A 57,671-nucleotide genomic window follows, 5' to 3' on the forward strand; every position below is an offset into this window, starting at 1 on the left:
CGGCCTCGACATTATCGGCGGCAATGTCGTCGATGCGCACAAGGTGGTTTTCACCATCAATCGCAATCAGTTGCGCGGCGTTATGCAGGCGCTTGTCCCCGACGACAATTCGATGACGGTGACCGTTGCCGTGCGCGTCGACCAGCAGCTGGTCCCGGTCATCGGCATGAAGTTGAAGCGGGTCGATGCAGTCGAGGTCGGCTCCATAACTCCGAACTGAGCTTTCGGCGTGAAAAAGGCGGCAACCAAACGGCGCCGCCCTCTTTGATATGCAAATGGGTGCTCAACCCTTGATCGCGGCAATCACTTCGTCATAGGCCTTGCAGGCCTCGGCTGCTGTCGTGCCGCCCTGGTACTTGGTTGTGACCGCCTGGACCTTGGCCCCGAGGTCGGCTGCCTTGGCCGGACCCTTGGTAATCGCAACCTGAAGCAACGCCCGGGAGCCCATTATCCTGTGCAGTGCGCCTGCAATATCGCCTTCACAACGCGCCGGATTCGCACTGTTCGATCCGCTCCGAAGCCCCTATCTTGGCCGCTTGACTCCCAGGAGAGCGGAACGGCAGGCATGGCGGCAGAGGCATCGAACGGCGATCTGATCCAGGTGGTGGCGCTGCTCGCCGCCGGCGTCGTTGCGGTGCCGATCTTCAGGCGCATCGGACTTGGCTCCATCCTCGGCTATTTGACGGCCGGCGTCGTGATCGGTCCGTTCGGGCTGCGCATCTTTTCCGAATCGGAAGCCATTCTTCATGTCGCCGAACTCGGCGTCGTCATGTTCCTGTTCATCATCGGGCTGGAGATGCAGCCGTCACGGCTATGGGGCATGCGCCGCGAGATTTTCGGGCTTGGCGCGCTGCAGGTCGGCGTCTGCGCGGTCCTGCTGACCGCCGTCGGGCTGGCGGGAGGTTTTCCTATCGCGCAATCCTTCGTCGCCGGCGCCGGTTTCGTGCTCACCTCGACGGCAATCGTCATGCAATTGCTGGAAGAACGCGGCGAACTGGCCACGCCCAAGGGCCAGCGCATCGTCTCGGTCCTGCTCTTGGAAGACTTGGCCATCGTGCCATTGCTGGCGCTGATCGCCTTCCTCGCGCCGGGCGGCGCCGATATGAGCCTGTCGGATCGGTTGACGGAGGTCGGCATCGGCCTTGCCGCGATCGTCGGGCTGGTGCTTGCAGGACGCTATCTGCTCAATCCGTTCTTCCGTATTCTGGCGGATGCGCGCGCCCGTGAGGTGATGACCGCAGCCGCCCTTCTGGTCGTGCTCGGGTCGGCGCTCGCCATGCAGCTTTCCGGCCTGTCGATGGCGATGGGCGCCTTCCTGGCCGGCGTGCTTTTGTCGGAATCGACCTTCCGCCACCAGCTGGAGGCCGACATCGAACCATTCCGCGGCATTCTGCTCGGACTGTTCTTCCTCGCCGTCGGCATGTCGCTCGACCTGCATGTGGTCGTCGTCAACTGGCAGCTCATTGCCATCTATGTCGTCGCCTACATGATGATGAAGGCGATCGGCATCTATATCGTCGCCCGCATTCTCAAAACCGGCCACCGGGAAGCACTCGAGCGCGCGGTCTTCATGGCGCAAGGCGGCGAATTCGCCTTCGTCCTCTATTCCGCAGCGGCGGCTGTCGGTATCATCGATAGCCAGGCCAATGCGATGCTGACCGCCATCGTCATCATTTCCATGGTGCTGACGCCCTTAGCGATCATAGCATTGCGGTATCTGACGCCACGCGACGAGCAGTCGCTTGAAGGCGTCGATGTCGCCGAAGGCCTGACCGGCAGCGTGCTGATCATCGGCTTTGGCCGGTTCGGCCAGATCGCCAGCCAGCCGCTTTTGTTGCGCGGCATCGACGTCTCGATCATCGACAATGAGGTCGAGATGATCCAGGCGGCGGCCGATTTCGGCTTCAAGGTCTATTACGGCGACGGCACGCGGCTGGACATCCTGCGTGCCGCGGGAGCCGGGCGCGCACGCGCCGTGCTGATCTGCGTTGACAAGCCCGATGCCGCCGTGCGCATCGCCGAGCTCATCAAGGCGGAGTTTCCGTTGCTGACGGTGCTGGCGCGGGCTTTCGACCGCGGCACGGCGTTGCAGCTCATTCGTGCCGGCGTCGACTATCAGCTCCGCGAGACGTTCGAATCGGCGCTTGTCTTCGGCGGCTCGACACTGGAAGCTCTCGGCGTCGATCCGGAAGAGGTCGCCGAGGTAGTCGAGGACGTCCGCCGCCGCGATGCTGCCCGTTTCGAACTTCAACAGGCAGAAGGCATCCGCGCCGGGCGGCGCTTCCTCAAAGGCAATATCGGCACCCCCATCCCGACGCCGCTCAGCACGCCACGGCGCGTGGGCCAGGCGCTCAACGAGGAGACCGCCGGCGTGCTGCAGAAATCCGAACCGGCCGATTAAACGTTGGAAAGACGCGAATGATGAACGAACTGGACGAGCGCGCTGTCTCGATCACCAGATTCTGGCGCGACGCCGGGGAGGACGCGTGGTTCGAGAAGAACGACGCCTTTGATGCCGACTTCCGCACCCGGTTTCTCGATCTGCACTTTGCCGCCGCCCGCCGCGAATGCGACGGCTGGTCCGAACACGCCGAAGGGTCGCTGGCACTGATGATCCTGCTCGACCAGTTTCCGCGAAACTGCTTTCGCGCCACCGGCCACATGTACGCCACGGACCCGCTGGCGCGGCATTTCGCCGGGAAAGCGATCGCTGCCGGCCATGACCTGGCACTCGACGAAGAGCTCCGCGTTTTTCTCTATCTGCCCTATGAGCATTCGGAGGACCTCGCCGATCAGCTCAAATCGGTAGAGCTTACCGCCGCCAAAGCCCCGATCTATCTGAAATATGCGATCGAGCATCGCGACATCATCCAGCGCTTCGGCCGCTTTCCGCATCGAAACAGGATGCTTGGCCGCGAGACGACACCGGACGAACAAATGTTCCTCGACGGAGGTGGGTTCTCCGGCTGATTTCAGGCACCGATGGCGGCAGCGTCAGGTTTTCCACCAATCCCGGCCTGACGGCAGCCGTTCAATGCCCGATGTGTCGACGGCGGCCAGCCGCTCCGATACGCTCTTGCCGTCGACCACAAGCTCCGGCGCAATTTCTGCCAGCGGCGCCAGCACGAAGGCGCGCTCCAGCATGCGCGGATGCGGCACCTCCAGTCCGGTCTCGTGGATGATGCGGTCGCCGAACACCAGAATGTCGATATCGATCAGGCGTGGACCCCAGCGCTCCTCGCGCACCCGCTTCAGTTTTCGCTCGGCGTCGAGGCAAAGGTCGAGCAAAGCCCGTGGCGCGAGCGCGGTCGAGATTTCGGCCGCAGCATTGAGGAAATCCGGCTGATCGAGCTTGCCCCAGGGCGGCGTGCGGTAGAGCGACGAAACGGCAACGACGCGCGTTCTCTCGTTGGCATCCAGAATGCCCAGTGCCGCAGCCATCGACGTCGCCGGATCACCGAGATTGCCGCCAAGGCTGAGATAGACGGTGTTGTTGTTGTTACTATTCTGGCCAGACAACGGTCACCTCGACATGATCGAGCACACCCGGCACCGGGGCGTTCGGCTTGCGCACGGTGATCTCGGCCTTTTTGATCTGCGGAAACCGCGCCGTCAGCGCCCTCGCCACTTCGAGCGCCAGCGCTTCGATCAGAAAGCGCCGTTCGCCGGTAATGATCTTCTCGATGACCGCAAAGGCGATGCCGTAATTGACGGTGTCCTCGATGGAATCCTCGACCAGCGCCCGCCCGGGATCCACCGTGAGTGCCGCATCGACATAAAAGCGCTGGCCGAGCGTCTCTTCTTCGTCCAGCACACCGTGCCGGGCAAAGAAGGCGCAGTTCTTCATGCGGATGACATACATGGCTCAGCTTTCCCCGATCTCACGTGCCAGCATAGCATCGGCGATGGCCAGCGCATCCACGTTGATTGCGACATCGTGGACGCGAAAGAGATGCGCGCCTTTGAGCCTCAGGATGACGCTGGTGGCCGCGGTCCCGGCGCCTCTTGCGGCTGCGTCGCGGCCGGTGACTGTGCCGATAAAGCGCTTTCGCGATGTGCCGGCCATCAGTGGAAAACCCAGCGCATGAAGTTCGGAAAACCGTGCCATCAGGTCAAGATTTTCCGCGGCCGTCTCCTTGGCGAAGCCGAAGCCCGGATCGAGCACGATATGATCGTCGGCAACACCGCTCCGCCGCGCGATTTCCAGCGACTTCCTGAGGAAGAAGAGCTGATCGGCAATCACGTCGGGCAGTTTCTGCCGGTCCCGTCCCGTGTGCATGACGACAAGGCCAGCGCCGGTTTCGGCCGCGACGCGGGCAATGCCCGGTTCGCGCTGCAGGCCCCAGACGTCATTGACGATATGCGCGCCGGCTTGGACGGCAAGCCGGGCCGTATCCTCGCGATAGGTATCGACCGAGATCAGCGTTCCGCCAGACGTCGCGAGCGCCTCGATGACCGGCAATATGCGAGCCTGCTCTTCCTTTGCGGAGACCGCAGACGCCCCGGGACGTGTCGATTCTCCGCCGATGTCGATGACGGAGGCCCCCTCCTCGACCATGCGGCGCGCCTGGGCCACTGCTTTTTCCGGCGCATCGAACAGGCCGCCGTCGGAAAAACTGTCCGGCGTGATGTTGAGGATGCCGACGATCACGGCCTTGCCGTCAAGGTCGAGATGGCGTCCGTGCGCCAACTGCCATCGCCCTGTCATCATTGCCCATCAACCATGTTCGATCCCGCGGCGTGGCGGGGGATCAATTCCGTTGCGCCGAGGACGGCGGTAAAGCAAGGTGGGGAAAGAGGCAACACGATGAAACGATCCCTCCTTTGCGCCCTGATGCTCGCTCTGACCGCATTCCCGGCCGGCGCTGCAACTCTCGTCAAGACATATAGTTATTTCCCGATCGGCGGCAGGACGCTCGACGACATCGAGACCCAGCTGTCGAAACTCGGGCCTCAGGTGAAAAGCACCGGGTCGCGGCATCCGGGAGCTACCCAGATGGCGTTCACCACCCGCGTCAGCTATGCGCAAAAGCCGGGCTCGTGCTGGATTGCCGACGCTGTCGTCACCGTCAAGGTCAAGGTCATCCTTCCTGAGTGGCGCCGCCCGCGCAAAGCCGATGCCGGCGTCAGGCTGTTCTGGGATACGTTGTCCGCCGACATCAAGCGCCATGAGGAACGCCACGTCGAGATTGCCAAGAACCACGGCCGCGAACTAGAAGACGCCTTGAAGGCGAGCTACCCGGAAAAGACCTGCGAACTGGCAAAGGCCCAAGCCGCAAAAATCACTGCGGCCATGCTTGCCAAACACGACCAGGACCAGATGCGCTTCGATCGCGTCGAAAGCGCCAATTTCCAAAGCCGCATCCTGCGGCTTTTGCACTATCGCATCGAGCGCATTGAGAACGGCCGGCTCGCTCCCGGCTGAACTCCGCGTCGTCGGACAAAGCCAATTTTGCCGAAACATAGTGCCAGCTTCGGAAAACTTTCGAGCCGCTGTCGAAATCGGCCTATAGCGAACGACATATGCCAGGTTCGCAGGGATCAGCCTCCGGCAAACGCCAATCGGCGTACTAGATGCTTCCCAGCCCGTCGCGGACGTGCACGCAGGCATAATGGATGAACGGATATGGACCAGGCTGTCGACAAGCAAACGATGGTGGAAACCAGCGCGCCGCTGACCGAAACCGAGAAAAACGCCATCATCGGCGGCGTGCTTTTGTCGATGCTGCTGGCGGCGCTCGACCAGACCATCGTCGCGCCGGCGATGCCGACGATGGCACGTCTGCTCGGGCATGCCGAATATCTGCCATGGATCGTGACCGGCTATCTTCTGACCGCGACCGCCGTGGCGCCGCTCTACGGCAAGATCTCCGATATTTATGGTCGCCGGCCGACCGTCTATGCTGCAATCCTGATCTTTCTCGCCGGTTCGCTGGTCAGCGCCACGGCCCCCAACATGCTGGTCCTGGTTGTCGGCCGGGCGATCCAGGGCGCCGGCGGCGGTGGTCTGTTCGCCCTGACGCAGACCGTGATCGGCGACCTCGTGCCGCCGCGCGAGCGGGCCCGATACGCCGCCTGGATCTCGGGCACATGGGCCGTCGCCAGCATCGCCGGGCCGCTGCTCGGCGGCACCTTCGCCGAACATCTGCATTGGTCGCTGATCTTCTGGATCAACATTCCGCTGGGCCTGCTAGCCATGGCGATCATCAACAACCCGCTCAAGAAGCTGCCGATCGCCGCAAAACATCACCGCATCGACGGCCTCGGCGCGCTGCTTCTGGTCGCGGCCACCTCGCTGCTGCTGCTTGCCTTGAACTGGGGCGGCAGCGAGTATCCGTGGCTGTCGCCTGAAATCCTTGGACTGCTCGCCTGCTCGGCGGTGTTCTGGAGCGCGTTCGCGCTGCGACTCATGCGCGCGGCCGAACCGCTGATCTCGCTCGAAGTGCTCGGCAATCCGATCGTTCTCGCCGGCACATTGTCGATGTTCCTGCTGCAGGCCGCCAATGTCGGCTTGTCGGTCTATCTGCCGGTCTACCTGCAGTCGGTCGTCGGCCTGTCAGTCAGTCAATCGGGCACCGCGTTGCTTGGGCTGATGCTCGGCACGGTGGCCGGTGCGACCTTCAGCGCGCGAATGATCCCGCGCTTTTTTCACTATAAACGCATTGCCATGATCGGAACTGTTTTCTCGATCCTGTGCCTCGGCGTGCTCAGCCTGGTCGCCGGGCATGCCTCACTGTTGCTCGTCGAGGTGTTGACGACCTGCGTAGGCCTGGGCACAGGCACGACCTTTCCGGTTGCCACCGTCTCGGTCCAGAACGCCGTCGATCGTATGCACCTTGGCGTGGCGACCGGCGTTCTCACCTTCCTGCGCTCGCTGGGCAGCGCGCTTGGCGTCGCTATGCTCGGTGCCGTCGCCCTTGGTTACGGGCTGCCGCTGGCCAGCGAAGGCACGCAGCCGGCCGGCCATATCGCCTCGGCCATGCCGTTCGTGATGATCTTTCTTGCCGCGGCCGCGATCTTGCTGTTGTCGCTCATCACGCTCTGGCTGATGCCGGAGAAAACGCTTCGCGGCCATGCCGAGGCTGTGGCCCCAACCCTGGCCGAATAGACCTGTCCGGCGAAATCCGGCGAGCTTCAGTCGACCACGCCGAGCTTCTTGTGCAGGCTGGTCGACGAGGTCGTATACTGGAATACGATGCGCTCGCCGGGGCTGATGATGCGCTTGGCTGCCTGCGCCATCAAGGCGACCTCGTGGAAGCCCGACAGGATCAGCTTCAGCTTGCCGGGGTACCAGTTGATGTCGCCGACGGCGAAGATGCCGGGAACCGACGTCTGGAATTTTTCGGTGTCGACCGGGATCAGGTTCTCGTGGAGGTTGAGCCCCCATTCGGCGATTGGGCCGAGCTTCATCGTCAGGCCGAAGAACGGCAGCATCCGCGTGCACGGCACTTCGACATCGCCCTCCGGCCCCTTGATCGTGGCCGAGACTAGCTGGCCGTCGCTGCCGGTCAGGCCAGTCACCTGTCCAACCTGGAATTCCAGCTGCTTCATCTCCTGCATGGCATACATCTTGTTGACACTGTCGGGCGCTGCGCGGAATTCGGGCCGCCGGTGCACCAGCGTCACGCTCTTGGCGACCGGCTGCAGGTTCAGCGTCCAATCGAGCGCCGAATCGCCGCCGCCGACGATGACGAGGTCATGGCCGCGAAAGTCCTCCATCCGGCGCACCGAGTAGAACACGCTCTTGCCTTCATAGGGTTCGATGCCTGGAATCGGCGGCCGCTTCGGCTGGAACGAACCGCCGCCGGCGGCAATCACCACAATTTTGGTTTCGAACACCTCGTTTTCGTCGGTAATGACGCGGAAGCTGCCGTCGTCCAGCCTTTCCAGGCTCGAAACCATGCGGCTATAGGTGAATTCGGGCTTGAACGGCGCGATCTGCTCAAGCAGCTTGTCGACCAGGCCTTGCGCCGAGATCGAGGGCCAAGCCGGAATGTCGTAGATCGGCTTTTCCGGGTAGAGTTCGGCGCATTGCCCGCCGGGCCGGTCGAGTATGTCGATCAGATGGCACTTCATGTCGAAGAGGCCGAGCTCGAATACGGCAAACAGGCCGATAGGCCCTGCCCCGACAATGAGTACGTCCGTCTTGGTGATAGCGGTCATGAAGCATGCGCCTTTATGGGAAAACGGCGCGACACTGCATGACCATTGGTCCGCTGCCAAGCGGCAGCCGCAAAAATCGGCTTCAGCCCTGGCGGGCCGGCACACGCACGACCAGCCCGTCGAGGGCGTCGCGCACCTTGATCTGGCATGACAGCCGCGAGTTCGGCTGGACCTCGTAGGCGAAATCCAGCATGTCCTCTTCCATGGCTTCCGGCTCGCCGACCTCCGCCGTCCAGGCTTCGTCGACATAAACATGGCAGGTCGCGCAGGCGCAGGCGCCGCCGCATTCCGCTTCTATTCCCGGCACCGCATTGCGGATCGCATTTTCCATGACGGTCGAGCCGTTTTCGGCATCCACGTCAAAATGCGTGCCGTCATGGGCGATGAAGGTCAGCTTGGTCATTTGTCACCTGAAGGGAGTCTGAGCCGACATAATCACTCTGCCGGACAAGTCAACTGCGGCGCCAAAGCGCCGCTGTGTGGCGTTTTGGGAATAAGCGCTACCGGCTGATGGCGGCGACGAAGTCGCGCACTTCTTCGATCAGCGAGCCAAGCCGCTTCAGCGTGCTGGCGTCTTCGGGCCGGCATTCGATCGCGCTGGCGCAATCGGCAATGGCGAAGGCGCCGACCCCGCGCGCCGAGCCTTTGAGCCCGTGTGCCAATAGCAGCCGCTGCCTGACATCCGCATCGACGATCTTGTCGCGCACCGACAGCGCCTGCTGCACGAACAGAGCCAGCACCTCCTGCTCGAGGCTCCGATCGCCCATCGTCTGGCGCGCAAGATGCGCCAGGTCGATCGGCCGCGCCCCGGCTGTCCCCGACACGTCGCCGCCGGGCATCGAGAAGGCAATGCCGTTTTCGCCACGTATCACTTTGAGACTCCGTTCTTCGACCGCCGCAAAAACTAGGCGTATCCGGTGGACAACGGGTTAATGATTGGCCCGGAAAAATGTCGCGATAACGGCGCCGGAATCACGGCTGTGTTAACCTTATATTTAAAGTTTTACGTATCGGGCGGAATGCATGTTTTCTTTACCCGGCTGTGTCATTACGATACGACAGGTCCATTTTCAGCCTCCTGCGCGGGACACGCTAGGCAGAATCAATAAGCAGAACCATAAGTCCCGCGGCAGCTTGTACAGGGTAGCGAAGGCATGGCGAAGAAACCAACGACGACAAGAACGCTCGACAGCGACGTAGCCAGGGAACTTGAAAAGGCACTTGATATCGATCTGAGCGGCGATGCCGGCGGCGACTTCGACATGGCTGCATCCATGGAAGATCTCGAAGCGCAAATATCGCAAGCCGCCGACGAGCTGGCGCGCGAAGGTCGCAGCCAGAACGAAGCGCCTGCCCCGGACCAGACCCAGAACGCGGCACCTGCCGCCAATCAAAGCCAGATCGCAAATCCCGCGCCAAAGGCCAAGCCGGCTGAGTTGCGTCCTGTCGCAACGCGCAATGGCTCGCAGCCGGCAGCTTTCTCGCCGGCCAACGACGATCGTCAAAAAGACTATAAGACGCTCCTGCACACCCTCAATCGGCGCGCCTCGAACACGATCTACTGGGTCGTGGCTTTCGTTTCGCTGGCCTGGATCGCCGGCGCTGGCGGCCTTGCGAACCTGTTGTTCGGACCTGGCATCTGGAACATCCGCACCTTCGATCAGTTTTTCGCCCGTCCGGAGCTGATCGGCCTGGCGGTCGCGGCAATCGTGCCCGTCATCCTGTTCTGGGCATTCGCAGTGATGATTCGCCGCGCTCAGGAGATGCGCCTTGCCGCGCAGTCGATGACCGAGGTGGCCTTCCGTCTGGCCGAGCCGGAAAATCTTGCCCAGGATCGCGTCATGATGATCGGCCAAGCGGTTCGCCGCGAGGTGGCAGCCATGGGCGAAGGCATCGAACGCACGCTTGCGCGTGCCGTCGAGCTCGAAACGCTGGTCCACAGCGAGGTGAACCAGATCGAGCGCTCCTATTCAGAGAACGAGTCCCGCATCCGCTCGCTGGTCGACGGGCTGGGCAGCGAGCGCGAAGCGGTCGTCACTCATGCCGAGCGCGTGCGCGCCTCGATCACCGGCGCCCACGAGACACTGAAAGACGAGATCAACGCCGCCAGCGATATCATTCGCGACAGCATTCTCAACGCCTCGACCAAGCTGTCGATGACGATCAACGAATCCGGCGACACGCTGATCGACAGGATCAACGGAAGCTCGATGTCGATCTTCGATTCGGTGGAAGGCCGGCTCGAATCGATCACCGATCGGCTGTCGACGTCGGGCGAGGCCTTCGCCAGCCTGCTCGACACCCGGATCGCCAAGCTGACGGACACCACCGATGGCCTGACACGGTCACTGACCGACCTGCTCGACGACCGCACGAGCGGCATGGTGTCGCTGCTCGGCGGTGCCGCCCGCACACTCAATTCGGAATTCGAAGCCAGCCTCAACGGCATCGAGCGGACGCTTGCCGAACGTGGCCAGGCGCTGATCAGCGAGTTCCAGACCCGCGCCGAGGCGCTCGACACCGGCACGCAGAAGCTCAACGCCGCGCTGGAGGCTCGCGCACGCCAGATCAACGAGACGCTGGTCGAGCGCGCCCGCGAAATCGCCCACACCTTCCAGGATAGCAAGGAGACGCTGTCTGCGATGATCGATCAGGGCAAGACCCAGATCGGCGCCGACATGGCCGACATCATTTCATCGACCTCGACCATGCTTGAAGCCCGCGCCGGCGATTTCGCCGGGCGCATGGAAGCGGCGCGCCATGTCGTATCGCGTTCGTTCGATACGGACATCGAGCGGCTTGCCGATGCTCGCGCCGGCATCGAGGAAGCCGTCGAGAACCACAGCCGCAAGCTTTCCGAAAGCCGCGACCGGATGGCGGCGGCAATGCAGGCCGATCTGGCGAAGTTCGCCGAAGGTCGCGCCGAAATCGACGCAGCGGTGGCTAACCAGGTGCAGAAGCTAGCCGAAGGCCGCGGCCTGATCTCGCGCGCCCTTGAAGAGGATCTGCGCAAGGTCAACGAATCGCGCGCAGCGATCGACGCTTCGCTGGGCAGCCATCTCGAAAGCCTTGAAGAGGGTCGCAACAGGCTTGCCCAGGCCTTGAACGAAGACTCTGGAAAACTCGTGCAAACCCGCACGATAATTGATGAAATGGTTGCCGGGCATGTCGGCAAGCTCGCCGAAGGCCGCAGCATCCTTTCGCGCGCGCTCGAGGCCGACCTCGGCAAGCTGGCAGAGAGTCGCGCCAGCATCGACGGCCTCGTCGGCGGTCAGGTCGAAAAGATCGCCGAGGGTCGCGCCATACTCGCCAGCGCGCTGGAAGCCGACATCGCCGGCATCAATGGCCTCATCGAGGCCCATTCGGCGAAATTGGCGCAAGACCGCAGCGGCCTTTCCCAGTCACTCGATAACGACCTGTCCGACATCAGGAGCCTGATCGCCGATCATTCTGGCAGGCTCGCCGATGACCGCAGCATGCTTTCGAAGACGCTTGAAGACGATCTTGCCAAGCTGGCCGAAAGCCGGTCGAGCATCGATGGGCTGGTTGCCGGCCAGGTCGAGAAGCTGGCCGAAGGCCGCGACATCCTCAAGCGCGCGCTTGAATCGGACCTGAACGCGATCAAGGGCGTCATCGCCAGCCAGTCTGAAAAGCTGGCGGAAGACCGTGGCCAGTTGTCGCGGGCACTGGAGAGCGACCTGCAGGCCGTGCGGGGCGTTGTCTCCGATCACATGAACAAGCTCACCGAAGACCGTTCGACCCTTTCGAAGGCGCTCGAAGACGATCTCGCCAAGTTGGCCGAAAGCCGCTCGAGCATCGATGTGATGGTTGCCGGCCAGGTGGAAAAGCTGGCTGAGGGCCGCGATATCCTCAAGCGCGCGCTCGAAGCCGATCTGAGCACCGTCAAGGGCGTTATAGCCAGTCAATCCGAGAAGCTGGCGGAGGATCGCGGTCAGCTGTCACGGGCACTGGAGACCGATCTCGAGACCGTGCGGGGCGTCGTCTCCGAACATATGAACAAGCTCGCCGAGGACCGTTCGGCCCTGTCGAAGGCGCTCGAGGACGATCTCGCCAGGCTGGCAGAAAGCCGGTCGAGCATAGACGGCCTGGTCGCAGGCCAGGTCGAGAAGCTGGCCGAGGGTCGCGACATCCTCAAGCGCGCGCTGGAAGACGATCTTGCCAAGCTGGCCGAAAGCCGCTCGAGCATCGACGGACTGGTTTCCGGCCAGGTCGAGAAGCTGGCCGAAGGCCGCGACATCCTCAAGCGCGCCTTGGAGGCCGATCTCAGCACGATCAGGGGCGCCATCGCCGATCAGTCGCAGCTATTGACCGACAATCGCGCGCAGTTTTCGCGTGCGCTGGAAGCCGATCTCGGCAACGTGAACAGCCTTGTCGCAACCCACGCAGAGAAGCTCGTCCAGGACCGCTCGACCCTGTCGAAGGCGCTCGAGGACGATCTCGCCAAGCTGGCCGAAAGCCGCTCGAGCATCGACGGGCTGGTTGCCGGTCAGGTCGAGAAACTGGCCGAAGGCCGCGACATACTCAGGCGCGCGTTGGAAGCCGATCTGGAGAGGCTTGCAATGAGCCGCAGCGAAGTCGACGAGATCGTCGCCGGTCATGTCGGCAAGCTGAGCGAGGGCCGCGACATGCTGACCCGCGCATTGCAGGACGATCTCTCCAGGCTCGCCGAAACGCGCAAGGATGTCGACCGTTCGCTGTCCGGCCATATCGACCAGATCGCCGCCAGGAGCACCGACATCTCCGATGCGATCGCTGCGGACGTAGAAAAGATCGAGCAGGCGTTCAGCCGGCAGACAGGCATCATTGAAGAGCGCGCCAGCACAATGGAGCGGGCGCTGTCGACGGGTGTCGACAACGTGCGCAGTGTGCTCGAAAGAAGCGCGGTCTTCGTCGCCGGCGCGCTGCGCGAGAAGGTCATGGAAGTTACCAGCGCGCTGCATGAGCAGGCGGGCGCGGCATTCAGCGATGCCGACCGCAAGATCGCCGAGCGCGCCGAGCAGACCTCGGCCGCCCTGCTCGCCAGGGCGGAGGACATCGCCCGCACGTTCGAGGAGGCGGATCGTCGCCTCGCCGCCCGCGCCGAGGATACGTCGAGCGCACTGATTGCCCGCGCCGACGACACGTCGAACACCTTGTTCGCGCGTGCCCAGGAAACGGCCGATCAGCTGGCAGCCCGGGCAAGTGAGATTGCCGGTACCTTCGACGCGGCGGACCACAGGCTGGTCTCTCGCGCCATCGAAACGGCCCAGTCGCTGGCTGCGCGTGCCGGCGACATCCTGCGCAATTTCGAAACGGCCGACGAGCGGCTGGGCGTGCGCATCGGCGAATCCGCCGAAGCTCTCGCGGCACGTGCGTCGGATCTCGGTCGCATTTTCGATGCCGCCGACCAGCAACTTATTTCGCGCATTGCCGAAGGCTCTGAAGCACTTTCGGCCCGTGCGTCCGAGATCGGCCGCATCTTCGAGGAGGCCGATCATCGCCTGGTGGCCCGTATCGCTGACAGCAGCACCGCAATCGGCGAACATGCCGACACCATTGTCGGTGCCTTCACCAGCACCGAGCAGCGGGTTGCCGAACGCGCCAGGCAGACTGGCCAGGAACTCGCCGTCCATGCCCGTGAAATCGAGCAGCTGCTTGCCGGTGCCGACGAACGCCTGGCATCGAGTGCTGCCGCCACTGCGGCCCGCGTCGAGGAGCAGGTCGCCACCGTCGAGAACCGCCTCGCCTACTCCGCCGAGACAATGGGCCAAAAGCTCAACGAACAAGTCTCGGGTGCCGAGGCGCAACTGGTCTCGCGCGCCAACTCGATCGCCGAAACCTTCACCGCGGTCGGCCAGCATATCGGCCAGAGCACCAATGACGCTGCAAAGACCATCGGTGCCAATACTCGCGAGCTCAATACGATGCTTGCGGCACGTTCGGCCGAAATATCGAAAATCCTGGACGAGACGGCACGGCCTCTGGTCGAGCGCTTCGCCCAGGGCGGCTCCGAGCTGCAAAAGAGCATGGAAGAGGTCACCGAACGTGCGACCGAGAAGCTGCGCACTCAAAACGCCGCCCTCGTCGACGCCCTCGCCAGCCGTACGGCCGAAACCCTGTCGGCCGTCGAAGGCGCGCGCTCGACGCTTGCCGACAGCGTTGCCGACCTCATCGGCCGCATGACCACCTCCAGCTCGCAGCTCGGTCAGTTGATCGAGCAGGCGGCGACCAATCTCGGCCAGGTCGACGAACGCCTTACCGGGAGCACGCAAAGCTTCGCGGCGACCACGGAAAAGACCGCGCAGACCTTCGCCAGTTCGGCGCGTCTGGTCGATTCGAACACGACGCGGCTCACCGAGCTGTCGTCGTCGACCTTGCGCGAGGTTGCTTCAATCGCCACCAAGTTCGACGAGCACAGCCGGTTGCTTTCCAGTGCCTCGGACCTGTTGAGCTCGGCCCAGAGCAATCTCGAGCACACGCTCGAAAGGCAATCGTCGCTGGAGGACCTTGCCGTCGGCCTTGTCAAGAAATCGGAAGATCTCGAAAGGGTCATGCGCTCGTTCGAGAATCTGGTCGGCCAGACGCTGCAGAACGCCGAAGGCAAGACGCTGGAATCCGCCGACAAGATCCGCACCGCGATTTCCGAAGTGGTCGATTCGGCAACCAAGCGCTTTGCCGATGCGACCGAGGAGATGCGGCGTACCGCCGGCTCGATCAAGAGCGAGCTCGACCTCACCCGGGCCGAGCTTAAGAAAGGCGTCATCGAGATGCCGGAAGAGGCAAAGGAATCAACCACGGCTATCCGCCGTGCCGTTTCAGAGCAGATCAACGCGCTGAAGGAACTTTCTGAAATCGTTGCGAAATCTGGCCGCAGCGCCGACAGTTCGGAACAGCGCAACCTGCGTCCGGCGCCGCAAGCGCCTGCCGCACGCCCCGCCGAACCGCCACGTCGCCCGGCTCCGGCTCCCGAACAGCGCCGTGCACCGCAGGCGCCTTCGGGCGAGACGGCGCTGCGCGGCACGCTCGACCTCGAACGTCCCGCAGACCAAGCGCCGCGCCAGCGCGATCCCAACGGCCGTACGCCGCAGGGCGGTTGGGTGCGTGATCTCCTGACCGGTGCATCACGCGAAGACGACGCCAAGCCGGCAGCGCCTGCCGAAGCGCCGCGCCCGGCTCCCGCTGCGCGGTCGCCGCTTCATGTCGTGGAATCGCTGAACTCGCTCTCGGTCGATATCGCACGCGCCATCGATCACGATGCCTCGATCGAGCTGTGGAACCGCTACCGGCGCGGCGAGCGCGACGTCTTCACGCGCCGACTTTACACGCTGAAGGGCCAGCAGACGTTCGACGAGATCCGCCGCAAATATCAGTCAGAGGCGGAGTTCCGCGCTGCTGTCGATCGTTACTGCGACGATTTCGAAAAGCTGCTCAAGGACGTGTCGCGCAACGACCGCGACAACATCATGGCGCAGACCTACCTGACGTCGGACACCGGCAAGGTCTACACCATGCTTGCCCATGCCAGCGGCCGTCTGCACTAAGCGGCGGGACAGAGAACAAACGAAAAGGCGGGATTTCCCGCCTTTTTTATGCCGTACTGAATTCCATTGGCGCTGTAGAGTGCCGTGCCGGCAGTTCCGGCTGTGTCAGATCACGGTGTCCGTCCAGCGGACGATTTGCCCTGCCGCATCGCCGAACGCGGCATCGAGCGCGCCGACATAGGCCTGGTTGCCATTGCCCGAAACGGGCGCGATGGCGCTAAACGTCTTCGACGCCCGCACTTCACCGTTGCGATCGTTCAACAGGCGCACGAACAGCTCGACCTCGGCATGTTCGCCGCCGTCGACACGCACCTCGAACGAGCGGATCTCGACGATCACCTGATAGTCGATCGCCAGCCCCTCGCCTGGCTTGCCAACGCCGGTGAAGCTGCCCGAGCGCTGGAACGTCTCTGCCAGCCGCGCCTGTACGATCATCGGCAGCCGGTCGGCCCATTGCGCGCCCTTGAGATACTGGATCGATCGCGGCGATGGCTTAATGACGATGTTCTGGCTGTCCAGCGCCTTGAGCGCCGATGGCTGGGCGATGAGGATCTGGCGACGGCTGTGGGCACGCGCTTCCAGCGACGGCGCCGAAAGCTCGAACGTATCCAGCGGCGCCGGCTTGCCGCCCAGCGCCGCGCAGCCGGCGAGCGAAAGCGCCAGCAGTGCCACTCCGGCCTTGAACCCACTCGATCTGACGCTGCCTGAACTGATCGACTTCAAACGCGATCCCCCCCGGATCGTGGAAACAATGCGCATCTGCCAGCTATGTTCTTGCGGTGGGCGCAGGCCGAAGTCAACGGCGCACCCTGCCGTCGAACTGCCGGACCTCACCCTCGCCGCCGGACAGGATCCGCTGTGGATTGCGGCTGAGGTCGGTCACCGCCTCTTCGATGCGGTTGATCGAACGACGGCTGTCCTGGACCAGCGATTCGACGTTTTGCAGCCCCTGTCCCGAGAACCGCGCCAGATTGTCGGTGATGGTGCCGAGGCGGGCGTTCAGCGTGTCGGCGACCTGCTTGAACGATTTGAGCGTCGCCCTCGCATCGGCCATGACGCCGTCGGCCTGACCGGAGCCGAGCAGTTTGTCGACCTTGGCAAGGATACCGTCGACTCGCACCGAGGCATCGTTGAGGCGTCCTGCGAGCTGGTGCGCGTCTTTGATGGTTTCATCGATGTCGTCGGCTCGGTTTGCGAACTTGTTGGTCACCTTGGCGATGTCGGCGGCAGCCTCGTTGGCGTTTTCGCTGGCCTTCTGGATATTGGCCAGCGCGGTGCGAACCTCAGCCGGATCGATGCCGTCGAGAACGCCGTCGACCTTGGCCAGCGTGCCTTGCGTCTTCTGGGCGAAGTCGTTGATCGAGCCGACCGCGGTGTCCACGTTCTTGATGACCGTGTCGAACTGCTTGCTGGTTTCCTTCAGGTTGGAAGTGACTGTGTCGACATTGGCGACGATGCTCTTGATCTGGTCCTTGTCGACGGCGTTGAGTAGCCCTTCCGCCGCCTTCAGGGTGCCGTCGAGCTTGCCCGAAACACCCTTCAGTTCGTCCGCCAGCGAGCTGACGCTAGCCAGGAACTTGTCGACGCCGTCCGCATTCCTGGCCAGTGCATCGGAGAAGGTCTGGACATTGTTGACGGTCTGCGTCAGCGGCCCGCGAACATCCTTGGTGAAGCCTTCGAGCTCCGAAAGAACCTTGTCGGCGCGGGTGAAGATGTTCTGCGCCGTCTGCAGCAGGTTGGTGACCGCCGACGGATTGGCGACGATCTCGGCGACACGGCCTTCCTTTTCCGCCTCGTCGAGAAGTTTTGGCTCCTTGGGGTCGGCGCCCTTGAGCTCGATGTTGGCCTGGCCGGTGAGGCCGGCAAGCCCGATATCGGCCTGCGTCGACTTGGTGATAGGTGTATTCCGGTCTATTTCGGTGTCGGCGATAGCAGCGGTCGGATTGTCGACGTCGATATAGACACGGCGCACGTCGCCGACTTTGACGCCATTGAACAGCACGAAACTGCCACGGCCGAGCCCCGAAGCGGAGCCTGGAATGCGCACGCGCAGCACCGTCGTCTCACCCTTTTCGCCGATTGCCGCCGTCCAATAGACGAAAGCGAAAGCCGCGAGGATCGCGGCCAGCGTGAAAATGCCGACAATGACGTAGTTGGCCCTGGTTTCCATTGCTCACTTATGGCTATGCGCGCGCCGCAAGATCAAGTTGCCGGGCGCGTTTTCCGCGGAAATAGGATTTTACCCAGGGTTCCTCGCTCCTGAGCATGTCGTCGATCGTGCCCTCGACCAGCACTTTCTTTTTGCCAAGCACCGCCACGCGGTCGCACGCCGTAAACAGCGTGTCGAGATCGTGCGTGACCATATACACGGTCAAATCCATCGTATCGCGCAGCTTGACGACCAATTCGTCGAACTCAGCCGCGCTGATCGGATCGAGCCCGGACGTCGGTTCGTCGAGAAAAACGATGTCCGGGTCGAGTGCCAGGGCGCGCGCCAGCGCAGCACGCTTGATCATGCCGCCCGAGAGCTCGGAGGGGAATTTCTGCGCCGCATCCGGCGGCAATCCGACCAGCTCGACCTTGAGCATGGCAAGTTCGTCCATCAGCTTCTTCGGCAAATCGAGATATTCGCGCATCGGCACCTGAACGTTTTCGAGGACCGTCAGCGCCGAAAAAAGGGCGCCATGCTGGAACAGCACGCCAAGCCGCATGTCGATGCGAAGGCGCTCCCTTTCGGTTGCCTTCTCGACGTCGACGCCGAACAGTTTGATTGTTCCCGATTGCTTGCGCGTCAAGCCAAGGATGGTGCGCAAGAGAACAGATTTGCCGGCACCCGAGGCACCGACGAAGCCGAGAATCTCCCCGCGCCAGATATCGAGCGACAATTTGTCGAGAACAACCTGGTCGGCGAACGACACCGTGATGTCGTGCGCCGACAGCACGATCTCGTCTTCTTTGGCCTTCGCCGCCACCTTGGTCGTGTTTGTGCCCGGCAGCGCCATGTCAGAACTCGATCGCTGCATAGAACATGGCGAAAAGCCCGTCGAGGATAATAACCACGAAGATCGACTTCACCACTGAGGCGGTCACATGCTGGCCAAGCGATTCGGCGCTGCCGCCAACCTTCATGCCCTCGACCGAGGCAATTATGCCGATGATCATGGCCATGAACGGCGCCTTGATCAGGCCGGCAAAGATGGTGCTGAGGTCGATTGCGACACGCAGCCGGTCGATGAACGCTGCCGGTGCAATATCGGAGTAGAGCCATGCAGCCAAAATGCCGCCGCCCAGTGCGGCAAAGTTGGCGATGATCGTCAGGCAAGGCAACGCGACGACCAGCGCGACGAGCCGCGGAAACACCAGCACGCCGATTGGATTAAGGCCGATCACCTTCAGCGCATCGACCTCCTCGCGCATCTTCATCGAGCCGATCTCGGCGGTGATCGCACTGCCGGAGCGGCCGGCGATCATGATCGCCGTCATCAAAACGCCGAGCTCGCGCAGGATCAGCACGCCGACCAGGTCGACGACGAAGATGTCGGCGCCGAAATAACTGAGCTGATAGGCGCCTTGCTGGGCGACGATCGCACCGACGATGGCCGACATCAGCACGACCACCGGTATGGCGCCGACACCCATGCGATCGATCTGGTTGAAGATCGCCGCCATGTTGACGGCATGGCCGCGGCCAAGCTTCATCTGAGAGCCGCGTATCGTGGCGCCGAGGATATTCATTGCGGCCAGGAAATCGTCGCGCATCTCATAAACGCGCCGACCTACCGCCTCGAGCCCGCGAATGATGAAGTTGGGCGGCTTTGCCGGACCTGATTCGGGCTCGCGACGAACGGCGTCCCCGACGGCGCCAAGCAGGATCGAGGCGATCTCGCTCTGCCCCTGCATCGTGATCTCGACGCCCTTTTTTTCGAAGCTGCTGACCAGGCGGTCGATCAGCCACGCCCCGGCAGTGTCCATCTTCTCGATTTGTGAAAGGTCGAGCGCCAGCGTCTTGAAGCCGCCGCGCTTCTCGATCTTGCGCATCTCGGCATCGACCAGCGCCACGGTACGTGTCGTCCAGGTTCCCGAGAAAGCGCAGCCGAGAACGTCGCCCTCCTCGCCGATCGCGATGCGCGGCTGGTGGTCGGGCTCCTTGGCAGGGCCGCTTGCGTCGCGTTTGCGGATGGTCAACATGGCGTCCTGTTTAGCCTGACGGGGCCGACCTGTCGATTTGCCGACATCCTCCTTGTTGCACAGCCGGAGCAGAAAAATATGGCGCGTGTCATTTCGGTCGAGGCCGAGCGCTTTCCGATAGCCGGGACCTTTACCATTTCGCGCGGCTCGAAGACCGAAGCGGAGGTGATTTCCTGCGCTATCACCGAAAACGGCCGTACAGGACGCGGCGAATGCGTCCCTTACAAGCGCTATGGCGAAACCATGGAGGGTGTGCGCGACGCGATCGAGGCGATGCGCAGCGAGATCGCGCACGGCATCAGCCGCATCGCCCTGCTCGATGCCATGCCTGCCGGCGCGGCACGCAACGCCATCGATTGCGCGCTCTGGGACCTGGAAGCGAAGATCAGCGGAACACCGGTGGCGCATACGATACGAACCGTTCCGTTACGACCGCTCGAGACTGCGTATACATTGTCGCTCGCCGAGCCGGAGGCGATGGCGGCGCAGGCCCGCGCCAACGCCCAGCGCCCGCTACTCAAGGTCAAGATCGGCGGCGACAACGACATCGCGCGCATCCGTGCAGTGACGGCGGCAGCACCCGACAGCCGAATCATTCTCGACGCCAACGAGGGCTGGAATAACGACAACATCGTCGCAAACCTCGCCTTTGCCGCCGAGCACGGTATCGCCTTGATCGAACAGCCGCTGCCGGCGGGACATGACAGTATTCTTCGCCACATCGCGCATCCGGTACCGATCTGTGCCGACGAAAGCGTGCACGAGGCCAAGGACCTTGAAGCACTTGTCGGCCTTTACGACGCCGTCAACATCAAGCTCGACAAATCGGGTGGCCTGACCGCTGCACTCGTGCTTCGCGACCGCGCCCGCGAACTGGCTCTTGGTGTCATGGTCGGCTGTATGGTCGGCACATCGCTTGCGATGGCGCCGGCCGTGCTGTTGGCGCAGGATGCCGATTTCGTCGATCTCGACGGTCCGCTGCTGCTGGCCCGCGACCGCGTTCCCGGTCTCGTCTACCAAGGTTCGCTGGTGTCACCGCCCGAGCGGGCGCTGTGGGGCTGAACGCGCGGCAAGCCCGATCAGAGCCAGGCCCGTCAGGGCGATCGGGATCATCGCAAAGAAGCCATTCGCGCCGAAGCGGTCGTAAAGAGGACCGGAAATCAGCGTCGCCGCCGCCATGAAGAAGCCATTGGAGAAGTAGGCGATGCCTTGCGCCGCCCCGGTGCGTTCTTCCGCGACCGTCTCACCGATCATCTTTTGCAGGCCGATCAGCACCAGCGCCACCGAAACCGCGTGCAGCGTCTGGATCGCGAAAAACCCGCCAACGCCAAGCCCAAGCGGCCAGATCAGCGGAAAGGCGAACCAGCGCACGATCGCGCCGATCCCGGCAATCAGCATGATCGAGACGACCGAGAAGGAGGCGAAAGCGCGGGTGAAAACGACGAACATGCATATCTCGGCGACGACGCCCCACCCCCACAGAAGCCCGACAACCGAATCGCTGATGCCGATCGACTTCCAGTAGATCGACACGAAACCGTAGAGAAATGCGTGGCTGGCGGTGATGACGCCGACGCCTGTCGAAAAATAGAGGAAGTACCGGTTGAGGAGTTTCGGTGCCGATTGCTGGATATCGGCGGCCGAAAGCGGCGAGGCGCGGCGTGGACGGCCAAGGCGCGGCGCAATCAGTCCGGCGGCTAGCGCGGCACACAGCGCCGCGAAGATGATCACCGGGACAGCCTGGGCACCGCTCGCCGACAGGATGAAACCGCCGGCGAGATTGGCACAGAGATAGGAGATCGAGCCCCATTTGCGCATGCTTGCGTAATTCGAGCCGAAGCGGCGAACACCTGAAAGGGCGAGCGAATCGGCAATCGGCGAATGCGGCGTCCAGACGACCGTCAGGGCCAGCGACACGGCAAGTACCGTTGCGTAGGTCGGCGGCAGGAGGTAGCCGGCGGACAGGATCAGCGATGCGGCGACCAGCGCAACATAGACATTGGCGCGGTCGCTCGCTTTGTCTGCCAGCGCAGTAAGAAAAGGCGTCGTCGCCACGCGCAGGAACATCGGCGCGGCGAGGATCACGGCTATCTGTTCGGCATGGAACCCCTTCGCCTGCAGCCACAGCGGGAAATACGGCACATGCGTCCCGAGCGGAACGAAGAGCGTAAAGAAGATCAAGCTCATGCGCAGTTCGAAATGGCGTGGCTTGACGAGCTGTTCGGGCGAAAGCGGCGGCAGCGAGGACATTGACAGGCGATCCGTCGGCACGGCATTCAGCCGGGTCGGCCCGCCACACCTGCCGCTGCTTAACACGGCGAAAAAGTCGATGAAACCGCTGGACTAACCGATTGAAGCGAGATGCGGCCGGATTTGGTCAAGCCGCCTGGACTGCCCTGCCCTTGATGTCGATCGGCACGAGCACCTCGCTGCCGACCGGAGTCTCCGGCAGGACATGCGCCCAGTGCAGGATCTCCATCCTGCCGTCAAAATGCTCGACCACCGCCGTGCAGCTCTCCACCCAGTCGCCCGTGTTGATGTATTGCACGTCCTCATAGCTTTCGATCGCGGCATGGTGGATGTGCCCGCAGATCACGCCGTCGACATGCGAGCGGCGCGCCTCCTCGGTCAGCACGGTCTGGAACGAGCCGATGAAATTCACCGCCTTCTTGACCTTGACCTTGGCCCAGGACGAGAACGACCAGTAAGGCAGGCCGAGCACCTGGCGCAGACGTGTGATGACGCGGTTGAGCAGCATCGCCGCGTCGTAGGCATAGTCGCCGAGATAGGCCAGCCAGCGCGCATTATGGACGACGGTGTCGAACTGGTCGCCATGGATGACAAGAAGGCGTTTGCCGTCGGCGGTCTCGTGGATGGCGCGGTCGGCGACGACAATGCCGCCGAAATGAACGCCCTGGAACTGTCGCGCGAACTCGTCATGGTTGCCGGCGATGTAGGTGATGCTGGCGCCCTTGCGCGCCTTGCGCAGCAATTTCTGGATCACGTCGTTATGGCTTTGCGGCCAATGCCAGCTTCGTCTCAGGCGCCAGCCGTCGACGATGTCGCCGACGAGATAGATGATATCGGCATCGTGATGGCGCAGGAAATCGATCAGGAATTCGGCCTTCGCCGCCTTCGATCCGAGATGGACGTCGGAGATGAACATGCTGCGGAAAGTGCGAGGCTCTGCGCCGGACATCATTTGTCACCGTTGCTTTCGCCTGAGCCTATGCTCCGATTCATGCAACAACCGTATGACGGTTGCGATTGGTCCAGCCATCCGGATAGGTTGCCGCGGCAATCAGAGGAGAAAATCACCATGGATCTCGGCATTCGCGGCAAGAAGGCCATCGTCTGCGCTTCGAGCAAAGGCTTGGGACGCGGCTGCGCCATGGCACTGGCGGAGGCAGGCTGCGATCTGGTGGTCAATGGCCGCAACGCCGACGTGCTGGCCAAAACCGCCGCTGAACTGCGCGAGAAATTCGGCGTCAAGGTGACCGAGATCGTCGGCGACGTATCCAAGCCCGATGTCCAGAAGGCGCTGCTTGCCGCCTGCCCCGATCCCGACATCCTCGTCAACAACAATGGCGGTCCGCCGTTTCGCGATTTCCGCGCGCTCGACCGCGAAAAGATCCTCGAGGGCGTCACCCAGAACATGGTGACCCCTGTCGAACTGGTTCAGGCCGTGATCGACGGCATGGCGGCGCGCGGCTTCGGCCGCATCGTCAACATCACCTCGCTGTCGGTCTATGTGCCTATCCCCGGCCTCGACCTGTCGTCCGGCGCCCGCGCCGGCCTCACTTCGTTCCTCGCCGGCGTCGCGCGCACGGTGATCGACCGCAATGTGACGATCAACAACATGCTGCCGGGAAAACTCGATACCGACCGGCTGCGCGGCCCGCACGAGGCCGGCACGCCCGAAGATCCGGCCGCCGCCGCCGCGCGCAAAGCGCAAGCAGCAGCCAACGTTCCGGCCAAACGGCTCGGTACACCGGAGGAATTCGGCCAGATCTGCGCCTTCCTGTGCTCGGTTCATGCCGGTTACCTGACCGGGCAGAACATACCGGTCGACGGCGGCCTCTACGTCAGCGCGTTTTAGTGGCAGAATCCAAGGCTTGGTTACCCTCTGGACGGCGGAAGAACGACCCTTTGCGGTTGTTGGGTTGCGAGCGCCGCATGATGCGATCTGATCTTTCCTGACATCCGGAGAAGGGAGAATTCCTTTGCCAATGCATGCAACCTACCGAGCGAATCCGATACTCGCGATCCCAATTCCCCCCACCAGGATCAGGCTCACGGCCCACACAGTGTCGAGATTGAACCAGCTTTGTGAGATGAACTTGGGTCCGAGCCATCGATAGACGGCAATGGCGATAACACCGCCGCTTACAATCATCGCGGCCGTATGGACTACGGAGACGGCGGTGGCGGTGATCAGATTACCTGCCATGAGCGTGATAGCCGCCTGGTGTCCAACATCGAGATCGCCTGCCTGGCACAGGCCGAGATAAATCGGCACCAGCATCAGCCCGGCGCCATGCGCGGTGGCGGCCGCGAAGGACCACAAGGCCAGTTGTGCCGGCGGGATACGGGCAAGAACACGCGGGTGGCGCCGGTTGATCAGGAGATAGATCCCGGCTGCGATCACAATCAATCCCGCCGCGATGCGAATCTGTCGTTCCCAGACGATGAGCGTCAGCATCGCGCCGAAGGGCAGCAGGATACCGATCATCGCCACAAAGTGGCCCATTGCCAAAAGGCCGAGCGCCCGGAACAATTCGCCGGCACGTCTATCCAAAAGTCCGGTCGAAACGGCCAACGGCCAGCCCATGCCAGGATTGATACCGTGATAAATACCGCTGGCGACGACGGCCAGCCAGAGACCGGCCGTCGTCCACTCGCTCATCGCTTTATTGACCCGGGCAGTCGGTTACACCGACGGATAGCAGAACGAATCCGTCGAGCAATCGCCGCCTTCCAGACGAATCTGGTGGGAGCGATACCCCTCGGGGAACTCGACATAAAAGTCCTTGTCCAGGGTGATCCCACCGTTCTCGCCGACATTGGCCTTGACCATGGCTGCCGGAATACCATCGCGATAGAACTGGTCGTCCCAAGTCGAATACAGGGAGTTGGTCCAGTAAACGCGTTTGCCGTCGCGGCTGATCTCGACCATCTGCGGTCCGCCCCTGTAGTCGCCGCCGCCGGGATGCTTGGTCTTGCGCGTGATGCCGCCAATATGGATGGACCCTGCAAGCTTAGGCTTCATCGGATCGGTCACATCGTATTGGCGCATCTCGCCGGTGCCCCAGCAGGATACGTAGAGGAATCGGTCATCGAGCGACAGGTCGATGTCGGTTACTAGCGGCGGCACCGCCTCGAAGCCCTGAAGCAACGGCGGCAGGTCATCCTTGGCGGCTGCCTCGGGCGGGATGGTCGCCGTCTTTTCGCAATGGAATTTGCCGCCCTCGCGCCACCAGGTCCAGATCGATCCCTCGAGGTTTGTCGTGTCGACGACCACTCCAAGGAAACCGTATTCCTTGACCGGGTCATGGGCGGGGCGGACTTCCAGCGCCATCTGGTGGTTGGCGCCCAGATCGATGGTCTGCACGTTCCTACGTTCGCGCAAATTCCAGAAATGCACCCGGTGTCCATATTTGTTCGACAGGAGGTCTTCAGGCACGATGCCCTGCTCGAACTGGGGCGGAAGGGCCCACTCGCTCGACACCATGTAGTCGCGTGGCAGGTTCCACCAGAAATCATATTGCTTGTCCTGCGGCCCGCGATCGATCTCGTAGCGCCCGATGACGTCGAACGTCTGGCAATCCATGACAAAGATGCCGGGAGGTCCGTCGGTGCCGTCAGGGCCACCGCCCCCAAGCGTCGAGACATAAATACCTTCCGGACCGCAGTGAATCGTATGAGGCCTGGAATAGCCCGTCTTGGCAAACACCTCTTCTGGCTCGATGACCTTGTGGATCTTGGCCTTGGTCGGTCCGCCCTTGGTGTCTATGACGTAAATGCGCGAAGATCGAATACCGGGAATGATCAGAAAGCGGCGCTCGAGAAACGGGTGACCATTCAGCGGCGAAAGGGCCGACGAGCACGCGTTCCAGCCGAAATGGTGAAACTCGTCGCCCTTGTTCGGCATTATCACGCTATGGACGACCTTGCCGTAGTCCTTCGACTTCGGGTTTACGTCAACTATGGCTAGTCCATCTGGCTGAGAGAAGTCGGGACTCAACATCAAAGTGTAGGCAAAATTTTCGACTGGCGCCTGCATTGCGAGCTTGGCAGTCGCGTGGAAAGTCGGGTCTGGCCGTACAGTCATTGTCGTCCTCCCTTGGCAGGTTAAGCAGTCCGACCGACAATCAGGGGCACGATCTGTGATGCGTTTGGATGTCCGCCGAAAACGTCGGGGCGCTTTGTTGTTCGCACGCTATTTCGTGCGACTTTTCGAAGAATCTCACGGATTTTGGAGAACTGCAATGTCGACTTGTTTCGCCGCGAGGCCTCTGAGCGACGAGCGCCACCAGACATTCGAACTGGGCGGCGTACCTCGCCGCAGCACCCCGCCTATCGCCCCAACATCTCAATGGCAGACCGCACAGGAGGGCGGGGGTGCAAGCCGCAAGCTCGCGCTTGCGACATATCACCTCTCGAAAAGCCTCGGCTGCATGCTAAGAGACTCAAAACATCAAACGGACTGAACTGAGGAGGCGGCCGTCATGACAGGCGAAAGCAAGAAGGCGGCCCGATCCGACCTCGACGAAGCAGCGCTCTATTTCCATAAGCACCCCCGTCCCGGAAAGCTGGAAATCCAGGCGACGAAGCCACTGGGCAATCAGCGCGACCTGGCGCTTGCCTATTCGCCGGGGGTCGCCGCCCCCTGCCTTGAAATCCGCGACGACCCGGCAACCGCCGCCGACTATACAGCCCGCGCCAATCTGGTCGGCGTTGTCACCAACGGTTCGGCGGTGCTGGGCCTCGGCAATATCGGTCCGCTCGCCTCCAAGCCGGTGATGGAGGGCAAAGCGGTGCTGTTCAAGAAGTTCGCCGGCATCGATGTCTTCGACATCGAGATCGACGCACCGGGCATCGAGCGCATGGTCGAGACGATCTCGGCGCTGGAACCAACCTTCGGCGGCATCAACCTGGAAGACATCAAGGCGCCCGAATGCTTCGAGGTCGAGGAGCAGTTGAAAGCGCGCATGGGCATACCGGTCTTCCATGACGACCAGCACGGCACCGCCATCATCGTCGCCGCCGCCGTGCTCAACGGGCTGGAATTCGCCGGCAAGTCCATCGCGGACATCAAGATCGTCACGTCGGGCGCAGGTGCTGCGGCGCTCGCCTGCCTCAACCTTCTGGTCTCGCTCGGCGCGCGGGTCGAAAACATCTGGGTCACCGACCGGTTCGGCGTCGCCCATAAGGGCCGCGTCGAGGAGATGGACCGCTGGAAAGACCCCTATGTGAAGGACACCGAGGCGCGCACGCTGGCCGACGTTCTGCCCGGCGCCGACGTGTTTCTCGGCCTGTCTGCCGCCGGCGTGCTGAAGCCGGAATTGCTCCACCACATGGCGCCCAAGCCGCTGATCCTGGCGCTGGCCAATCCCAATCCCGAGATCATGCCGGAAGCGGCGCGGGCAGCGCGGCCCGACGCGATGATCTGCACGGGCCGCTCCGATTTCCCCAACCAAGTCAACAACGTACTCTGTTTTCCTTACATCTTCCGTGGCGCGCTGGATTGCGGCGCAAGCGCCATCAACGAAGAGATGAAAATGGCTGCCGTGCGAGCGATTGCAGCGCTTGCCCGCGAAGAGCCGTCCGACGTTGCCGCGCGTGCCTATTCCGGCGAGACGCCGATCTTTGGTCCGGAGTTCCTGATCCCCTCGCCTTTCGATCCGCGGCTGATCCTGCGCATTGCCCCTGCCGTCGCTAAGGCAGCCTGCGAGACCGGCGTCGCGACCCGGCCGATCACCGATTTCGCCGCCTATATCGACAAGCTGAACCGCTTCGTCTTCCGCTCCGGCCTGGTCATGAAGCCGGTATTCTCGATGGCCAAGACGTCGAGCTCCAAGCGCGTCATTTATGCCGACGGCGAGGACGAGCGCGTGCTTCGCGCCGCCCAGGTCGTGCTCGAGGAAGGCATTGCCGAACCGATCCTGATCGGCCGCCCGCATGTCATCGAGGTGCGGCTGAAGCGCTACGGGCTGCGCATCAAGCCGGGCGTCGATTTCGGCCTGATCAACCCGGAAGACGATCCGCGTTACCGCCACTATGTCGACCTTTTGATCGAGCTTGCCGGCCGGCGTGGGGTGACGACGGAAGCCGCGCGCACTATGGTGCGCACCGACAATACGGTGATCGCCGCCCTTGCCCTGAAGCGCGGCGACGCCGACGCCATGGTCTGCGGGCTCGAAGGCCGTTTCGAGCGCCATTTGCGCAACGTCACGCTGATCATCGGGCCACGCGCCGGCATTAGGGATCGCGACCTGTCGACGCTTTCCATGCTGATCTCGCAGCACGGCATCATTTTCCTCACCGATACCCATGTCTCCGTCGACCCGACCGCCGAAGAAATTGCGGAAATGACCGTTTTGGCGGCCGAGGAAATTCAGCGTTTCGGCATCGAGCCCAAGGCAGCGCTACTGTCGCATTCTGATTTCGGCTCCCGCGATTCGCCAAGCGCCATGAAGATGCGGCAGGCAGCGGCAATCCTGGCGCGCATCGCGCCCGACCTGCAATGCGACGGCGAGATGCATGCCGACTCGGCACTGTCGGAACAGCTGCGCCAACGCGTCTATCCGCATTCGCGGCTGAAGGGCGAAGCCAATCTGCTGGTGTTTCCCAATCTCGATTCGGCGAACATCACGCTGACGGCACTGCGCACAATGATGGACGCGCTGCATGTCGGCCCGATCCTGCTCGGCACCGATAGCCCGGCGCACATATTGACCCCGTCGGTCACGTCGCGCGGCGTCGTCAACATGACGGCACTGGCCGTGGTGGAAGCCGCGCACAAGGCGCAAGCCATCGTCGATCTGGGGTAGCCGCGGGCTTTCTCAGATTGGCCTGAACCGGAAATGCCCTGTCTGCCTGAAGGCAAACAAAGTGTCCTCTTCCCTGGCGCCGCCGCCGATATTGTGAATGACCAGTCTTCTTGTCGGTACCAATGTGGAGCGATTGGACGACACGATGGCAATATGCGACAGATTGCCGGGCAGCATCTGGGCGATGAGATCCCCTGGCCGATAGTCGGCCGGGTCTTGGCTGACGGGCAAGGCAGCACCGCGCCGCTCGAAATAGACCGCAAGGTTGGGCACACGGCGGTGGTCGATGTTGCGGTCGGGCGCTTTCAAGCCCCAAACCTTCGGATAGGCGGCAAAATTGGCCCGCATATCCTCATGCACCAGCTCTTGCAGATCGACATCGAAGGCGCGGCGATAGGCACGGATCACGACATCCGTGCACACACCCCGCTCGGGCTCAACGTCCCCGCCCGGATAGGCCAGGCGTGTATAGGTCGGATCGTAGAGTGTGGTGACGCCGATCTGCTCACGGGCGGCTTCGACCAATTTGGTGCCCCAATCCGGCGTGATGGGCTTTTCCTGCGCCATGGCAACGGGCATCGCCAGGCACAAAAGACCAAATTGCAGTGCGGCTCGACGGGTAATCGCGGTCATGCCAAGCCTCCGGGCATTGCTGGATGCAGGCATTCTTCTGGGCGAATACGCCTTTTTTCGTGCAACGCCAGGATGTCGCGGTTCTGGCTCTGTCCGAATATGTCGTGTGGCGTGGTCGATATGACAGCACCGTCGTGATCGAAGCCGCGCACTGGCGCAAGCCATCGCCGATTTGGGCTGAAGCTGGAATCGGCGGTATGCTAAACAAACGGTTAACCGCAAGCGCGGTAGCTTTCTGAACGACAGGCAGGCGGAGTTTCGGAGGGATGACGGGCGCATGTTGGAAGCTGACGCGTGCCGCCGCGCTGCTCGGTGCCCTGCTACTGTGCGACATTGCCGTCACTCAGGCGCAGGCCGCTCCGCGCCTCTGCCGCCAGCTTGAAGCCGATCTTGCCGCCGCTTCTCGTGGTGGCGGCGGCAAACCGGCCTTGCTCAGGAAATATGACGACGCAATCGTCCGGCAACGCCAGCAGATTTCAAAGGCCGTCAGCCAGGCCAGCAGCGCCGGCTGCGGCTTTTCGCTGTCTCGCCGCAACGCCAACGCATGCGCGGCACTCGACGCCACCATCGATCGCATGGCAGCCAATCTCGACGCCCTGCAGGCCAAGCGCGCCGACCTTGCCGGCGGTGGTTCGCGACGCGATCGCGCGCGCATATTGACGTTGCTTGACGCCAATGGCTGCCGCGATGATGCGGCGCCGCCGACGCCCGCACCGGTCCGCGAAGCCAGCCGTGAAAACGGCCACCGAAACCTGCTCGACCAGCTTTTGGGCAGTGACACAAGTGAACCGGGCGCGCCCGACCAGCCTGAAGGGCCCAGCCAGGCCGAAGAGCTAAGCCAGCCGGGCAACATCCGCACCATGCTCAACAACGCCGACATGGGCCAGCCCCAAGGCGAATTCCGCACCATGTGCGTGCGCACCTGCGACGGTTATTTCTTCCCGATGTCGAATGCCGCCTCACTGGGCGATTTCGAGCGCGACCAGAAGAATTGCGAATCGAGCTGCCCCGGCACCGAAATGCAGGTTTTCTACACGCGCGGCATGAATGGCGATTCGGCGTCCATGACGTCTTCGGTGACCGGCAGGCCTTATATCGAACTGCCGACGGCCTACCTCTACAAGCAGTCCGACATGCCGCGGCCGCCGGCCTGCGGCTGCAATGCCGCGCAGAATTTCGAGATCATCGCCGGCAACCCGCCAACCCGGGAACAATCTGAGTCGAATGTAGAGAGTACCCCGTTCATGCCGCTGCCGGTTGCCAAGCCTGATCCGGGCGCCGACCCGGAGTCCTTGGCCAATGCGCAAGGCGGCCTCGACCGTGAGGCGATCAGACGCCTTGCCGTCAAGCCCGTGCCTTCGCCGACGTCCCTGCCCCCGCCAGAACAGCGCAAGGTCAGGGTCGTCGGGCCAACGTTCCTTCCCGACCCAGCAGCGGCAACAGATCTGCAAGCTCCGGACCCGAAGGCTGTCCCGTAAGCGCCAGCCTGAGCGGCATGAACAGCGCCTTGCCCTTACGGCCGCTCGCCTCTCGGATCTTGCCGGTCCAGTTTTTCCAGACGGTGCCGTTCCAAGGCTCCTCCGGCAGCAGTTCGAACGCCTGGCGAAGAAAGTCGCGGTCATCGTCGGAAAACTCCGCCGGCTCCTCTGGACCGTCTCGAAGCGTACGCCACCAGATCGCCGCATCGGCCAGCCTGTCGAGATTGCCGCGCACCGCCAGCCAGAAAGGCTCGGCCTGTTCGCCAGAGATGCCGAGCACGATCAGCCGGTCGCGCGCCTCGGAAAAGGGCATGTGATGCAGCAGCGTGCGGTTGAGCACGAAGAGCTCGTCCGGGTCGAATTTGGCGGCGGATTTCGATGTTGCAGCCGGATCGAAGCGCTCGGCTAGCTCGGCCATCGTTGGCACCGCCACGACGTTTTCCGAGGTACCGACGAGCACCGCCAGCGAAGCGACCGCCATTGGCTCGATGCCGCTCTCACGCAGGCTCTGGATGGACAGCGCGCCGGTGCGCTTGGAAAGCCCCTCGCCTGATGCCGTTGTCAGGAGATTGTGGTGGCCGAACACCGGCGGCTCCGCGCCAAGTGCTCGGAACAGGGCTATCTGGACGCCGGTATTGGTGACGTGGTCGTCGCCGCGAATGACATGGCTGACGCCCATGTCGATGTCGTCGACAACCGAAGGCAATGTATAGAGGTAGGTGCCGTCCTCACGCCGCAGAACCGGGTCTGAAAGCGAGGCGAGGTCGACGGTCTCTTCGCCGCGCACCAGGTCATTCCAGTGGATTTCGGTGCGCTCCGGCTGCAGCGGATCGCTGCTGAAGTTGGGCAGCAGAAAGCGCCAGTGCGGCCGCCGGCCATCGGCCTCATATTCCGCCACCTGCTCGGGTGCCAGCGTCAGCGCCTCGCGGCCATAGACTGGCGGCAGGCCACGCGTGCGGCGCACCTTGCGCCTCAGGTCGAGCTCTTCAGGTGTCTCATAGCAGGCATAGACGAGGCGCGCCTCCTTCAGTCTTTCCAGTGCGGCATCATAGATTTCGACCCGCCGCGACTGATACTCCGTGGCGTCGGGGAAGATGCCCAGCCAATGCAGGTCATATAGGATAGCGTCGGAAAACTCCTGCGTCGAACGGGCGACGTCGGTGTCGTCGAAGCGTTGGATGAAGCGGCCCTTGTTCTTGATGGCAAACAGCCAATTGAACAAAGCGGTGCGCGCATTGCCGATATGGATGCGGCCGGTCGGTGACGGGGCGAAACGGACGGTAACTGTCATGAGCGGGGCGTACCGGATGGTTTTGCTGTTGACAAGACGCGCCCCCGCGCTCGGCGGCAGACATAGAACATGACGAAGGCGAAGAAAAGACTGCAGCACCACGCGCCCATCAGGACGCGCGGCGCCGCAACCGTCAGATCACCATGCCTTTGCTCAGTTCAAGCGCCTGGCGTTCGAACAGCCGGCGGTAGATACCGCCTTGCAGCCGGATCAGTTGGTCATGCGAGCCCTCTTCGACGATGCGGCCGCGATCGAACACCAAAAGCCTGTCCAGCGCCCGCACCGTCGACAGCCGGTGGGCAATGACCAGCGTCGTGCGGCCGACCATCAACCGCTCCATCGCCTGCTGGATCAGCACCTCCGATTCCGAATCGAGGCTCGACGTTGCCTCATCCAGGATGAGAATGCGCGCATCGGCAAGAAAGGCGCGTGCGATTGCAACGCGCTGACGCTCACCACCCGATAGCTTTACGCCACGCTCGCCGACCAGCGTGCCATAGCCTTTCGGCAAATTGGCGATGAAGTCATGCGCGCTGGCCAACCGCGCCGCGTGCTCGATCTCGGCCTGCGTGGCGGCCGGCCGGGCATAGGCGATGTTTTCGGCCAGCGACCGGTGAAACAGGATCGGCTCCTGCTGGACGATTGCGATCTGTGCGCGCAGCGACGCCTGCGCCACATTGGCAATATCCTGGCCGTCGATCAGGATATTTCCCGCGGTCACGTCATAGAGGCGCTGGATCAGCTTGACGAATGTCGTCTTGCCGGAGCCCGAATGGCCAACCAGCCCAACCCGTTCGCCCGGCGCGATGTCCACCGAAAAGTCGCGATAGAGCGGCAGGCGGTGGCTGCCATAATGGAACGTGACATTGTCGAAGGTGATACGGCCATCGGTGATCCGGATCGGTTTGGCTCCGGGCCGATCCTCGATGCCGAGTGGTTCGGACTGGAAGTCGACCAGTTCCTCCATGTCGTTGATCGAGCGCTGCAGATTGCGGATATGTGTGCCGATGTCGCGCAAATAGCCTTGCAGCACGAAGAATGAGGTCAGCACGAAGGCGACGTCGCCGGCGCTCGCCTGCCCCCACGACCACAACAGCAGGGAGAACCCGATGACCGCTGCCCTCAAAAGCAGCAGCATCGTCCCTTGCGTGGTGCCGTTGACGGTGCCGCGCATCCAGGTGCGGCGCGTGCGACCGCGCCATTTGGCGACGACCTCGGCAAGCCGCGTCTCCTCGCGTTCCTCGGCGCCAAAACCCTTAACCACGGCGTTGCAGCTCACCGCATCGGCCAGCGAGCCGCCGAGCCGTGTATCCCACGCATTGGCAAGCCTTGCCGCGGGCGCGACATAGCCAAGCGACAGCATCGTCGTCACCGCGATGAACAGCACCGAACCGGTGGCGACGACCGCGCCCATCAGCGGCCAGAACCAGCCGAGCAGTAGCGTCGAGCCGACGAGCATGACGACCGACGGCAGCAGTGCGATCAGAATCGTGTCGTTGAGCAGGTCGAGCGCCCACATGCCGCGCGTTATCTTGCGCACCGTCGATCCGGCGAAGCTGTTGGCATGCCAGTCGGTGGAAAAGCGCTGGACGCGGTGGAAGGCGTCGGCGGCAATATCCGCCATCATCTTCAACGTCAGCTCGACGATGGCCATGAAGGCGAGATTGCGCAGCACGACACCGGTGAGCGCCAGCGCCACCAGCATCGAAAAGGCAGCCATCGCCGCATTCCATGCGGCATCGTCGGCAGTGGCACTACTGGCAACGGCGTCGACCAGCCGGCCGGAATAGAGCGGCGTCAGCACGTCGGCCAGGGTCGACAGCAGGAACGCGCCCATGATCAGCAAAAGCCGCCGCGGCTGACGTCGCCAATGGCTGAGCGTGAAGCCAAGAACGCTGCGAAAGGCGCCCGCGCGTAAATCTATTCGAAAACGAGCCATGATCTCATTCGGGCGCAAACGAACCCGATCCCGGAAAGGTCGAAATTGAAAAAAACCGCGTCGGGCGAATTAGCACCCAAGGAATGCGGAGGTTCGGCACATTTGGCGGCTCGCCCGAATACGGGCGGCGACCGGCATCGACGAACGCCTGTTCTCAGCTCGGCTTTGCCGCAAAGGTAAGGACCTTCTGGCTTGCCGATTGAGACCTAGGCTTCCCGGCCTCGCATAGCGATGTCAAATCCTGGCATTCGGTCCTCCCCAAGGGGATCGCGGAAAGGCGTTTATAGAGACGCCTCAACGCCGCGCCAAGTCAGTAGATAGCCAAAAGCGCATCTGGTCCAAGCAGTGAGACGATTTTGCAACAATCGCGGGTTGTGCGCTGCCTCTGTTCAGGTTGCCGGGATACGGTCGAAGCGCATATAGCGGCCGTCGGCGGAAGGCCTGAAGCCGAGCTTTTCGTAAACCGCATGGGCGTCGTTGGTCGACAGGCTCCAATGCGTGACCGTCTTGACGTCCGAGTGGTCGATAAGCGCCTGGACAAGCCGGGTTCCGATGCCTTGTCCGCGATACCCGGGCCAGACAATTATGTCGGCGAGATAGGCAAATACCGTACGGTCGGTGATCGCCCGCCCGAAGCCGACCTGATTGCCGCCGACATAGGCGCCGACGCACAGTGAGTTGGCGAAGGCGCGGCGGTGCAGTTCGTCGCTGCGGCCACTGCCCCAATAGCTCTCCTTCAAAATGTCGGACGTCGCCCGGAAGTCGATCCGCGACGGGTCGAAGCTGATTTCAAGGTTGGCCATGGCTAAACCGTTAAACAGGCCAATCGCCTACCCGCCATCCCTGAACCGGTTGGTAATGGGATAGCGGCGGTCGCGGCCAAAGTTCTTCCTGGTGATCTTCACGCCGGGCGCCGCCTGCCGGCGCTTGTATTCGGCGACGTAAAGCAGGTGCTCGACGCGCGTCACCGTCGCCCGGTCATGGCCGCGCGCGACGATGTCGTCGACACCCATCTCGTTTTCGACTAGGCACTCCAATATGTCGTCGAGCACCGGATAGGGCGGCAGCGAATCCTGGTCCGTCTGGTTCTCTCGCAGTTCCGCCGAGGGCGCCTTGTCGATGATGTTGGTCGGAATCACCTCGCCGGAAGGACCGAGCGCACCCGGCGGCACATGCGCGTTGCGCCAGCGCGACAGCGCATAGACCTGCATCTTGTAGAGGTCCTTGATCGGATTGAAGCCGCCATTCATGTCGCCATAGAGCGTCGCGTAGCCGACCGACATCTCGCTTTTGTTGCCGGTGGTGACCACCATCGAGCCGAACTTGTTGGAAATCGCCATCAGGATGGTGCCGCGGGCCCGGCTCTGCAGGTTTTCCTCGGTGATGCCTTCCTTGGTGTCCTCGAAAAGCTGTGTCAACGTGTGCAGGAAACCCTCGACCGGCTCGAAGATCGGCACGATGTCGTAGCGGCAGCCGAGCGCACGGGCGCAGTCCTCGGCATCCTTGAGCGAGTCCTTCGAAGTGTAGCGGTAAGGCATCATCACGGCGCGCAGCCGTTCCTCGCCGAGCGCATCGACGGCAAGTGCCGCGCAGATCGCCGAATCGATGCCGCCGGAAAGGCCGAGCACGACATTCTTGAAGCCGTTCTTGTTGACGTAATCGCGCAGGCCCAACATGCAGGCGCGATAGTCGGCCTCCTCCTTTTCCGGGATTTTCGACCTCGGTCCGTCAGAGCAGACCCAGATGTCATTCTTTCGCTTCCAGGTGGTGACGTTGACCGTCTCCTCGAACTGGCTCATCTGGAAAGCCAGCGTCTTGTCAGAACCTATGGCAAACGATGCGCCATCGAAAACCAGCTCGTCCTGGCCGCCAAGCTGGTTGGCATAGATAATCGGCAGTCCGCATTCGATGACCTGGCGGATGACGATCTGGTGGCGGACGTCGACCTTGCCACGGTAATAGGGCGAGCCGTTCGGGACCAGCAGGATTTCCGCGCCGCTTTCGGCCAGCGTCTCGCAGACGGCAACCTCGCCCCAGATATCTTCGCAGATCGGCACTCCCACGCGCACGCCGCGGAAATTGACCGGCCCCTGGATCTCGGGACCGGCCTGGAAGACGCGCTTCTCGTCGAACTCACCGTAATTCGGCAGATCGAGCTTGTAGCGTTCGGCAAGGATCTTGCCGCCATCGGCAAAGATGATCGAATTGTGCGTGCCGGTCTTGCGCTTCAACGGCGTGCCGATGACGAAACCCGGGCCGCCGTCGGCGGTATCGCCGGCGAAATCCTCCGCCGCCCGCTCGCAGGCCTTCAGGAAGGCGGGCTTCAGCACCAGATCCTCAGGCGGATAGCCGGCAAGGAAAAGCTCGGTAAACAGCACGAGGTCGGCGCCTTGGCGGGAGGCATCCGCCCTCGCCTCGCGTGCCTTGGCAAGATTGCCGGCGACGTCGCCGACCGTCGGATTGAGCTGGGCGACGGCGATGCGCAATATGTCTGGAGCGGTCTTGTCTGTCATGCCCGTGGGTTTAGCGCGGCAAAATTCGTCGAGCAATGGCGTTCGTTTGGACCAAACAGTCGATCCTATTCGCCCATATATTCGCGCAAGGCTTCCGGCGGATGGTTCTCGCCGATCGACATTGCCAGAATGCGCGAAATGTGCCGGCGCGGCAGCCCGGTTTCCGCCGCCCAGGCGTTTATCTGCACTTGGATCTTGCCCAGGTCCTTCTTCGATGTCGGGCTCTGCGCGAGGTCGAGCCCGGCGTCGCGCAGCGCTGCCGCCATGTCGGCCGAGACGATGAAGGCGTCCCACTCCAGCCAGCGCAGAAAATACTGGCCGGTATTGCCGCCGAGCCGGCTGCCATGCTTGCCGAGATAGGCCATCAATCCGACCTGGTCATCCGCCGGCCAATTGGCCAGGAACTTGCCGAAGCTGCCATGCTCCTTCGACACGCGCTCGACGAAGGCTGCGTTGTCGCGTACGGATTTGATCTTCTGCGGATTGCGGACGATGCGCTTGTCGGCTGTGAGATCGTGCCAGAAATCGTCAGGCTGGAACAGCAGCCGCTTCGGCTCGAAGCCAAGAAATGCTTCCTCGAAACCCGGCCATTTCTGCTCGATGACGCGCCAGACAAAGCCGGCGGCAAAAACCCGCTCGGCCATGGTCGACAGGATCCGGTCGTCCGCAATCTTTGCCACCGCGGCATTATCGGGCATAGGACCCAGCAGCGACGTCAGCGCTGCCTCACCGCCTTTACGCTTCGCTGCACGGGCGCGAATTTTCTGAAAATCCACCATTGTTTCCTGATCCCATCGCGTCAATCTACCACTTCCCGTATGAACCGGCAGCTTCTACCTCATCGCTGACGACGGAGGCGACGATGAACAAAACGATCGAGGACCTGGCAAGCCGCTGGCTGAAGCGAAAGCCGGACGGCCTCAGCGCGCTCGAAAGTCGGGTACTGCAATCTACGCTCGAGCGCACCACGATCTCCAAGGACACCAACAAGGCCGTCGCCTTTCACCAGACGTTTGGAGATCGCCTGGCCGACACCATCGCCCGGATCGGCGGCTCGTGGTCCTTCATCCTGGCATTCATTGGCTTCCTGATCCTGTGGACGGCAGGCAATGTCTGGCTCTTGTCGCGCGCCGCCTTCGATCCCTATCCCTTCATCTTCCTCAATCTCGTGCTTTCCATGGTTGCCGCCCTGCAGGCGCCAGTGATCATGATGGCGCAGAACCGCCAGACGGAGCGCGATCGAATCGACGCCGCGCACGACTATGAGGTTAATCTCAAGGCCGAGATCGAGATCATGGCGTTACACGAAAAGCTCGACGAACTGCGCCACAGCCAGATCATCGGCATGCGAGACGAGATCGCCCGGCTGGCCGAGCAGGTGAAGCGCATCGACGACATTCTGTCGAAGCAGCGAACGTCTTCATGACGGAAGTCATCCATCGTCTCATTGAGCAATATGGGCTGGTCGCGGTTTTTCTGGGCTGCGTCGCCGAGGGCGAAAGCGCCGCCATTCTCGGCGGTTTTTTCGCGCATCAGCATGTCTTCGTCCCGTGGCAGGCCTTCCTCGCGGCGGCGCTCGGCGCCTTCGGTGGCGACACGTTCTTCTTCATCTTGGGACGGAGCTTCGCCGACCATAAATTCGTGATCAGGCTCCGAGCCCGGCCGGGCTTCAGCCACGCCTACCGCCTTGTCACCTCTCATCCCAACATTTTCGTGCTGTCGAACCGTTACATCTATGGCCTGCGACTGGTCGGCGGAATCGCGGCCGGGCTGTCGGGCATCGCCGCGGCGCACTTCATCATCCTCAACGCCATCTCGTCGGTAGTCTGGGCGGCACTGTTCTGCACTGTCGGTTATGTCTTCGGGCTGGGCGCGGAGCACATCGTCGGCCAGGCGCTGGCCCGCCACGAGCGGTTGCTGATCGCTCTGGCAATCGGCCTCGTTGTGGCCATCCTCGGCTGGCTCGCGGCCCATATCGTCGCCAAGAAGGAACTCCACAAGGGAAGCTGATCGTCAATCAATGCCGAGCGCACGATCACCCTTCTCGAGGATCAGCGGAATGATCAGGTCTTCCTCGTCGGCAAGATGCCGGGTCAACATGGCGATCAGCCGGCTGTTCTCGTCAGCATAGGCATCGGCGGCGAAACGCTGTTTGTCTTCGCTCTCCTGAAGCGTGCGGATGAAGGCATTTGCCGCCTGGGCATTGCGCTCCAGTCCCTCATGGATTGTGTGGTGATCGGCATCCAGGATTTCGAAGCCGCGCTTCAGACGGGTCTCGGCCCTGGCGAAGACCGGGAAATAATGATGGTCCTCGACATTGTGGTGGCCGTCGAGATTGCCGAGGAAATGGTTGAGGCGCGGCGCGAACCAGCGCGCGAATTCCTGCGCGTTCAGCCTACCATCCCGATAATCGCCAATACCACTGGTGAGCATGCCGCCAAGCTCGCGGAACATGTCGTGCCGCTGCAGCCACATATTGGCTATGCCGTGGATGTTGGCATGCGCCTGCCAGACCTCGCGTGGAAATTTTTCAACCAGCCAGCGAAGATCGTCCGGCAGGCCCTCACGTTCGAGCAGCAGAAATCCGGCGGTATCGGCCATATCGGTTTCCTCAGACCATGATCCCGAAAAGTGGTACCGGTTTTCGGAAAAGATCATGGTCAAAACGAAAAATGCAGTGACGGCATGTACTGTCTGAAACCTCAGATCGGTACCCCGAGGATCCGCTCGATGACGGCGACGCCCCAGACGCCGGCAGCGATCACCATCGAAATCAGCACCGCCAGCGAACCGCAATCCTTGGCCAGCTGGATATCGACGTTGAACTCGCGGCTGAACGCGTCGCATGCCGCCTCGATGCCGGTGTTCAACACCTCGATCATGATCATGAGCAGCACCGCGCCGATCAGCAACGCATAGCCGCGCCACGATTCCGAAAGGAACCAGCCGAGCGGCAAGGCAAGCACGAGCAGTGTCAGCTCCAACTGGAAAGCCTCCTCGCTGGCCGCCAGTTTGCGAAACGCCCGCACCGAATTGTAAAAAGCGTCGATCAGCCGCTGCATACCAAAACCCTTCGGAATCACCGGCAGGGGATTAGCGCAATGGCTGGACCAAGGGAATAAGGCGACCTCTTCAAAATCAGTCGCCTGCCACCTTGATCGACGGCGTCGACTTCTCGAACTGCGGCAGCCCATCATCGATGGCGTAATAATCGCCCTTGTCGCCGACGAAGATATGGCATTCTCCTTGAAGCCCGGTTGGCGCGTCGAACAGCCCTGCCATGACCGAAACATAGCCGTCATCGCTCGGCTTCCAGAACAGCAGAGAGCCGCATGTCTTGCAGAAGCCGCGCCTGGCGAACGAAGAGGCCTCGTACCAGGTGATGCTCTCCGCGCCGGTGATTGTGATGTCGCGGTCGGCAACGTTGGCCGCCGCATAAAAATGCCCGCTCTGCTTCCGGCACTGCGAGCAATGGCAGTAGACGACACCGCGTAGCGGTCCTCGTGTCTGGAACCGCACTGCCCCGCACAAGCATGATCCGCAGTGACTGTCAGTCATGTCGGCCTCCCGATGCAATTGCCATCGCCTGGCAGGATTCCAGTTTTGCGCGCGTTAGGCACGAGCAAATGCGACACCGGCGGGATTGAATAGAAAAAGCGCCGGTTTTCGCCCGGCGCTTCTTCAATGACATCAAAGTTCAGATCGTATCAGCCATTGACGGCCTGCTTGTGCTGCACCGGATGGGTCTTCTTGAGCAGATCGGAGACCAGGAACGCCAACTCGATCGCCTGGTCAGCGTTGAGGCGCGGATCGCAATGGGTGTGGTAGCGATCCTGCAGCTCTTCGGCGGTGATGGCGCGGGCGCCACCGGTGCATTCCGTGACGTTCTTGCCGGTCATCTCGACATGGATGCCGCCCGGATGCGTGCCTTCGGCGCGATGCACCTCGAAGAAGGTCTGCACCTCCTTCAGGATGCGGTCGAACGGCCGTGTCTTGTAGCCGGCGGCCTCGATGGTGTTGCCATGCATCGGGTCCGACGACCACACCACGCTGCGGCCTTCCTTCTGCACCGCGCGCACCAGTTTGGGCAGATGGTCGGCGACCTTTTCGGAACCGAAGCGGGCGATCAGCGTCAGCCGGCCGGGCTCGTTCTCCGGATTGAGCAGGTCGATAAGCTGCAACAGGCCATCCGGCGTCAGCGACGGGCCACATTTCAGGCCGAGCGGGTTCTTGATGCCACGGCAGTATTCGACATGGGCATGGTCGGGCTGGCGCGTGCGATCGCCGATCCAGATCATGTGGCCGGAGGTGGCGTACCAGTCGCCGGAGGTCGAATCGACGCGGGTCAGCGCCTCCTCATAGCCGAGCAGCAACGCTTCGTGGCTGGTGTAGAAATCGGTCTCGCGCAGCGCGTAATTGGTCTCCGAGGTGATGCCGACGGCCTTCATGAAGTCCATCGTCTCGGTGATGCGGTTGGCGAGCGATTCATATTTTTCGCCTTGCGGGCTGTCGGAGACGAAGCCGAGCATCCATTGATGCACGTTCTCCAGGCTGGCGTAGCCGCCCTGGGCGAAGGCACGCAAAAGGTTGAGCGTCGCCGCCGACTGGCGGTACGCCATCTCCTGTCTTGCAGGATCGGGAATGCGCGACTTGGCGTCGAACTCGATGCCGTTAATGATGTCGCCGCGATAGCTAGGCAGCGTCACACCGCCCTTGGTCTCATTGTCGGACGAGCGCGGTTTGGCAAACTGGCCGGCGACACGGCCGACCTTCACCACCGGCTGCGCGCCGGCGAAGGTCAGTACCACCGACATCTGCAGGAAGACGCGGAAGAAGTCGCGGATATTGTCGGCGCCATGCTCGGCGAAGCTCTCGGCGCAATCGCCGCCCTGCAGAAGGAATGCGTCACCGGCAGCGACGGTCGCAAGCTGCTTCTTCAGCTTGCGCGCCTCACCTGCAAAAACCAACGGCGGAAACGTGGCAAGCTGGGCTTCCGTGTTCCTCAGCGCGGCAAGATCCGGATAGGCAGGAACCTGCTGGATCGGCTTAGCTCTCCACGAATTCGGCGACCATTTCGTCATCGAAGCACCTAACGCTCTTTCACACGGACGCCATCGCCCGCCAATCCGCCCCATATGGGGTCGCGGCTCCATACACGAAGCCGATTTCCTATTCTAGACCGGAAGTGGTCGCGTGGCGAATGAGCACGGCACTGCGAAAGTGCCGGTGCGGCTGTGCCCAGAGCACCAGCGACGCGCTGCTACGCCGCCTTCTCCACCAGCCGCGCCAGCTGCGTCATGACAACCGCTGAGCCAGCCAGCCGCTTCTCGGGCGTCGCCCAGTCACGGCTGAAGACGACGCTCTGGTCGGGTCGGATCTTGGCCAGCGAGCCCTGTTCGCCGATGAGCTTGACCAGCCCGACCGGATTGGGGAATTCCCGCTTGCGGAAATGGATGACGACGCCTTTCGGCCCGGCGTCGAGCTTCTCCACGTTGGCCTTGCGGCAAAGCGCCTTGATGAAGACGATCTTCAACAGATGCTTTACCTCTTCCGGCAGCGGCCCGAACCGGTCGATCAGCTCGGCGCCGAAAGCATCGATCTCTTCCGTATTTTCGAGATCGCCAAGACGGCGATAGAGAGCCAGCCTGAGCTGCAGATCCGGGACGTAGCTTTCCGGGATCATCACCGCCGTGCCGACGGCGATCTGCGGCGACCAGCCGCCGTCCTGCACCTCGCCGGAATCCTTCACTTCGGCCACCGCCTCCTCCAGCATCTGCTGGTAGAGCTCGAAGCCGACCTCCTTGATGTGGCCCGACTGCTCTTCGCCAAGCAGATTGCCGGCGCCGCGGATATCGAGGTCGTGGCTGGCCAGCTGGAAACCGGCGCCTAGCGTATCGAGCGACTGCAGCACTTTCAGCCGACGCTCGGCTGTATCGGTTAGCTTGCGGTTGGCGGGCAGAGTGAACAGCGCATAGGCGCGCACCTTCGAACGGCCGACGCGGCCACGCAACTGATAGAGCTGCGACAGGCCGAACATGTCGGCGCGATGCACAATCAGCGTGTTGGCAGTCGGAATATCGAGGCCAGATTCGACGATGGTGGTCGACAAAAGCACATCGTACTGGCCGTCATAAAAGGCATTCATGATATCGTCGAGCTCGCCGGGCGGCATCTGGCCATGGGCCACCGCCACTTTCAGCTCAGGTACAGATTCGCGCAGAAAATCATGGATTTCCGCGAGATCGCTGATGCGCGGTACGACGTAGAAGGAATGGCCGCCGCGGTAGCGTTCTCTGAGCAGCGTCTCGCGGATGACCAGCGGATCGAAGGGCGAGATGAAGGTGCGCACCGCCAGGCGGTCGACCGGCGGCGTAGCGATCAGCGACAACTCGCGCACGCCGGTCAAGGCAAGCTGCAGCGTGCGTGGGATCGGCGTCGCCGACAAAGTCAGAACGTGGACGTCGGTCTTCAGATCCTTCAGCCGCTCCTTGTGCTTGACGCCGAAATGCTGCTCCTCGTCGATGATCAGCAGACCAAGATTCTTGAACGAGATCGAGGAGCCGAGCAGTGCATGCGTGCCGACGACGATGTCGATCTGGCCTTCGGCGATGCCCTTCTTGGTCTCCGCCAATTCCTTGGCGCCGACCAGCCGCGAGGCCTGGGCGACGCGGATCGGCAGGCCGGAGAAGCGCTGCGAGAAAGTCTTGAAATGCTGGCGCGACAACAATGTCGTCGGCACCACTATGGCCACCTGAAAGCCTTCCATCGCCCCAATGAAGGCGGCGCGAAGTGCAACTTCGGTCTTGCCGAAGCCGACGTCACCGCAGATCAGTCGGTCCATCGGCTTTCCGGCGCCTAGATCATCCACGACTGAATCGATCGCGGTCTGCTGGTCATCGGTCTCCTCATAGGGAAAACGCGCTGCAAACTCGCCATAGAGGCCTTCCGCCGGCACCAGCGCCGGTGCTGCCCGCATTTGCCGCTCGGCGGCAATGCGGATCAGCTGCCCGGCCATGTCGAGCAGGCGTTTCTTCAGCCGCGCCTTGCGCGATTGCCAGGCGCCACCGCCAAGCTTGTCGAGCGTCGCCTCGGCCGAATCCGAGCCATAGCGCGACAGCAACTCGATGTTTTCCACCGGCAAGAATAGCCGATCGTCGCCGGCATAGTGGATCTCGAGGCAATCGTGAGGCGCACCAACCGCCTCGATGGTACGCAACCCGATGAAACGGCCAATGCCATGGTCGGCATGGACGACGATATCGCCTGACGACAAGGCCGAAGCCTCGGCGATGAAGTCGGACGCACGCTTCTTGCGCTTCGAGCGCCGGATCAGCCGGTCGCCGAGAATGTCCTGCTCGGCGACGACGACGAGTTTCTCAGTCTCGAAGCCGGATTCGAGCGGCAGCACGGCCAGTCCCGCCTGCCCTGGCTCAAGCCTTTCGGCTTCGGCAAGCGTCGCCACCGGCTTCAGATTGCCAAGGTGATGCTCGACCAGGATCTGGCCGAGCCGGTCGAGCGAACCTTCAGTCCAGCCGGCGACGACGACACGGCGGCGTCCAGCGCGCTCGTCGGAAATGTGTTTTACGACGACGTCGAAAACGTTGGCGTTAGGATCGGCGCGTTCCTCGACGAAGCTGCGGCCGTGGCGCGAGCCGGCATGGAACACCTTTTTCGCGCCGGCATCGGGCGCGTCGAAGGCCGTGAAATCTATCGCCTCGCGCGGGCCAAGCGAGGCAATCAGGTTCTCGGGCGACAGATAGAGCAGATCCGGCGGCACCGGCTTGTAGGGCACCGCGTCCTTCAAGGCGCCGTCGGCCTGCTTCTTGCGCGCTTCGTAGTGGTCGAGGATTAGAGTGTGGCGCTCGGCCAGTGCCTCATGCGCCAGATGGTCGAAAACCACAGGCGCATCGGGCAGGTAGTCGAAGACGGTTTCCAGCCGCTCATAGAAGAACGGCAGCCAGTGCTCCATGCCGGCAAACCGCCTGCCCTCGCTGACCGCCGCATAGAGCCCATCGTCGCGGGAGGGCGCACCAAAGGCTTCGATGTAGGCGCGGCGGAAGCGGCTGATGGTTTCCGGCGTCAGCGCCACCTCGCTCATCGCCTGCAGCGCCATCGATTTGCGTTGGCCGATGGTGCGCTGGGTTGCGGTGTCGAAGACGCGGATCGATTCCAGCGTATCGCCGAAGAAATCGAGGCGCAGTGCCTCCGTCCAGCCGGGCGCTAAGAGATCGAGAATGCCGCCGCGCACCGCAAATTCGCCGATACCGCGCACCGTCGGCACTCGCTCGAAGCCGGAATTCTCCAGCCGCGACACCAGCACGTTCATGTCTATCTGGTTGCCGGGTTTGGCGTGGAAGGTCTGCGCCTCGACGAGTTCAGCCGGCGGAATGCGTTGCAACAGCGCATTCGCCGTGGTGAGGACGACGGCGCGGTGCGGCTTCTTCGCCAGCGCGATCATCGCTGCCAGCGCATCGAGCCGCCTTGCGGCGGCGTCGGCGCCGGGCGAGACGCGGTCGTAAGGCAGGCAGTCCCAGGCCGGCAGTTCCAGCACCGGAAGGCCCGGCGCGGCAAAGGCAAGCGCCTCGACGATCGCAGGCAGACGCTGCCCGTCGCGCGCCACGAACAGCACCGGCTTGTCAGGGGCGATCTCGTGCGCAGTCTGCACCAGCGCAAAAGCTTCGTAGCCGTCGGCGACGCCATCGACGATGAACTGGCCGGCGCGGCCTTTCGGCAGACCGATCGTAGGGATAAGGCTCATGGCTACACGTTGTTCAGAAGGTCATCTCCCGGCGCGAAGCCAGGATTTTTTGCAGGACGGCACAGTCGATATCCGCCGGAACCGGGCGTTCGCCAGTGACGAGAGGCAGGAATTCGGTGTCGGGAATGTCGAGGAGCCTCTCATATTGGTCGATTTCGTCGCCGGTCAAGGCGCCGATCTCGGCGTCGGCGAAGCTGCCGAGTATAAGGTCCATCTCGCGCATGCCGCGGTGCCACGAACGAAACAGAAGCTTGCGGCGGCGGGCATCGAGCCCCTCGCTTGATCGTTTCGTTCCAGTCATCTTGCAACATCCTTGCCCAGGCGGCGCATATAGCGTGGATAGAAGGCGGTGTCAGCCTTGCGCTACAGTCGCTGCAACATAAGCTGACATCATGCGTCCCTCCCTCCTCGATCCGCTGTTTGTCCCGATCACCTCGCTTGCCGGGGTCGGGCCAAAAGTTGGCGCCCTGATCGAAAAAGTCGTAGCAGCCGACCTCGGCGACCGGGCCGCGCGCGCCGGGGATCTCTTGTTCGTGCTGCCGCATACTGTCATCGACCGCCGCAACCGGCCGGGCATCGCCGGCTCGGCGGAAGGCGCCATCGTTACGCTCGACGTCCGCATCGACCGCCACCAGCCGCCGCCACGCGGCAACAGGTCGGTCCCGTACCGGGTCTACGCCCATGACGACACCGGCGAGATCGCGCTGACCTTCTTCCATGCCCATGCCGCCTATCTCGAAAAAGCAATGCCCGCAGGCGAGCATGTCGTCGTCTCCGGCCGCATGGAATGGTTCAACGGCCGCCCGACCATGGTTCACCCCGACCATATCGCACTTGCCGGTGACGCGGAAAACCTGCCGCTGGTCGAGCCGGTCTATCCGCTGACCGCCGGGCTCTCGGGCAAGGTGCTGCGCCGGGCCATCGGCCAGGCGCTGGCCCGCCTGCCGGTGCTGCCCGAATGGCAGGACGGTGAGTTCCGGCGCCGCCATGCCTTTCCTGCTTTCAGCGATGCGCTCAACCGCATCCACAATCCTGCCGACCCGATCGACGTCTCTGTCGACGGCGCAGCGTGGCGGCGCCTTGCCTATGACGAGTTCTTGGCCGGCCAGGTATCGCTGGCGCTGGTGCGGGCCAAGGTCCGCCGATTATCTGGCCGGCCACTCGTCGGCGACGGCCGCATAGTCGAACAACTGCGCGTGGCACTCCCCTATTCGCTGACCATGTCGCAGGAAATGGCGCTTGCCGAAATCAACGCCGATCTCGGTGACCCCGAACGCATGCTGCGCCTTTTGCAGGGCGATGTCGGCTCCGGCAAGACGGTGGTCGCGCTGCTTGCCATGGCGCGTGCCGTCGAGGCCGGCGGCCAGGCGGCATTGATGGCGCCGACCGAAATCCTGGCGCGCCAGCATCTGGCAACGATTGCGCCGTTGGCGGAACGGGCCGGCCTGCGTGTCGCCGTCCTCACAGGTCGCGAAAAGGGCCGCGAGCGTGCCGACACGCTGACCGGACTGGCCAATGGTGACATCGACATCGTCGTCGGCACCCATGCGCTGTTCCAGGAAACGGTGACGTTCCGTGACCTCGTGTTCGCCGTCGTCGACGAGCAGCACCGTTTCGGCGTCCACCAGCGCCTTGCCATTACCGCCAAGGGCGATGCGCCCGACATGCTGGTGATGACGGCAACGCCGATACCGCGGACGCTGGTGCTGACTGCATTCGGCGACATGGATGTGTCGAAGCTGACGGAAAAGCCGGCCGGCCGCCAGCCGATCCGCACCGTCACCTTGCCGCTTGAACGGCTCGACGAACTGATCGGACGCATGCTCGACGCCGTCGCCGATGGCCAGAAAATCTACTGGATCTGTCCGCTGGTCGAGGAATCCGAGGAGATCAAGCTGATGTCGGCCGAGGACCGTTTTGCCTCGCTGAAGCCGCTGTTCGGCGACCGCGTCGGCCTGGTGCATGGTCGCATGAAAGGCGCCGACAAGGACGAGGCGATGCGCGCCTTTAAGCAGGGCGACACCCGTATCCTGATCGCCACCACCGTCATCGAGGTCGGCGTCGATGTGCCGGACGCGACAATCATGGTCATCGAGCATGCCGAACGTTTTGGCCTCGCCCAACTGCACCAATTGCGTGGCCGGGTCGGGCGCGGCGACAAGCCTTCATCCTGTGTGCTGCTCTACAAGGACCCGCTTGGCGAGACGGCAAAACGCCGGTTGTCGGTGATGCGCGAGACCGAGGACGGCTTCCGCATCGCCGAAGAGGATCTGAAGCTGCGCGGCGAAGGCGAGTTGCTCGGCACCCGCCAGTCCGGCACGCCGGGCTTCCAGGTGGCGCGCATCGAGGCGCATGCCGACCTGCTCGAGGCCGCTCGCGACGATGCGCGGCTGATCCTGTCGCGCGATCCGGAACTGCAGTCCGAACGCGGCACGGCGCTGCGCCTGTTGCTCTATCTGTTCGGCCGCGACGAGGCCGTGCGGCTCCTGCGTGCCGCCTGAGGCATCGTGTCGAGCGGAGGATTGGCAAGCGCGCCGTGGATCTGCTCGCCATTCACCGTCACCATTTTGACCGCCGGCGCCACCAAGCCGGCCGACACGATCAGCTTGGCTCCGTCCTCGATTGTCATGTCGAGCAATACGATGTCGGATTTCGGCACATACATCAAAAAGCCCGTCGTCGGGTTGGGCGTACATGGCATGAATACGGCAATCAGCGGATCGCCTTCCCGGTCGAGCTTCTGGTTGATCTCGGTTTCCTTCTCGCTGGCGACGAAGACCAGCGACCAGACCCCTTTGCGCGGATATTCGACCAACCCGACCTGGCGAAACATGTCGCCCTTGTTCGACAGCACGGTCTCGAAAATCTGCTTCAGCGAACGGTAGATGCCGCGCACCAGCGGCATGCGGCCAAGCAGGCGCTCGCCGAAATTGACGATGGCGCGGCCAACGATATTGGCGGTCATAAAGCCGATGAAGGTGATGAGGATCAAGGCAACGATCAGCCCAAAACCCGGCACTGGAAACGGCAGGTAGGTGTCCGGATTGTAGCGTACCGGAATGTAGGGTTTCACCCAGGAATCGACCCAGCCGATCAGCGACCAGGCAATGTAGGCGGTAATCGCCAGCGGCGCGCAAACGACGAAGCCGGTCAGGAAATAGTTTCTCAGCCGGGTCATGCCTGAGGTCTTGAGAGCATCCGACATGGTTCACCGCAGCGTGTGTTTGCAGCGCGACACTACTGAACCCCAAGGCGCTTTGGAATGGCGAAGTTTTTAAACGAGACCTATTCCACCGTTACCGATTTCGCCAGGTTGCGCGGCTGGTCGACATCCGTGCCCATGAACACGGCGGTGAAATAGGCGAGCATCTGGATCGGCAATGCGTAGATGATCGGCGAGATGATTTCCGGCACGTCCGGCAAAACGATCGTCTCCATCGTCTTCACCGTAGCGTGTGCGGCGCCCTTGCTGTCGGTGATCAGGATGATCTTGCCGCCGCGTGCCGCGACCTCCTGCATGTTCGACACGGTCTTTTCGAAGATGCGGTCATGCGGCGCGATGACGATGACGGGCATGTTCTCGTCGATCAGCGCGATCGGGCCGTGTTTCAACTCGCCGGCAGCATAGCCTTCGGCATGGATATAGGAAATTTCCTTGAGCTTCAGCGCGCCTTCCATGGCCAGCGGAAAATTGGTGTCGCGGCCGAGATAAAGCACGTTTTTGTAGTGCGAGAGGTCGCGCGCGACCTTTTCAATCTGCCCGTCGAGCTTTAGCACCTGGTTCGCATAACGCGGCGCTTCCGACAGCTCGCGTATCAGCGTTTTCTCCTGCTCCTGCGAAATCGTTCCGCGCGCCACGCCCGCCCGCACCGCCAGCGAGGCCAGCACGGAAAGCTGGCAGGTGAACGCCTTGGTCGAAGCGACGCCGATTTCCGGGCCGGCCAACGTCGGCAGGATGACGTCGGATTCGCGCGCCATGGTCGATTCGCGCACATTGACGACCGCGCCGATCTTCATGCCAGCCTTGCGGCAGTAGCGCAGCGATGCCAGCGTGTCGGCGGTTTCACCCGATTGCGAGATGAAGAAAGCGGCATCGTTCTTCGACAGCGGCATCTCGCGATAGCGGAACTCCGAAGCGACATCGATGTCGACCGGCAGCCGCGCATAGCGCTCGAACCAGTATTTGCTGATCAGCCCGGCGAGATAGGCGGTGCCGCAGGCCGAGATCGCCAGCCGGTCGATCTTGGCGAAATCGAACGGCAGGTCGAGCGGCTTCGAGACGCCGCTGACGAAATCAACATAATGCGCCAGCGTGTGCGAGATCACTTCCGGCTGCTCATGGATTTCCTTTTCCATGAAATGGCGGCGGTTGCCTTTGTCGACCATGAAGCTCGTGCTGAGCGACTGTTGGCGTTTGCGGTCGACCTTGTTGCCGTCCATGTCGAAGATATCGACCTCGTTGCGGCGCACCACCGCCCAGTCGCCGTCTTCCAGATAGGTGATCGAATTGGTGAAAGGGGCAAGCGCTATGGCGTCGGAGCCAAGGAACATCTGGCCGTCGCCATGACCGACGGCGAGCGGCGGGCCGTTGCGGGCGCCGACGATCAGATCCTCGTCGCCCTTGAACATGATGGCGAGCGCAAAGGCGCCTTCCAGCCGCTTCAGCGCCTTGTGCGCCGCCTCAACCGGCTTCAGCCCCTTGGCCAGTTCGCGCGCCACCAGATGAGCGACGACTTCGGTGTCGGTCTGCGAGGCGAAACTGTAGCCGTCGCGCATCAGCTCGTCGCGCAATTCGGCGAAATTCTCGATGATGCCGTTATGGACGATGGCGACGCCGTCGGAAAAATGCGGATGCGCATTGCTCTCGTTTGGAACGCCATGTGTGGCCCAGCGCGTGTGGCCGATGCCGATCATGCCGTCGAGCGGTTCGTCCTTCAGCCGGCGCTCGAGATTGACCAGCTTGCCCTCGGCGCGGCGGCGGTCAAGCCTGCCGTGCTCGATCGTGGCGACGCCGGCCGAGTCATAGCCGCGATATTCGAGCCTTTTCAGCGCATCGACGATAAGCGGCGCGACCGGCGAGTTACCGACAATTCCAACGATACCGCACATGGCGCTTGCCCCCGATTCCGACCTCAAACCCGGCGCTATTTAGAGACTGCCGGGCTGTCGCGAAAAATCACATTCCATTTCGTCCGGTTTCAGCCGGACTATCCTGCACAGATGCACCATGACAGGGCGCACTTGCAATCCGGTTACTGCAATTGCTCAGTTTCTCCGCTTATGTATCCTATCTCGGCTCAACGGCTCCAGAAATCAGTCAAAGACATGATGCGGCTATGAACGAACGAATTGACACGGTGATGCTTTGGCGTCCGGTTGGGCCCCGCGAACTGGAGTTGATCCAGAGGGCAGGGATGCGCGCCTTTCCTCCTCGACTTGCCGATCAGCCGATCTTCTATCCGGTCACCAGCGAGGCCTATGCCACCCAGATCGCCCGAGACTGGAATGTGCCCGCGAGCGGATCAGGTTTCGTGACGCGTTTCGAGGTGCGTCGCAGCTTTCTGGACCGTTACAGCGTCCAGCATGCCGGCAGCCGGGCGCATCTGGAATACTGGATCCCGGCCGAAGACCTGTCGGCCTTCAACGATGCAATCGTTGGCGAAATCCAGCTTGTCGCCGAGTTCCGCTAGTCTACCCTTTTTTGCGGGCCGCTGCGGCCTCAGAAAAACGCTCTCGCAACTCCTTGCCCTTGCCGGGTAGAGTCCGCTGGCGGGCGCGGCCGAAGGCCAGCGCATCGTCGGGTACGCTTTCGGTGATGACGCTGCCCGAGGCGATGTAGCCGCCCTTGCCGATCGACACCGGCGCCACCAGCGAGGAGTTCGAGCCTATGAAGGCGCCTTCGCCGATATCGGTGAAGAATTTCGAATAGCCGTCATAATTGCAGGTGATGGTGCCGGCGCCGATATTGGCACCGGCGCCGATGCGAGCATCGCCGATATAGGTCAGATGGTTGACCTTGGCGCCCTCCTCGACGATCGCCTGCTTGACCTCGCAGAAATTGCCGACCTTGGCCTTGGTTCTCAGATCGGCCCCGGGCCGCAGCCGCGCGAACGGCCCGACATCGCAATTCGACGCGATGGTGGCGCCTTCGATATGGCTGAAGGCATGGATCTTGGCGCCCGTGGCGATTTTCACGCCCGGTCCGAACCAGACATTGGGCTCGACGATCGTGTCGGCACCGATCTCGGTGTCGTGCGAGAAGAACACAGTTTCGGGCGCGATCAGCGTAACGCCAGAAAGCATCGCCTCGCGCCGGCGGCGCTGCTGCCAGATACCTTCCGCCTGGGCAAGCTCGGCACGGTTGTTGATGCCGAGCGCGTTCTCGAAACTGGCTTCGGTGGCGACCACATCAAATCCCTGCGCAGCGGCGATCTCGACGATGTCGGTGAGATAATACTCGCCCTTGGCGTTCTTGCTGCCGACTTGATCGAGCAGCTTCAGCGCGTGCCTGCCGGCGACCGCCATCAGCCCGCCATTGCAGAAGGTGATTTTCTTCTCCTCGTCCGAGCAGTCCTTCTCCTCGCGGATGGCCACGAGCTTGCCGGCCTTTTCGATAAGCCGGCCGTAGCCCGAAGGATTTTCCGTACGGAAGCCGACTACGACGACGGCCGCACCTTCCGCCAGCTTCAGCCGCGCCGTCGCGAGCGCTTCCGGATCGATCAACGGCGTGTCGCCAAACATCACCAAGATGTCGTCATAACCTTTTGATATTGCTGCGCGTGCGGCAAGCACGGCGTGCGCGGTGCCGAGACGTTTTTCCTGAACGAAAGCCTCGGCCTTCGGCGCAAACTTGAGTGCGGCCTTGCGCATCTCATCGGCGCCATGGCCGATCACCAGCGCCAACTCGCCGCTGCCGGCGGCTTCGGCCGCCTTGACGACATGGGCAACCATCGGCAGGCCGGCGATTGTGTGCAGCACTTTCGGCACCGCACTTTTCATGCGTGTGCCTTCGCCGGCAGCGAGGATAACGGACAGGCAGGTTCTCTGGCTCATGGGATGGCAACCGTTGAAAGGGGTCTGGAATCGAAGCGTTAGTAGCACTGGCGCCATGCTGCACCAATGCGGTTAAATTCCGGTGAGACGGTGGAATCTCCAACCCGCGACACGCCCAAGCCGATCGGCTCAGGCAGCTTCCGCCTCGTCACGTGACGCGAAGGCCGGAGCCCGGCCACGGCCATATTGCCGTGGTGAACAGTTCATGACCCGCTTGAAGGCTGTGCTGAAGGCGCTTTCGGATTCGTAGCCGAGCGACAGCGCGACGACGGCGACGGGATCGCTGGAATTCGTCAGCCGCTCGCCGGCCAGCAGCATTCGCCAGCGCGTCAAATAGTCCATGGGCGACGCGCCGACCGTCTCCTTGAATCTGAGCGCAAAGGTCGATCGCGACATGCCGGCCCGTCCCGCCAGCTCCTGTAACGTCCAGCCATGCGCCGGATCGTCATGCATGGCGCTGATCGCCGCGCCCATCTGTTTGTCAGCGAGGGCAAAGAGCCAGCCGATGCCACCTTTCAATCCTTCCGAAAGATGCAGCCGCAGCGCCTGAACCAGCATCATGTGGGCGAGGTGCTGGATCACCAGAAAGCCGCCCGGTTGTGGCTCGCGCAGCTCCTGCATCATCCGCTCCACAGACCAGCGCAGCGCCGACTGGTCCGACTCTTTGCGGATATGCACAATGGCTGGCAGCATCCGCAACAGGATGCCGGCATGATTGCCGCCAAGCGCGAAGCGGCTGCTGACCAGAAAGAAATCACCGCCGCCATTGTGAGTCACGACACCGCCGGCCCGCGCTGGCGGAAAAATCTTGACGGCTTCAGCAGGCGTCAAGCTCATGTCGCTTGCAAGACGGAAGGGCCGTCCACTCGGCAGCAGGAAGCAGTCGCCCGTCTCAAGGCGCACTGCGTCGGCAACGCCCTCCACTGATAGCCAGCACCGGCCGGAGACCACCGCTCCGGTCTTGATGCTTTGCTGCTGGTCGGGGAACTGGATCGACCATTCACCACCAGCATCGAAACCGGCCGACATATAGTTTCGCGGCTTCAGCAGCGAGAGCACATCTGAAAGGGGATCCACAGGTCATTCCGGACGATTGCGAAGATAATACGGACTTTACCGCATAGATCGTATTTTCTCAAGCGCCTATCACGACACAACTGAGCCGCGAAAATGGTCGTGGTCAGAAACGAACAAGGAGAAGTCGTGATGCGTGTCTTCGTTACCGGAGCGACCGGATTCGTCGGTTCTGCCGTCGTTCAAGAACTCATCGGCGCCGGCCATCAGGTGCTCGGCCTCGCCCGCTCGGCGGCGTCGGCCAAGTCGCTTGCAGCCAACGGAGCCGAGGTGCATCGAGGTGACCTCGACGACCTCGAAAGCCTCAGCAGGGGCGCAGCGGCAGCTGATGGAGTGATCCATACCGGCTTCAACCACGACTTCTCGAAATTCGCGCAAAATTGCGAGATGGACCGGCGCGCCATCGAGGCCTTGGGCGGTGCACTCGAAGGCTCCGAGCGGCCCCTGCTCGTCACCTCCGGAATCGCGCTCTAGGCGCGGGGCCGTATCGCGACCGAGGAAGATGCGCCTGTCCCCTCTTCCGCTTCGTATCCCCGCGCCTCCGAAGCGACAGCCGCCGCGCTGGCGGCACGCGGCGTGCGCGCGTCGGTTGTGCGCCTCCCTCCGTCGGTCCATGGCCAGGGCGACCACGCCTTCGTTCCTATTCTCATCGACCTCGCTCGCAACAAGGGCGTGTCGGCCTATATCGGCGAAGGGCTCAATCGCTGGCCTGCCGTGCATCGGTTCGATGCCGCCCGCGTTTACCGGCTTGCGCTCGAGCATGGAGCCGATGGCGGGCGATATCACGCGATCGCCGAAGAAGGCGTGCCGTTCAAGGACATCGCCGGCGTGATCGGCCGGCGCCTGAACGTGCCGGTCATCGCCAAGTCCGCGGAAGAGGCCGCCGATCATTTTGGCTGGTTCGCGATGTTCGCGGCGATGGATGTCCCGACCTCGAGCGAGCGGACTCGCGCGCTGCTGGGGTGGGCGCCGAGCGGACCCGGGCTCATCGCCGATATCGACCAGCCGGGCTATTTCGAAGGCTGATCAGACCACGTCGGGCGGCAAACCTATCCCAATTGCCCCAGCACCGGAAAATTCTCGAGCAACCAATAGGACACCGCCTGCACGCCGCCGGTCAGGAAAAACACGCCGGCGACCACCAGCAACGCGCCGATGGCCTTTTCGACGCGGCCGAGATGGACGCGGAATTTCCCGAGAAAGCGCATGAAGGCGCCTGAAAACAGCGCCGCAACGAGGAAGGGAATACCGAGGCCGAGCGAATAGGCGGCAAGCAGCAGCGCGCCCTCGCCCACCGTCTCGCGGCCGCCGGCAAGCGTCAGAATCGGCCCCAGCACCGGGCCGATACAGGGTGTCCAGCCAAAGGCGAAGGCCAGGCCCATGACATAAGCGGCGATCAGGCTGGCCGGCTTGCCTTGTGACTGGAAGCGCGCCTCGCGTGAAAGCAAAGGGATGCGCAGTACGCCGAGGAAATTCAGCCCCATCAGGATGATCAGCACGCCGGCCGCCATTGCCAGCGGCTCCTGCCAGACTCGCAGCAGATGGCCGATGGTCGAGGCGCCGGCGCCGAGCGCGACGAAGACGGTCGAAAAACCGAGCACGAAGGCGATGGAGGAATTAACCAGCGCGCCTCGCGCACCGGCCTTTGCCGTAATGCCGGCCTCGCCGCGGAAATCGTCGACCGACACGCCGGCCATATAGCACAGGTAAGGCGGCACCAGCGGCAGCACGCAGGGGGACAGGAAGGAAATTGCCCCCGCCCCGATCGCACTGACATAGCCGACGTCCAATGCCATTTCCGTCTCCCGATGACTGCGCAGCCATATAGCCGCGACAACAGCCGTCCGCCAATCACCATCGCGTGGCCCCATCACATTGGGTAGCAAGTCGACGCCCGCCCGGGAAGAAGGGGCAGCCAGGCAGCGTTGATCAAACGAAGCTGCGTTGTTCCGCGCGCTTTTCGAATGATCCAGGGAGAAGTCCATGAAAACGATCGCAATTGGCATGGCCGCGCTTTTGCTCGGCACTGCCGCATCCTTCGCCGCCGAGGCGTGGAAGGAAGCGGAGGTCGGCGGCACCAAGATCTACACCGACGCCAGCGGCATGACGCTCTACACCTACGACAAGGACGAGGCGGGCAAGTCGAACTGCTACGACAAATGCGCCGCCAATTGGCCGCCGCTGAAGGCTGACGCCAACGCCAAGGCCGAGGGCGAGTGGACGATCGTCGACCGCACCGACGGCACCAGGATGTGGGCTTACGAAGGTAAGCCGCTCTACACGTTCATCAAGGACAAGAAGGCCGGCGACGTGACCGGCGAGGGTGTCGGCGGCGTCTGGCATATCGCCAAGGCCGACTAGGCCTTGAGCTTCTGATCGGCTGTAACAGGCGGTAACACGGTTGGTCGCTGGGAACTCGACCCAACCGCCCCGGCGGCCAGCTTTTCAGCACGGTACTTCCTTGCGACTGTCCGAGCAAAATGCCGGGCTACCGATTGCGCGCTTCACAGCATCTGTTCAAGCAGGGCTGGCGCGTGCTCGATGTTTCTCTTATATCCGCGGGAGAGTTTGTCCCGTTCTCCAGGATCAATTGCCGGGCTTGTCCAGCGATAGGCTGGCCATTTCCCTTATCCAGGATTGCGGAAAATCGCATGGCGCCGTTGGGTTGCGCATTCGGTACAGGGCCGCATTTTGACTGCTTGGCCTTGACCGGATGCAAAAGCGCGGCCATGTGAGCGACACATTGAACGAGATTTCGTCGCGCGCAGCGGAATTCTTCTGCCGCATCACAACTGATATGAGACCGTATGGACGTCGTCGTCGTCGAATCGCCGGCCAAGGCGAAGACAATCAACAAATACCTCGGCAAGAACTACAAGGTTCTGGCCTCGTTCGGCCATGTCCGCGATCTGCCGGCCAAGGATGGCTCGGTGCGTCCGGATGAGGACTTTGCCATGTCCTGGGCCGTCGACACCGCGTCTGGAAAGCGTCTCGCCGATATTGCCAAGGCGGTCAAGGACGCCGACGGGCTGATCCTCGCCACCGATCCGGACCGCGAGGGCGAAGCGATCTCCTGGCATGTCCTGGAAGTGCTGAAGCAAAAGCGCGCGTTGAAGGACAAGCCGGTCAGCCGCGTCGTCTTCAACGCCATCACCAAGGCGTCCGTGCTGGAGGCGATGGCCAATCCGCGCCAGATCGACGCGCCGCTGGTCGATGCCTATCTCGCCCGCCGCGCGCTCGACTATCTGGTCGGCTTCACGCTGTCGCCCGTGCTGTGGCGCAAGCTGCCCGGCGCCCGCTCCGCCGGCCGCGTCCAGTCGGTGGCGCTGCGTCTGGTCTGCGACCGCGAATCCGAGATCGAGCGCTTCATCCGCGAGGAATACTGGCAGGTCGCCGCCATTCTCGGTACGCCGCGCAAGGAAAATTTCGAGGCGCGGCTGACCGCCTTCGAGCGCAAGAAGCTGCAAAAGCTCGACATTTCCAACAAGGCGCAGGCCGACGACATCAAAGCGATGCTCGAAGGCGCCAGCTTCAAGGCGGCGTCTGTCGAAGCGAAGCCGACCAAGCGCAATCCCGGGCCGCCCTTCACCACCTCGACGCTGCAGCAGGCAGCCTCATCGGGTCTCGGCTTTTCGGCCAACCGCACCATGCAGGTGGCGCAGCGGCTCTATGAGGGCATGGAGATCGGCGGTGAGACCACCGGCCTGATCACCTATATGCGGACCGACGGCGTGCAGATGGCACCGGAGGCGATCTCTGCCGCACGCGATGCGATTGCCAAGGAATTCGGCCCTAAATACCTGCCTGAAAAGCCGCGCTACTATTCCGCCAAGGCCAAGAATGCCCAGGAGGCGCACGAAGCGATCCGTCCGACCGATTTCATGCGCACGCCGGCTTCCGTCAAGCAGTATCTCGACGCCGACCAGGCGCGGCTTTACGAGATGATCTGGAAACGCGCCATCGCCAGCCAGATGCAGCCGGCCGAGA

The 57,671-nt window shown here is 62.6% G+C and carries 49 protein-coding genes and 1 pseudogene (2 of these 50 running past the window's edge); 18 read left to right on the forward strand and 32 right to left on the reverse strand.

Translation table 11 applies throughout. From position 1 onward, the window contains the following. On the forward strand, positions 1-220 hold the 3' portion of the coding sequence (locus NKI97_RS19765) for a hypothetical protein (protein WP_352448740.1). 335 nt of this gene lie to the left of the window's left edge; the window shows 220 of its 555 coding nt (coding positions 336-555); its start codon lies off the left edge, out of view; the stop codon is at positions 218-220. A 63-nt stretch (positions 221-283) separates the two neighbouring features. On the opposite strand, the gene NKI97_RS19770 is transcribed toward NKI97_RS19765, so the two are convergent. After that, on the reverse strand, positions 284-433 hold the full coding sequence (locus NKI97_RS19770; protein WP_352448739.1) for a hypothetical protein: 150 nt from the start codon (positions 431-433) through the stop codon (positions 284-286). 132 nt (positions 434-565) lie between these two features. On the opposite strand from NKI97_RS19770, the gene NKI97_RS19775 reads away from it, so the two are divergent. Both NKI97_RS19775 and NKI97_RS19780 read left to right on the forward strand, forming a co-directional pair. Beyond that, positions 566-2,401, forward strand: coding sequence for a monovalent cation:proton antiporter-2 (CPA2) family protein (locus NKI97_RS19775; RefSeq protein ID WP_352448738.1), 1,836 nt, complete (start codon positions 566-568; stop codon positions 2,399-2,401). Positions 2,402-2,421: 20 nt separating this feature from the next. Beyond that, positions 2,422-2,970 (forward strand): DUF924 family protein, encoded by a 549-nt coding sequence (locus NKI97_RS19780; RefSeq protein WP_352448961.1) that lies wholly within the window; start codon positions 2,422-2,424, stop codon positions 2,968-2,970. A 24-nt stretch (positions 2,971-2,994) separates the two neighbouring features. Here NKI97_RS19780 and folK read toward each other — a convergent pair whose 3' ends face one another. Genes folK through folP form a run of 3 tightly spaced genes read right to left on the reverse strand, consistent with a single transcriptional unit; the run spans position 2,995 to position 4,711 of the window. Then, positions 2,995-3,519 (reverse strand): 2-amino-4-hydroxy-6-hydroxymethyldihydropteridine diphosphokinase, encoded by a 525-nt coding sequence (gene folK / locus NKI97_RS19785; RefSeq protein WP_352448737.1) that lies wholly within the window; start codon positions 3,517-3,519, stop codon positions 2,995-2,997. Further along, entirely contained in the window at positions 3,503-3,862 is a 360-nt protein-coding gene (gene folB, locus NKI97_RS19790) for a dihydroneopterin aldolase (protein ID WP_023674838.1), read from the reverse strand. Before folB ends, folK begins: the two co-directional genes overlap by 17 nt. Positions 3,863-3,865: 3 nt before the next feature. Then, positions 3,866-4,711 carry a dihydropteroate synthase gene (folP, locus tag NKI97_RS19795; protein WP_352448736.1) on the reverse strand — a complete coding sequence of 282 codons (846 nt, stop codon included), beginning with the start codon at positions 4,709-4,711 and terminating at the stop codon, positions 3,866-3,868. Positions 4,712-4,807: 96 nt separating this feature from the next. On the opposite strand from folP, the gene NKI97_RS19800 reads away from it, so the two are divergent. Both NKI97_RS19800 and NKI97_RS19805 read left to right on the forward strand, forming a co-directional pair. Beyond that, positions 4,808-5,425 carry a DUF922 domain-containing Zn-dependent protease gene (locus tag NKI97_RS19800; protein ID WP_352742606.1) on the forward strand — a complete coding sequence of 206 codons (618 nt, stop codon included), beginning with the start codon at positions 4,808-4,810 and terminating at the stop codon, positions 5,423-5,425. Between the two features lie 201 nt (positions 5,426-5,626). Further along, positions 5,627-7,108 (forward strand): MDR family MFS transporter, encoded by a 1,482-nt coding sequence (locus NKI97_RS19805; protein WP_352455682.1) that lies wholly within the window; start codon positions 5,627-5,629, stop codon positions 7,106-7,108. Between the two features lie 26 nt (positions 7,109-7,134). On the opposite strand, the gene NKI97_RS19810 is transcribed toward NKI97_RS19805, so the two are convergent. The 3 genes from NKI97_RS19810 to NKI97_RS19820 form a co-directional block, all read right to left on the reverse strand. After that, a complete protein-coding gene (locus tag NKI97_RS19810) occupies positions 7,135-8,163 on the reverse strand; it encodes an NAD(P)/FAD-dependent oxidoreductase (protein WP_352448733.1) in 1,029 nt (342 codons plus the stop codon). An 82-nt stretch (positions 8,164-8,245) separates the two neighbouring features. Further along, complete coding sequence (locus NKI97_RS19815) at positions 8,246-8,566, reverse strand: 2Fe-2S iron-sulfur cluster-binding protein (protein ID WP_023674833.1); 321 nt, start codon at positions 8,564-8,566, stop codon at positions 8,246-8,248. A gap of 97 nt (positions 8,567-8,663) precedes the next feature. Further along, entirely contained in the window at positions 8,664-9,032 is a 369-nt protein-coding gene (locus NKI97_RS19820) for an Hpt domain-containing protein (protein ID WP_292660938.1), read from the reverse strand. A gap of 285 nt (positions 9,033-9,317) precedes the next feature. Between NKI97_RS19820 and NKI97_RS19825 the strand changes: the two genes are divergently transcribed. Then, positions 9,318-15,704 carry an apolipoprotein A-IV repeat region-like domain-containing protein gene (locus NKI97_RS19825; RefSeq protein WP_352836113.1) on the forward strand — a complete coding sequence of 2,129 codons (6,387 nt, stop codon included), beginning with the start codon at positions 9,318-9,320 and terminating at the stop codon, positions 15,702-15,704. Positions 15,705-15,809: 105 nt separating this feature from the next. Here NKI97_RS19825 and NKI97_RS19830 read toward each other — a convergent pair whose 3' ends face one another. Genes NKI97_RS19830 through NKI97_RS19845 form a run of 4 tightly spaced genes read right to left on the reverse strand, consistent with a single transcriptional unit; the run spans position 15,810 to position 19,892 of the window. Then, positions 15,810-16,463 (reverse strand): ABC-type transport auxiliary lipoprotein family protein, encoded by a 654-nt coding sequence (locus NKI97_RS19830; protein WP_352742602.1) that lies wholly within the window; start codon positions 16,461-16,463, stop codon positions 15,810-15,812. Positions 16,464-16,500: 37 nt separating this feature from the next. Next, positions 16,501-17,874 carry an MlaD family protein gene (locus NKI97_RS19835; protein ID WP_352540616.1) on the reverse strand — a complete coding sequence of 458 codons (1,374 nt, stop codon included), beginning with the start codon at positions 17,872-17,874 and terminating at the stop codon, positions 16,501-16,503. A 13-nt stretch (positions 17,875-17,887) separates the two neighbouring features. Beyond that, positions 17,888-18,706: an ABC transporter ATP-binding protein gene (locus NKI97_RS19840; protein WP_352471729.1), complete on the reverse strand. Its 819-nt coding sequence runs from the start codon at positions 18,704-18,706 to the stop codon at positions 17,888-17,890. Between the two features lies 1 nt (position 18,707). Beyond that, positions 18,708-19,892, reverse strand: coding sequence for an ABC transporter permease (locus NKI97_RS19845; RefSeq protein ID WP_352540617.1), 1,185 nt, complete (start codon positions 19,890-19,892; stop codon positions 18,708-18,710). A gap of 78 nt (positions 19,893-19,970) precedes the next feature. Here NKI97_RS19845 and dgcA point away from each other — a divergent pair, with 78 nt between their 5' ends. Then, positions 19,971-20,954 (forward strand): N-acetyl-D-Glu racemase DgcA, encoded by a 984-nt coding sequence (gene dgcA, locus NKI97_RS19850; protein WP_352502484.1) that lies wholly within the window; start codon positions 19,971-19,973, stop codon positions 20,952-20,954. On the opposite strand, the gene NKI97_RS19855 is transcribed toward dgcA, so the two are convergent. Further along, entirely contained in the window at positions 20,925-22,142 is a 1,218-nt protein-coding gene (locus tag NKI97_RS19855) for an MFS transporter (protein WP_352540619.1), read from the reverse strand. The genes dgcA and NKI97_RS19855 overlap by 30 nt on opposite strands. Positions 22,143-22,269: 127 nt before the next feature. Next, positions 22,270-23,091 carry a UDP-2,3-diacylglucosamine diphosphatase gene (locus NKI97_RS19860; RefSeq protein WP_352502515.1) on the reverse strand — a complete coding sequence of 274 codons (822 nt, stop codon included), beginning with the start codon at positions 23,089-23,091 and terminating at the stop codon, positions 22,270-22,272. Between the two features lie 120 nt (positions 23,092-23,211). Between NKI97_RS19860 and NKI97_RS19865 the strand changes: the two genes are divergently transcribed. Further along, positions 23,212-23,991, forward strand: coding sequence for an SDR family oxidoreductase (locus NKI97_RS19865; RefSeq protein WP_352448726.1), 780 nt, complete (start codon positions 23,212-23,214; stop codon positions 23,989-23,991). A 141-nt stretch (positions 23,992-24,132) separates the two neighbouring features. Here NKI97_RS19865 and NKI97_RS19870 read toward each other — a convergent pair whose 3' ends face one another. Both NKI97_RS19870 and NKI97_RS19875 read right to left on the reverse strand, forming a co-directional pair. Further along, a complete protein-coding gene (locus tag NKI97_RS19870; RefSeq protein ID WP_352448725.1) occupies positions 24,133-24,798 on the reverse strand; it encodes a hypothetical protein in 666 nt (221 codons plus the stop codon). A 24-nt stretch (positions 24,799-24,822) separates the two neighbouring features. Beyond that, positions 24,823-26,223 carry a selenium-binding protein SBP56-related protein gene (locus tag NKI97_RS19875; RefSeq protein WP_352750196.1) on the reverse strand — a complete coding sequence of 467 codons (1,401 nt, stop codon included), beginning with the start codon at positions 26,221-26,223 and terminating at the stop codon, positions 24,823-24,825. A 397-nt stretch (positions 26,224-26,620) separates the two neighbouring features. Between NKI97_RS19875 and NKI97_RS19880 the strand changes: the two genes are divergently transcribed. Next, positions 26,621-28,945: an NADP-dependent malic enzyme gene (locus tag NKI97_RS19880; protein ID WP_352836118.1), complete on the forward strand. Its 2,325-nt coding sequence runs from the start codon at positions 26,621-26,623 to the stop codon at positions 28,943-28,945. A 12-nt stretch (positions 28,946-28,957) separates the two neighbouring features. On the opposite strand, the gene NKI97_RS19885 is transcribed toward NKI97_RS19880, so the two are convergent. Beyond that, a complete protein-coding gene (locus NKI97_RS19885) occupies positions 28,958-29,578 on the reverse strand; it encodes a DUF1287 domain-containing protein (protein ID WP_352742590.1) in 621 nt (206 codons plus the stop codon). A 23-nt stretch (positions 29,579-29,601) separates the two neighbouring features. On the opposite strand from NKI97_RS19885, the gene NKI97_RS19890 reads away from it, so the two are divergent. Together NKI97_RS19890 and NKI97_RS19895 are read left to right on the forward strand one after the other, a co-directional pair. Then, positions 29,602-29,817, forward strand: coding sequence for a hypothetical protein (locus tag NKI97_RS19890; RefSeq protein WP_352448721.1), 216 nt, complete (start codon positions 29,602-29,604; stop codon positions 29,815-29,817). Between the two features lie 27 nt (positions 29,818-29,844). Beyond that, entirely contained in the window at positions 29,845-31,056 is a 1,212-nt protein-coding gene (locus tag NKI97_RS19895; protein ID WP_352836120.1) for a DUF2865 domain-containing protein, read from the forward strand. Here NKI97_RS19895 and gltX read toward each other — a convergent pair. From gltX to NKI97_RS19920, 5 genes are all read right to left on the reverse strand, one after another. Then, entirely contained in the window at positions 30,974-32,347 is a 1,374-nt protein-coding gene (gltX, locus tag NKI97_RS19900) for a glutamate--tRNA ligase (protein WP_352836123.1), read from the reverse strand. The two genes, NKI97_RS19895 and gltX, sit on opposite strands and share 83 nt — an antisense overlap. Before the next feature lie 133 nt (positions 32,348-32,480). Then, complete coding sequence (locus NKI97_RS19905) at positions 32,481-34,286, reverse strand: ABC transporter ATP-binding protein (protein WP_352836126.1); 1,806 nt, start codon at positions 34,284-34,286, stop codon at positions 32,481-32,483. 389 nt (positions 34,287-34,675) lie between these two features. Continuing rightward, positions 34,676-35,089 carry a GNAT family N-acetyltransferase gene (locus tag NKI97_RS19910; RefSeq protein ID WP_352836128.1) on the reverse strand — a complete coding sequence of 138 codons (414 nt, stop codon included), beginning with the start codon at positions 35,087-35,089 and terminating at the stop codon, positions 34,676-34,678. Positions 35,090-35,116: 27 nt separating this feature from the next. Further along, complete coding sequence (locus NKI97_RS19915) at positions 35,117-36,799, reverse strand: NAD+ synthase (RefSeq protein WP_352836131.1); 1,683 nt, start codon at positions 36,797-36,799, stop codon at positions 35,117-35,119. A 65-nt stretch (positions 36,800-36,864) separates the two neighbouring features. Continuing rightward, complete coding sequence (locus tag NKI97_RS19920; RefSeq protein WP_352540625.1) at positions 36,865-37,578, reverse strand: DNA-3-methyladenine glycosylase I; 714 nt, start codon at positions 37,576-37,578, stop codon at positions 36,865-36,867. An 83-nt stretch (positions 37,579-37,661) separates the two neighbouring features. Between NKI97_RS19920 and NKI97_RS19925 the strand changes: the two genes are divergently transcribed. Continuing rightward, positions 37,662-38,225, forward strand: a complete 564-nt coding sequence (locus NKI97_RS19925; RefSeq protein ID WP_023680015.1) for a DUF1003 domain-containing protein — start codon at positions 37,662-37,664, stop codon at positions 38,223-38,225. Then, a complete protein-coding gene (locus tag NKI97_RS19930) occupies positions 38,222-38,809 on the forward strand; it encodes a DedA family protein (protein ID WP_352448714.1) in 588 nt (195 codons plus the stop codon). The genes NKI97_RS19925 and NKI97_RS19930 overlap by 4 nt, the downstream gene beginning before the upstream one ends. Positions 38,810-38,812: 3 nt before the next feature. On the opposite strand, the gene NKI97_RS19935 is transcribed toward NKI97_RS19930, so the two are convergent. The 6 genes from NKI97_RS19935 to NKI97_RS19960 all read right to left on the reverse strand — a co-directional run bounded on the left by NKI97_RS19935 (position 38,813) and on the right by NKI97_RS19960 (position 45,858). Further along, entirely contained in the window at positions 38,813-39,400 is a 588-nt protein-coding gene (locus NKI97_RS19935; RefSeq protein ID WP_352448713.1) for a hemerythrin domain-containing protein, read from the reverse strand. Between the two features lie 101 nt (positions 39,401-39,501). Next, positions 39,502-39,861 (reverse strand): diacylglycerol kinase, encoded by a 360-nt coding sequence (locus tag NKI97_RS19940; RefSeq protein WP_352836134.1) that lies wholly within the window; start codon positions 39,859-39,861, stop codon positions 39,502-39,504. Positions 39,862-39,937: 76 nt separating this feature from the next. Beyond that, positions 39,938-40,357 carry a GFA family protein gene (locus NKI97_RS19945; protein WP_352448711.1) on the reverse strand — a complete coding sequence of 140 codons (420 nt, stop codon included), beginning with the start codon at positions 40,355-40,357 and terminating at the stop codon, positions 39,938-39,940. 149 nt (positions 40,358-40,506) lie between these two features. After that, a complete protein-coding gene (locus NKI97_RS19950) occupies positions 40,507-41,880 on the reverse strand; it encodes a class II 3-deoxy-7-phosphoheptulonate synthase (protein ID WP_352750185.1) in 1,374 nt (457 codons plus the stop codon). A 179-nt stretch (positions 41,881-42,059) separates the two neighbouring features. After that, positions 42,060-45,557, reverse strand: coding sequence for a transcription-repair coupling factor (mfd, locus tag NKI97_RS19955; RefSeq protein WP_352836137.1), 3,498 nt, complete (start codon positions 45,555-45,557; stop codon positions 42,060-42,062). A 13-nt stretch (positions 45,558-45,570) separates the two neighbouring features. Continuing rightward, positions 45,571-45,858, reverse strand: coding sequence for an FAD assembly factor SdhE (locus NKI97_RS19960; RefSeq protein WP_023680023.1), 288 nt, complete (start codon positions 45,856-45,858; stop codon positions 45,571-45,573). Positions 45,859-45,949: 91 nt separating this feature from the next. Here NKI97_RS19960 and recG point away from each other — a divergent pair, with 91 nt between their 5' ends. Next, on the forward strand, positions 45,950-48,058 hold the full coding sequence (gene recG, locus NKI97_RS19965; protein ID WP_352836140.1) for an ATP-dependent DNA helicase RecG: 2,109 nt from the start codon (positions 45,950-45,952) through the stop codon (positions 48,056-48,058). Here recG and NKI97_RS19970 read toward each other — a convergent pair. Continuing rightward, positions 48,010-48,762, reverse strand: coding sequence for a DUF502 domain-containing protein (locus NKI97_RS19970; protein WP_352836143.1), 753 nt, complete (start codon positions 48,760-48,762; stop codon positions 48,010-48,012). The two genes, recG and NKI97_RS19970, sit on opposite strands and share 49 nt — an antisense overlap. 80 nt (positions 48,763-48,842) lie before the next feature. Beyond that, positions 48,843-50,666 (reverse strand): glutamine--fructose-6-phosphate transaminase (isomerizing), encoded by a 1,824-nt coding sequence (gene glmS, locus NKI97_RS19975; RefSeq protein WP_352836146.1) that lies wholly within the window; start codon positions 50,664-50,666, stop codon positions 48,843-48,845. 227 nt (positions 50,667-50,893) lie between these two features. Here glmS and NKI97_RS19980 point away from each other — a divergent pair, with 227 nt between their 5' ends. Continuing rightward, entirely contained in the window at positions 50,894-51,247 is a 354-nt protein-coding gene (locus NKI97_RS19980; protein ID WP_352448706.1) for an ADP-ribosylation/crystallin J1, read from the forward strand. A gap of 1 nt (position 51,248) precedes the next feature. On the opposite strand, the gene glmU is transcribed toward NKI97_RS19980, so the two are convergent. Beyond that, the gene (gene glmU / locus NKI97_RS19985) at positions 51,249-52,610 is read right to left on the reverse strand and encodes a bifunctional UDP-N-acetylglucosamine diphosphorylase/glucosamine-1-phosphate N-acetyltransferase GlmU (RefSeq protein WP_352448705.1); all 1,362 of its coding nucleotides are present in this window, start codon (positions 52,608-52,610) and stop codon (positions 51,249-51,251) included. Between the two features lie 129 nt (positions 52,611-52,739). Further along, positions 52,740-53,687, reverse strand: a complete 948-nt coding sequence (locus NKI97_RS19990) for an AraC family transcriptional regulator (protein WP_352836150.1) — start codon at positions 53,685-53,687, stop codon at positions 52,740-52,742. Positions 53,688-53,816: 129 nt separating this feature from the next. Between NKI97_RS19990 and NKI97_RS19995 the strand changes: the two are divergent. Continuing rightward, positions 53,817-54,710, forward strand: a pseudogene (locus NKI97_RS19995) (SDR family oxidoreductase). A gap of 23 nt (positions 54,711-54,733) precedes the next feature. On the opposite strand, the gene NKI97_RS20000 reads toward NKI97_RS19995, so the two are convergent. Continuing rightward, a complete protein-coding gene (locus tag NKI97_RS20000; protein ID WP_031212847.1) occupies positions 54,734-55,480 on the reverse strand; it encodes a cytochrome c biogenesis CcdA family protein in 747 nt (248 codons plus the stop codon). Positions 55,481-55,667: 187 nt separating this feature from the next. On the opposite strand from NKI97_RS20000, the gene NKI97_RS20005 reads away from it, so the two are divergent. Next, positions 55,668-56,045: a COG4315 family predicted lipoprotein gene (locus NKI97_RS20005; RefSeq protein WP_352471767.1), complete on the forward strand. Its 378-nt coding sequence runs from the start codon at positions 55,668-55,670 to the stop codon at positions 56,043-56,045. A 446-nt stretch (positions 56,046-56,491) separates the two neighbouring features. Beyond that, positions 56,492-57,671 carry the 5' end (the start) of a type I DNA topoisomerase gene (gene topA / locus NKI97_RS20010; protein ID WP_352836153.1) on the forward strand. 1,436 nt of this gene lie beyond the right edge of the window, so only the first 1,180 of its 2,616 coding nucleotides appear in the window; it begins with the start codon at positions 56,492-56,494; its stop codon lies beyond the right edge, outside the window.

Source organism: Mesorhizobium sp. M0296 (assembly GCF_040321675.1).
Lineage (GTDB): Bacteria > Pseudomonadota > Alphaproteobacteria > Rhizobiales > Rhizobiaceae > Mesorhizobium.

Bases quoted from the DNA above. Each gene is read 5' to 3' on its own strand.
- NKI97_RS19835 (WP_352540616.1), bottom strand. From the start codon at position 17,874: ATGGAAACCAGGGCCAACTACGTCATTGTCGGCATTTTCACGCTGGCC.
- NKI97_RS19775 (WP_352448738.1), top strand. From the start codon at position 566: ATGGCGGCAGAGGCATCGAACGGCGATCTGATCCAGGTGGTGGCGCTG.
- folP (WP_352448736.1), bottom strand. From the start codon at position 4,711: ATGATGACAGGGCGATGGCAGTTGGCGCACGGACGCCATCTCGACCTT.
- NKI97_RS19920 (WP_352540625.1), bottom strand. From the start codon at position 37,578: ATGGTGGATTTTCAGAAAATTCGCGCCCGTGCAGCGAAGCGTAAAGGC.
- NKI97_RS20005 (WP_352471767.1), top strand. From the start codon at position 55,668: ATGAAAACGATCGCAATTGGCATGGCCGCGCTTTTGCTCGGCACTGCC.
- NKI97_RS19815 (WP_023674833.1), bottom strand. From the start codon at position 8,566: ATGACCAAGCTGACCTTCATCGCCCATGACGGCACGCATTTTGACGTG.
- NKI97_RS19885 (WP_352742590.1), bottom strand. From the start codon at position 29,578: ATGACCGCGATTACCCGTCGAGCCGCACTGCAATTTGGTCTTTTGTGC.
- dgcA (WP_352502484.1), top strand. From the start codon at position 19,971: ATGGCGCGTGTCATTTCGGTCGAGGCCGAGCGCTTTCCGATAGCCGGG.
- NKI97_RS19780 (WP_352448961.1), top strand. From the start codon at position 2,422: ATGAACGAACTGGACGAGCGCGCTGTCTCGATCACCAGATTCTGGCGC.
- NKI97_RS19860 (WP_352502515.1), bottom strand. From the start codon at position 23,091: ATGTCCGGCGCAGAGCCTCGCACTTTCCGCAGCATGTTCATCTCCGAC.
- NKI97_RS19930 (WP_352448714.1), top strand. From the start codon at position 38,222: ATGACGGAAGTCATCCATCGTCTCATTGAGCAATATGGGCTGGTCGCG.
- NKI97_RS20000 (WP_031212847.1), bottom strand. From the start codon at position 55,480: ATGGCATTGGACGTCGGCTATGTCAGTGCGATCGGGGCGGGGGCAATT.
- NKI97_RS19870 (WP_352448725.1), bottom strand. From the start codon at position 24,798: ATGAGCGAGTGGACGACGGCCGGTCTCTGGCTGGCCGTCGTCGCCAGC.
- NKI97_RS19855 (WP_352540619.1), bottom strand. From the start codon at position 22,142: ATGTCCTCGCTGCCGCCGCTTTCGCCCGAACAGCTCGTCAAGCCACGC.
- NKI97_RS19830 (WP_352742602.1), bottom strand. From the start codon at position 16,463: ATGCGCATTGTTTCCACGATCCGGGGGGGATCGCGTTTGAAGTCGATC.
- NKI97_RS19970 (WP_352836143.1), bottom strand. From the start codon at position 48,762: ATGTCGGATGCTCTCAAGACCTCAGGCATGACCCGGCTGAGAAACTAT.
- glmU (WP_352448705.1), bottom strand. From the start codon at position 52,610: ATGAGCCAGAGAACCTGCCTGTCCGTTATCCTCGCTGCCGGCGAAGGC.
- NKI97_RS19915 (WP_352836131.1), bottom strand. From the start codon at position 36,799: ATGACAGACAAGACCGCTCCAGACATATTGCGCATCGCCGTCGCCCAG.
- NKI97_RS19880 (WP_352836118.1), top strand. From the start codon at position 26,621: ATGACAGGCGAAAGCAAGAAGGCGGCCCGATCCGACCTCGACGAAGCA.
- glmS (WP_352836146.1), bottom strand. From the start codon at position 50,666: ATGTGCGGTATCGTTGGAATTGTCGGTAACTCGCCGGTCGCGCCGCTT.
- NKI97_RS19890 (WP_352448721.1), top strand. From the start codon at position 29,602: ATGCAGGCATTCTTCTGGGCGAATACGCCTTTTTTCGTGCAACGCCAG.
- NKI97_RS19980 (WP_352448706.1), top strand. From the start codon at position 50,894: ATGAACGAACGAATTGACACGGTGATGCTTTGGCGTCCGGTTGGGCCC.
- recG (WP_352836140.1), top strand. From the start codon at position 45,950: ATGCGTCCCTCCCTCCTCGATCCGCTGTTTGTCCCGATCACCTCGCTT.
- NKI97_RS19865 (WP_352448726.1), top strand. From the start codon at position 23,212: ATGGATCTCGGCATTCGCGGCAAGAAGGCCATCGTCTGCGCTTCGAGC.
- NKI97_RS19935 (WP_352448713.1), bottom strand. From the start codon at position 39,400: ATGGCCGATACCGCCGGATTTCTGCTGCTCGAACGTGAGGGCCTGCCG.
- NKI97_RS19945 (WP_352448711.1), bottom strand. From the start codon at position 40,357: ATGACTGACAGTCACTGCGGATCATGCTTGTGCGGGGCAGTGCGGTTC.
- NKI97_RS19940 (WP_352836134.1), bottom strand. From the start codon at position 39,861: ATGCAGCGGCTGATCGACGCTTTTTACAATTCGGTGCGGGCGTTTCGC.
- gltX (WP_352836123.1), bottom strand. From the start codon at position 32,347: ATGACAGTTACCGTCCGTTTCGCCCCGTCACCGACCGGCCGCATCCAT.
- NKI97_RS19960 (WP_023680023.1), bottom strand. From the start codon at position 45,858: ATGACTGGAACGAAACGATCAAGCGAGGGGCTCGATGCCCGCCGCCGC.
- folB (WP_023674838.1), bottom strand. From the start codon at position 3,862: ATGTATGTCATCCGCATGAAGAACTGCGCCTTCTTTGCCCGGCACGGT.
- NKI97_RS19825 (WP_352836113.1), top strand. From the start codon at position 9,318: ATGGCGAAGAAACCAACGACGACAAGAACGCTCGACAGCGACGTAGCC.
- NKI97_RS19925 (WP_023680015.1), top strand. From the start codon at position 37,662: ATGAACAAAACGATCGAGGACCTGGCAAGCCGCTGGCTGAAGCGAAAG.
- NKI97_RS19805 (WP_352455682.1), top strand. From the start codon at position 5,627: ATGGACCAGGCTGTCGACAAGCAAACGATGGTGGAAACCAGCGCGCCG.
- NKI97_RS19905 (WP_352836126.1), bottom strand. From the start codon at position 34,286: ATGGCTCGTTTTCGAATAGATTTACGCGCGGGCGCCTTTCGCAGCGTT.
- NKI97_RS19875 (WP_352750196.1), bottom strand. From the start codon at position 26,223: ATGACTGTACGGCCAGACCCGACTTTCCACGCGACTGCCAAGCTCGCA.
- NKI97_RS19810 (WP_352448733.1), bottom strand. From the start codon at position 8,163: ATGACCGCTATCACCAAGACGGACGTACTCATTGTCGGGGCAGGGCCT.
- NKI97_RS19845 (WP_352540617.1), bottom strand. From the start codon at position 19,892: ATGTTGACCATCCGCAAACGCGACGCAAGCGGCCCTGCCAAGGAGCCC.
- NKI97_RS19910 (WP_352836128.1), bottom strand. From the start codon at position 35,089: ATGGCCAACCTTGAAATCAGCTTCGACCCGTCGCGGATCGACTTCCGG.
- NKI97_RS19800 (WP_352742606.1), top strand. From the start codon at position 4,808: ATGAAACGATCCCTCCTTTGCGCCCTGATGCTCGCTCTGACCGCATTC.
- mfd (WP_352836137.1), bottom strand. From the start codon at position 45,557: ATGAGCCTTATCCCTACGATCGGTCTGCCGAAAGGCCGCGCCGGCCAG.
- NKI97_RS19950 (WP_352750185.1), bottom strand. From the start codon at position 41,880: ATGACGAAATGGTCGCCGAATTCGTGGAGAGCTAAGCCGATCCAGCAG.
- NKI97_RS19895 (WP_352836120.1), top strand. From the start codon at position 29,845: ATGACGGGCGCATGTTGGAAGCTGACGCGTGCCGCCGCGCTGCTCGGT.
- NKI97_RS19840 (WP_352471729.1), bottom strand. From the start codon at position 18,706: ATGGCGCTGCCGGGCACAAACACGACCAAGGTGGCGGCGAAGGCCAAA.